This is a genomic window from Pseudomonas weihenstephanensis (assembly GCF_016812185.1).
GTDB lineage: Bacteria > Pseudomonadota > Gammaproteobacteria > Pseudomonadales > Pseudomonadaceae > Aquipseudomonas > Aquipseudomonas weihenstephanensis.
On sequence record NZ_JAAEBV010000007.1, the window covers coordinates 1 to 57,671 of the forward strand.

General features: G+C 56.0%; 49 protein-coding genes and 2 tRNA genes (1 of these 51 running past the window's edge). 19 read left to right on the plus strand and 32 right to left on the minus strand.

Features of this window, described 5'->3' with window-relative positions; translation table 11 throughout:
* Positions 1-11 precede the first annotated feature (11 nt).
* From msrQ to mrcB, 9 genes are all read right to left on the minus strand, one after another.
* A complete protein-coding gene (gene msrQ, locus GYN01_RS19580; RefSeq protein WP_203307634.1) occupies positions 12-626 on the minus strand; it encodes a protein-methionine-sulfoxide reductase heme-binding subunit MsrQ in 615 nt (204 codons plus the stop codon).
* Positions 626-1,639, minus strand: a complete 1,014-nt coding sequence (msrP, locus tag GYN01_RS19585; protein WP_203307635.1) for a protein-methionine-sulfoxide reductase catalytic subunit MsrP — start codon at positions 1,637-1,639, stop codon at positions 626-628. Before msrP ends, msrQ begins: the two co-directional genes overlap by 1 nt.
* 63 nt (positions 1,640-1,702) lie before the next feature.
* Positions 1,703-2,560 carry a CDP-diacylglycerol--serine O-phosphatidyltransferase gene (pssA, locus tag GYN01_RS19590; RefSeq protein ID WP_048366038.1) on the minus strand — a complete coding sequence of 286 codons (858 nt, stop codon included), beginning with the start codon at positions 2,558-2,560 and terminating at the stop codon, positions 1,703-1,705.
* A 143-nt stretch (positions 2,561-2,703) separates the two neighbouring features.
* Positions 2,704-3,720 carry a ketol-acid reductoisomerase gene (gene ilvC / locus GYN01_RS19595; RefSeq protein ID WP_048366037.1) on the minus strand — a complete coding sequence of 339 codons (1,017 nt, stop codon included), beginning with the start codon at positions 3,718-3,720 and terminating at the stop codon, positions 2,704-2,706.
* 48 nt (positions 3,721-3,768) lie between these two features.
* The gene (ilvN, locus tag GYN01_RS19600) at positions 3,769-4,260 is read right to left on the minus strand and encodes an acetolactate synthase small subunit (protein WP_048366036.1); all 492 of its coding nucleotides are present in this window, start codon (positions 4,258-4,260) and stop codon (positions 3,769-3,771) included.
* 2 nt (positions 4,261-4,262) lie between these two features.
* The gene (locus tag GYN01_RS19605) at positions 4,263-5,987 is read right to left on the minus strand and encodes an acetolactate synthase 3 large subunit (RefSeq protein ID WP_048366045.1); all 1,725 of its coding nucleotides are present in this window, start codon (positions 5,985-5,987) and stop codon (positions 4,263-4,265) included.
* A gap of 431 nt (positions 5,988-6,418) precedes the next feature.
* Positions 6,419-6,748: a YqcC family protein gene (locus GYN01_RS19610; protein WP_048402565.1), complete on the minus strand. Its 330-nt coding sequence runs from the start codon at positions 6,746-6,748 to the stop codon at positions 6,419-6,421.
* A complete protein-coding gene (locus GYN01_RS19615; protein WP_203307636.1) occupies positions 6,748-7,485 on the minus strand; it encodes a tetratricopeptide repeat protein in 738 nt (245 codons plus the stop codon). The genes GYN01_RS19610 and GYN01_RS19615 overlap by 1 nt, the downstream gene beginning before the upstream one ends.
* A 16-nt stretch (positions 7,486-7,501) precedes the next feature.
* A complete protein-coding gene (gene mrcB / locus GYN01_RS19620) occupies positions 7,502-9,829 on the minus strand; it encodes a penicillin-binding protein 1B (protein WP_203307637.1) in 2,328 nt (775 codons plus the stop codon).
* Between the two features lie 116 nt (positions 9,830-9,945).
* On the opposite strand from mrcB, the gene GYN01_RS19625 reads away from it, so the two are divergent.
* The 3 genes from GYN01_RS19625 (at position 9,946) to GYN01_RS19635 (ending at position 12,454) form a co-directional block, all read left to right on the plus strand.
* Complete coding sequence (locus GYN01_RS19625; RefSeq protein WP_048402621.1) at positions 9,946-11,502, plus strand: bifunctional aminoglycoside phosphotransferase/ATP-binding protein; 1,557 nt, start codon at positions 9,946-9,948, stop codon at positions 11,500-11,502.
* Positions 11,503-11,593: 91 nt separating this feature from the next.
* A complete protein-coding gene (locus tag GYN01_RS19630; protein ID WP_048366032.1) occupies positions 11,594-11,935 on the plus strand; it encodes a pentapeptide repeat-containing protein in 342 nt (113 codons plus the stop codon).
* A 246-nt stretch (positions 11,936-12,181) separates the two neighbouring features.
* Complete coding sequence (locus GYN01_RS19635; protein ID WP_048366031.1) at positions 12,182-12,454, plus strand: TfoX/Sxy family protein; 273 nt, start codon at positions 12,182-12,184, stop codon at positions 12,452-12,454.
* Positions 12,455-12,681: 227 nt separating this feature from the next.
* On the opposite strand, the gene GYN01_RS19640 is transcribed toward GYN01_RS19635, so the two are convergent.
* From GYN01_RS19640 to GYN01_RS19650, 3 genes are read right to left on the minus strand one after another with little or no spacing between them, the layout of a single operon-like run.
* Positions 12,682-13,404 carry a heme ABC transporter ATP-binding protein gene (locus GYN01_RS19640; protein ID WP_420850456.1) on the minus strand — a complete coding sequence of 241 codons (723 nt, stop codon included), beginning with the start codon at positions 13,402-13,404 and terminating at the stop codon, positions 12,682-12,684.
* 44 nt (positions 13,405-13,448) lie between these two features.
* The gene (locus GYN01_RS19645) at positions 13,449-14,486 is read right to left on the minus strand and encodes a FecCD family ABC transporter permease (protein ID WP_048366029.1); all 1,038 of its coding nucleotides are present in this window, start codon (positions 14,484-14,486) and stop codon (positions 13,449-13,451) included.
* Complete coding sequence (locus tag GYN01_RS19650; RefSeq protein WP_048366028.1) at positions 14,483-15,358, minus strand: heme/hemin ABC transporter substrate-binding protein; 876 nt, start codon at positions 15,356-15,358, stop codon at positions 14,483-14,485. The genes GYN01_RS19645 and GYN01_RS19650 overlap by 4 nt, the downstream gene beginning before the upstream one ends.
* A 176-nt stretch (positions 15,359-15,534) precedes the next feature.
* On the opposite strand from GYN01_RS19650, the gene GYN01_RS19655 reads away from it, so the two are divergent.
* Positions 15,535-15,873: a Rieske (2Fe-2S) protein gene (locus GYN01_RS19655; protein ID WP_203307638.1), complete on the plus strand. Its 339-nt coding sequence runs from the start codon at positions 15,535-15,537 to the stop codon at positions 15,871-15,873.
* Here GYN01_RS19655 and sfsA read toward each other — a convergent pair.
* Both sfsA and GYN01_RS19665 read right to left on the minus strand, forming a co-directional pair.
* Positions 15,856-16,563 (minus strand): DNA/RNA nuclease SfsA, encoded by a 708-nt coding sequence (gene sfsA / locus GYN01_RS19660; RefSeq protein WP_203307639.1) that lies wholly within the window; start codon positions 16,561-16,563, stop codon positions 15,856-15,858. The genes GYN01_RS19655 and sfsA overlap by 18 nt on opposite strands.
* Positions 16,563-17,735 (minus strand): pyridoxal phosphate-dependent aminotransferase, encoded by a 1,173-nt coding sequence (locus GYN01_RS19665; RefSeq protein ID WP_048402574.1) that lies wholly within the window; start codon positions 17,733-17,735, stop codon positions 16,563-16,565. Before GYN01_RS19665 ends, sfsA begins: the two co-directional genes overlap by 1 nt.
* Before the next feature lie 322 nt (positions 17,736-18,057).
* On the opposite strand from GYN01_RS19665, the gene dksA reads away from it, so the two are divergent.
* The 14 genes from dksA to GYN01_RS19735 all read left to right on the plus strand — a co-directional run bounded on the left by dksA (position 18,058) and on the right by GYN01_RS19735 (position 37,269).
* Positions 18,058-18,498 (plus strand): RNA polymerase-binding protein DksA, encoded by a 441-nt coding sequence (gene dksA, locus GYN01_RS19670; protein ID WP_003439669.1) that lies wholly within the window; start codon positions 18,058-18,060, stop codon positions 18,496-18,498.
* Between the two features lie 208 nt (positions 18,499-18,706).
* Complete coding sequence (gene gluQRS / locus GYN01_RS19675) at positions 18,707-19,606, plus strand: tRNA glutamyl-Q(34) synthetase GluQRS (RefSeq protein WP_203307640.1); 900 nt, start codon at positions 18,707-18,709, stop codon at positions 19,604-19,606.
* Between the two features lie 78 nt (positions 19,607-19,684).
* Positions 19,685-19,861 carry a hypothetical protein gene (locus tag GYN01_RS19680; RefSeq protein ID WP_047277492.1) on the plus strand — a complete coding sequence of 59 codons (177 nt, stop codon included), beginning with the start codon at positions 19,685-19,687 and terminating at the stop codon, positions 19,859-19,861.
* Complete coding sequence (locus GYN01_RS19685) at positions 19,845-22,799, plus strand: sensor histidine kinase (protein ID WP_173427026.1); 2,955 nt, start codon at positions 19,845-19,847, stop codon at positions 22,797-22,799. Before GYN01_RS19680 ends, GYN01_RS19685 begins: the two co-directional genes overlap by 17 nt.
* A 22-nt stretch (positions 22,800-22,821) precedes the next feature.
* Positions 22,822-24,255 carry a sigma-54-dependent transcriptional regulator gene (locus GYN01_RS19690; RefSeq protein ID WP_203307641.1) on the plus strand — a complete coding sequence of 478 codons (1,434 nt, stop codon included), beginning with the start codon at positions 22,822-22,824 and terminating at the stop codon, positions 24,253-24,255.
* A gap of 731 nt (positions 24,256-24,986) precedes the next feature.
* Positions 24,987-26,381, plus strand: coding sequence for a polynucleotide adenylyltransferase PcnB (locus tag GYN01_RS19695; protein WP_048366021.1), 1,395 nt, complete (start codon positions 24,987-24,989; stop codon positions 26,379-26,381).
* 3 nt (positions 26,382-26,384) lie between these two features.
* On the plus strand, positions 26,385-26,894 hold the full coding sequence (gene folK, locus GYN01_RS19700; protein WP_048366020.1) for a 2-amino-4-hydroxy-6-hydroxymethyldihydropteridine diphosphokinase: 510 nt from the start codon (positions 26,385-26,387) through the stop codon (positions 26,892-26,894).
* A 194-nt stretch (positions 26,895-27,088) separates the two neighbouring features.
* Positions 27,089-27,889: a 3-methyl-2-oxobutanoate hydroxymethyltransferase gene (panB, locus tag GYN01_RS19705; protein WP_048366019.1), complete on the plus strand. Its 801-nt coding sequence runs from the start codon at positions 27,089-27,091 to the stop codon at positions 27,887-27,889.
* On the plus strand, positions 27,886-28,746 hold the full coding sequence (gene panC / locus GYN01_RS19710) for a pantoate--beta-alanine ligase (protein WP_203307642.1): 861 nt from the start codon (positions 27,886-27,888) through the stop codon (positions 28,744-28,746). The genes panB and panC overlap by 4 nt, the downstream gene beginning before the upstream one ends.
* A 256-nt stretch (positions 28,747-29,002) precedes the next feature.
* Entirely contained in the window at positions 29,003-30,667 is a 1,665-nt protein-coding gene (gene pgi / locus GYN01_RS19715; protein WP_048366017.1) for a glucose-6-phosphate isomerase, read from the plus strand.
* A 47-nt stretch (positions 30,668-30,714) separates the two neighbouring features.
* Positions 30,715-31,590: an oxygenase MpaB family protein gene (locus GYN01_RS19720; protein ID WP_048402583.1), complete on the plus strand. Its 876-nt coding sequence runs from the start codon at positions 30,715-30,717 to the stop codon at positions 31,588-31,590.
* 141 nt (positions 31,591-31,731) lie between these two features.
* On the plus strand, positions 31,732-32,913 hold the full coding sequence (locus tag GYN01_RS19725) for an acetyl-CoA C-acetyltransferase (RefSeq protein ID WP_203307643.1): 1,182 nt from the start codon (positions 31,732-31,734) through the stop codon (positions 32,911-32,913).
* A gap of 306 nt (positions 32,914-33,219) precedes the next feature.
* Complete coding sequence (locus GYN01_RS19730; protein WP_203307644.1) at positions 33,220-34,233, plus strand: class I SAM-dependent rRNA methyltransferase; 1,014 nt, start codon at positions 33,220-33,222, stop codon at positions 34,231-34,233.
* Between the two features lie 111 nt (positions 34,234-34,344).
* On the plus strand, positions 34,345-37,269 hold the full coding sequence (locus tag GYN01_RS19735; RefSeq protein ID WP_203307645.1) for a DUF748 domain-containing protein: 2,925 nt from the start codon (positions 34,345-34,347) through the stop codon (positions 37,267-37,269).
* Between the two features lie 176 nt (positions 37,270-37,445).
* Here the strand turns inward: GYN01_RS19735 and GYN01_RS19740 are convergent, their stop codons facing one another.
* From GYN01_RS19740 to rlmE, 16 genes are all read right to left on the minus strand, one after another.
* A complete protein-coding gene (locus GYN01_RS19740; protein WP_048366012.1) occupies positions 37,446-37,799 on the minus strand; it encodes a BON domain-containing protein in 354 nt (117 codons plus the stop codon).
* Between the two features lie 292 nt (positions 37,800-38,091).
* Positions 38,092-40,197, minus strand: a complete 2,106-nt coding sequence (gene pnp / locus GYN01_RS19745) for a polyribonucleotide nucleotidyltransferase (RefSeq protein ID WP_048402589.1) — start codon at positions 40,195-40,197, stop codon at positions 38,092-38,094.
* A gap of 225 nt (positions 40,198-40,422) precedes the next feature.
* Complete coding sequence (gene rpsO / locus GYN01_RS19750) at positions 40,423-40,692, minus strand: 30S ribosomal protein S15 (RefSeq protein WP_203307646.1); 270 nt, start codon at positions 40,690-40,692, stop codon at positions 40,423-40,425.
* A 164-nt stretch (positions 40,693-40,856) separates the two neighbouring features.
* Positions 40,857-41,774, minus strand: a complete 918-nt coding sequence (gene truB / locus GYN01_RS19755; protein WP_048366009.1) for a tRNA pseudouridine(55) synthase TruB — start codon at positions 41,772-41,774, stop codon at positions 40,857-40,859.
* Positions 41,775-41,777: 3 nt separating this feature from the next.
* Positions 41,778-42,179, minus strand: a complete 402-nt coding sequence (gene rbfA, locus GYN01_RS19760) for a 30S ribosome-binding factor RbfA (RefSeq protein ID WP_047277524.1) — start codon at positions 42,177-42,179, stop codon at positions 41,778-41,780.
* A gap of 158 nt (positions 42,180-42,337) precedes the next feature.
* Positions 42,338-44,845, minus strand: coding sequence for a translation initiation factor IF-2 (gene infB / locus GYN01_RS19765; RefSeq protein WP_048366008.1), 2,508 nt, complete (start codon positions 44,843-44,845; stop codon positions 42,338-42,340).
* Between the two features lie 27 nt (positions 44,846-44,872).
* Positions 44,873-46,354: a transcription termination factor NusA gene (gene nusA / locus GYN01_RS19770; protein ID WP_048366007.1), complete on the minus strand. Its 1,482-nt coding sequence runs from the start codon at positions 46,352-46,354 to the stop codon at positions 44,873-44,875.
* Positions 46,355-46,401: 47 nt separating this feature from the next.
* Positions 46,402-46,860: a ribosome maturation factor RimP gene (gene rimP, locus GYN01_RS19775; protein ID WP_048366006.1), complete on the minus strand. Its 459-nt coding sequence runs from the start codon at positions 46,858-46,860 to the stop codon at positions 46,402-46,404.
* 142 nt (positions 46,861-47,002) lie between these two features.
* Positions 47,003-47,079 (minus strand) — tRNA-Met (locus tag GYN01_RS19780).
* A gap of 96 nt (positions 47,080-47,175) precedes the next feature.
* Positions 47,176-47,261, minus strand: a tRNA-Leu gene (locus tag GYN01_RS19785).
* A 28-nt stretch (positions 47,262-47,289) separates the two neighbouring features.
* A complete protein-coding gene (gene secG / locus GYN01_RS19790) occupies positions 47,290-47,673 on the minus strand; it encodes a preprotein translocase subunit SecG (protein ID WP_048366005.1) in 384 nt (127 codons plus the stop codon).
* Between the two features lie 4 nt (positions 47,674-47,677).
* Positions 47,678-48,433 (minus strand): triose-phosphate isomerase, encoded by a 756-nt coding sequence (gene tpiA / locus GYN01_RS19795; protein ID WP_048366004.1) that lies wholly within the window; start codon positions 48,431-48,433, stop codon positions 47,678-47,680.
* Positions 48,434-48,499: 66 nt separating this feature from the next.
* Complete coding sequence (glmM, locus tag GYN01_RS19800) at positions 48,500-49,837, minus strand: phosphoglucosamine mutase (protein ID WP_048366003.1); 1,338 nt, start codon at positions 49,835-49,837, stop codon at positions 48,500-48,502.
* 16 nt (positions 49,838-49,853) lie between these two features.
* Complete coding sequence (folP, locus tag GYN01_RS19805) at positions 49,854-50,705, minus strand: dihydropteroate synthase (protein WP_048366002.1); 852 nt, start codon at positions 50,703-50,705, stop codon at positions 49,854-49,856.
* A gap of 8 nt (positions 50,706-50,713) precedes the next feature.
* Positions 50,714-52,621, minus strand: coding sequence for an ATP-dependent zinc metalloprotease FtsH (gene ftsH, locus GYN01_RS19810; RefSeq protein WP_048366001.1), 1,908 nt, complete (start codon positions 52,619-52,621; stop codon positions 50,714-50,716).
* Positions 52,622-52,813: 192 nt separating this feature from the next.
* Positions 52,814-53,464, minus strand: a complete 651-nt coding sequence (gene rlmE, locus GYN01_RS19815; protein WP_048366000.1) for a 23S rRNA (uridine(2552)-2'-O)-methyltransferase RlmE — start codon at positions 53,462-53,464, stop codon at positions 52,814-52,816.
* A gap of 107 nt (positions 53,465-53,571) precedes the next feature.
* On the opposite strand from rlmE, the gene yhbY reads away from it, so the two are divergent.
* Positions 53,572-53,880, plus strand: a complete 309-nt coding sequence (yhbY, locus tag GYN01_RS19820; protein ID WP_048402595.1) for a ribosome assembly RNA-binding protein YhbY — start codon at positions 53,572-53,574, stop codon at positions 53,878-53,880.
* 298 nt (positions 53,881-54,178) lie between these two features.
* Here the strand turns inward: yhbY and greA are convergent, their stop codons facing one another.
* Both greA and carB read right to left on the minus strand, forming a co-directional pair.
* Positions 54,179-54,655: a transcription elongation factor GreA gene (greA, locus tag GYN01_RS19825; RefSeq protein ID WP_048365997.1), complete on the minus strand. Its 477-nt coding sequence runs from the start codon at positions 54,653-54,655 to the stop codon at positions 54,179-54,181.
* Positions 54,652-57,671, minus strand: partial view of a carbamoyl-phosphate synthase large subunit gene (carB, locus tag GYN01_RS19830; protein WP_048366043.1) — the 3' portion only. The gene runs 202 nt beyond the window's last position; the window shows 3,020 of its 3,222 coding nt (coding positions 203-3,222); its start codon lies beyond the right edge, outside the window — the gene reads right to left on this strand; its stop codon occupies positions 54,652-54,654. The genes greA and carB overlap by 4 nt, the downstream gene beginning before the upstream one ends.

Sequence of the window (57,671 nt, forward strand, 5' to 3'; positions counted from 1 at the left end):
TTAATTTTGACTTAATTAACGGGCATCGATTTCTTCTTATATAGACGCGCAAGACGCCGCACCACAACAGGCACGCGCAGCACAATCAACGCAACGCCAATGGCCGCATAGATAGACCACTCCTTGAGATCCGCCCTCACTATCCACAGCATATGCAGTAATCCAAGCCCCAAAACGCCGTAGACAAGGCGATGCAGCTTTTTCCACCGGGCGCCCAAGCGTCGCTGACTGTATCGGTTCGATGTCACAGCCAGCACCAACAACCCCAAGAAACCAAGACTGCCCACAATGATGTAAGGGCGCTTGCGTAACTCAACACCCAACTGCGACCAATCGAACCCCAGCACAAACGCCAGATACGCTAGCAGATGCAGAACAACGTAAGCAAAGCACCACAAACCGATCTGACGCCGTACGGCAATCCACCCCGCCCACCCAGTAATTTTATGCAGAGGCGTCATGCACAGCGTGATCAACAATAAAATCAGAGTCCCCAACCCCTGTCGATCAACTAATACTTTTCCGGGATCAGGCCCCAAGGACAGAGTCCAAGCCTCATACAGCCATAACAGTGGCCAAATAGCTGCTGCTATGAACACAGCAGAACGCCAATACGCGAATCGCATTAATAGTTCTTCCGTAAATCAAGGCCACTGTATAAAGAGGCAACCTCATCGCCATACCCGTTGAACATCTGCGTCTCACGCACATTCGGGCTAAACAGGCTGCTAGGTAGACGCCGCTCACGCGCCTGAGTCCAGCGCGGGTGGTCGACTTGCGGGTTCACATTTGCATAGAACCCGTATTCATCTGCCGCAATGCTTTGCCAGGTCGTCTTGGGCTGATCCTCCACCAGGCTGATTCGCACAATAGACTTCACGCTCTTAAAGCCATACTTCCAAGGCACCACCAGCCGTAACGGCGCGCCGTTCTGATTAGGCAACTCCCTTCCGTACATCCCCACTGCCAATATAGCCAATGGGTTCATTGCCTCATCAAGCCGCAAGCCCTCGACATAGGGCCAGTCAATCAATGCGAAACCTGAACGCTGCCCCGGCATGACCTTAGGGTCCTGCAACGTTTCAAAACGGATGTATTTGGCTTTTGACGTAGGCTCCACCTGCTTGAGCAACGCCGATAAGGGGAAGCCCATCCAAGGAATCACCATCGACCATGCCTCAACGCAACGCAGGCGATATATCCGCTCCTCCAACTGGTAAGGCTTCATAAAGTCTTCCAGCGCATAGCGCCCCGGCTTACCCACCTCGCCGTCTATAAACACAGTCCACGGCTGAGTCTTCAGAGCACCTGCGTTTTGCGCCGGGTCGCTTTTGTCAGTGCCAAACTCGTAAAAGTTGTTGTAGTGAGTGGCATCTTTAAAAGGCGTGATGGCTTCACCCTTTACGTTAACGGCCTGCCATTGGGTCTGAGGCAATTTTTCGGTGAACCAGGCGGGCGGTTTACCCAACTCTACATCAGCATAACGAGCAGCCTCTTCAGCACTTGCCCAGCGTGGAAGCGCAGACACAGCCAAACCGGCAAGCGAGCTGCCAAGCAATGAACGACGGGATAAATAGAAGGATTCAGGCGTGATATCCGACTCTTTACTGTCGGACGCTTTTGGGAGCTTGATTAGCATGACAACTCCGTAGCATTGGAGGACTGATGCACCAATAGACTACGGAGTATGGGAGAAATTACATCACTCGGCGTTTTTGTTACGGCGCAGACGCAATAAATATTGCACGGGACCCGACGCTGCATAAGCGAGGAATACCAACAGCAAAATACGCGGCGGATCACTGAACACCACAGCGAACACAAGGACTACAGCCAGAATGGCTACAAACGGCACACGACCTTTTAGGTCCAGCTCTTTAAAGCTGTTGTACTTGATATTGCTGACCATCAGCATGCCCGCAGCGGCGACAAGCAAAGCAACCAGGAACGACATTTTCGAGCCCTGAATGCCGTAATCACTGAAGGCCCATACGATCCCCGCCACCACACCTGCGGCAGCCGGGCTTGCCAGGCCAATAAAGTAACGCTTGTCGGCGGTTCCGACCTGAGTGTTGAAACGCGCCAAACGCAGTGCTGCACCTGCTACATAGATGAAGGCGACCATCCAGCCGACTTTACCCATATCACCCAAGGCCCAGCCAAAGGCGAGCAATGCAGGGGCCACGCCAAACGCAACCATGTCAGACAGCGAGTCGTATTCAGCGCCGAAAGCACTTTCGGTATTGGTCATGCGCGCTACACGGCCATCAAGCCCGTCCAGCACCATGGCGACAAAGATCGCAATAGCGGCAAAGGCAAAGTATTTGCTGGCACTCGCCGCATCACCTGCACTCATGGCGCTTTGAGCACTCATCGAGTTGATGATGGAATAGAAACCTGCGAACAGGTTTGCCGTCGTGAAAAGATTTGGTAGCAGATAGATACCACGATGCCGGACTTTACGGCCTTCGGCGTCATGTCCTTCTTCGACATGCTCATCGATAGGCAGCAGGCTATCGGCGTCAGAGGCCTGTTTTGGCTCTTCGGGACGTTCGCTCATGGACATTACCTTGCAACGATATGGAAAGTTTCGATAGAGGCTTGCGACCATCGCGGGTTCGCAAACAATCATGCTTTATACCAGAAGCCACCCCTTAAACGAAAAAACGCGGCCGAGGCCGCGTCTTTCTTTACGTCAAAAACTTAGTTTTTAGCTTTGTCGACGATTTTGTTCGCACCGATCCAAGGCATCATCGAGCGCAATTGCTCGCCGATGATTTCGATGCCGTGAGCTGCGTTGTTACGACGCTTGGCAGTCATCGATGGGTAGCCTGTAGCCCCCTCACTGATAAACATCTTCGCGTACTCGCCATCCTGAATGCGCTTGAGCGCATTACGCATTGCCTGGCGGGATTCAGCGTTGATCACTTCCGGCCCTGTCACGTACTCGCCGTACTCTGCGTTGTTGGAGATCGAGTAGTTCATGTTGGCGATACCGCCTTCGTACATGAGGTCAACGATCAACTTCAATTCGTGCAAGCACTCGAAGTAAGCCATTTCTGGCGCGTAACCGGCTTCAACCAGTGTTTCAAAACCTGCTTTGACCAGCTCAACGGTACCGCCGCAGAGAACGGCCTGCTCACCGAACAAGTCAGTTTCAGTTTCGTCCTTGAAGGTGGTTTCGATGATACCGGTACGGCCGCCGCCCACGCCCGATGCGTAAGACAGAGCAACGTTTTTGGCATTGCCCGAAGCGTCCTGGTAGATCGCGATCAGGTCAGGAATACCACCGCCTTTCACGAACTCGGAACGCACGGTGTGGCCAGGAGCTTTCGGTGCAATCATGATTACGTCGAGGTCAGCACGCGGTACAACCTGATTGTAATGGATCGCAAAACCGTGAGAGAAGGCCAACGTGGCGCCTTTCTTGATGTTAGGCTCGATTTCGTTCTTGTACAGCGACGACTGGAACTCGTCCGGGGTAAGAATCATGACCACGTCAGCAGCAGCAACAGCGCTTGCAACGTCAGTTACTTTCAGGCCGTGAGCCTCAGCTTTAGCGACAGTAGCCGAACCTTTGCGCAGACCTACAGTCACGTCAACGCCGGAGTCTTTCAAGTTGCAGGCTTGAGCGTGACCCTGGGAGCCGTAACCAATGATGGCTACTTTTTTGCCCTGGATGATCGAAAGGTCGCAGTCTTTGTCGTAATAAACTTTCATGATTTTCCCTTATATCCAGGCCATTCAGGCCATTAGCACTTATTTGTTTTAGAGGCTGAGTACTTTATCGCCACGGGCTATCCCGGTGACGCCACTGCGAACTGTTTCCAGGATCGAAGCGGTTCCAATCGATTGAATGAAACTGTCGAGCTTGTCACTTGTACCGGTCAATTGAACGGTATAAACACTGGCGCTGACATCAACTATCTGGCCACGAAATATGTCCGTCGTCCGCTTGATCTCCGCACGCTGAGCACCCGTGGCCTTGATCTTGACCAACATCAACTCACGCTCAATGTGAGCGCTCTCGGACAGGTCGACCAACTTGACCACTTCAATCAGCTTGTTCAGGTTTTTAGTGATCTGCTCGATGACTTCATCATGCCCCACCGTGGTCAGCGTCAGACGCGACAAGGTCGGGTCTTCAGTCGGCGCCACGGTCAGGCTTTCAATGTTGTAGTTACGTTGCGAAAAAAGCCCGACAACACGAGACAAAGCACCCGGTTCGTTCTCAAGAAGCAAAGAAATAATGTGCCGCATGATTAAGTACGCTCCGTCTTGCTCAGCCACATGTCTCGCATGGACCCATCTTTGATCTGCATCGGGTACACGTGCTCACTGGTATCCACCTGAATATCCAGGAACACCAAGCGATCTTTCATGGCGAAAGCTTCTTCCATCTTCGGCTTCAGGTCTTTCAGGTCGGTGATGCGAATTCCCACATGACCATACGCTTCAGCCAGCTTGACGAAGTCAGGCAACGACTCCATGTAGGAATGCGAATGACGACTGCCGTAGTTCATATCCTGCCACTGGCGAACCATCCCCAACACGCCGTTATTCAGGCTGATGATCTTTACGGGCAAGTCGTACTGCAAACAAGTAGACAACTCCTGAATATTCATCTGAATACTCCCTTCGCCTGTCACACAAGCGACATCGGCATCAGGAAAATTCAGCTTCACACCCATCGCTGCCGGGAAACCAAAACCCATCGTTCCCAGACCACCGGAATTGATCCAGCGATTCGGCTTGTTGAAGCGATAGTATTGGGCGGCAAACATCTGGTGCTGCCCGACATCAGAGGTGACATATGCATCGCCCTTGGTCACTTCACAAAGCATTTCGATAACGGCTTGTGGCTTGATCTTGCTGCCGTCGCCCTTTTCATACGGGAACAGACCGCGATCACCACGCCACTCGTCAATCTGCTTCCACCAAGCGGCAACCGCTTCGGCATTAGGCTTTTCGCCAATTTCCTTGAGAATCGCGACCATTTCGGTCATTACACTCTCAACCGGGCCAACGATCGGCACATCCGCCTTGATGGTTTTGGAGATGGATGCCGGGTCGATATCGACATGGATGATCTTGGCATTCGGGCAAAACTTGGATGGGCCGTTGATGACACGATCATCAAAGCGCGCACCCACCGCCAAAATGACATCTGCGTTATGCATGGTCATGTTGGCCGTAAAGCTGCCGTGCATTCCCAACATGCCAATGAACTGACGATCAGTGCCAGGGTAAGCGCCCAATCCCATCAACGTATTGGTCACGGGCACGTTGAGCATTTTCGCCAGCTCAGTCAACGGTGCAGAACCGCCGCCCAAGATAACGCCGCCGCCTGCGTAAAGAACCGGGCGCTTGGCCGCAAGCAACATTTCTGCTGCTTTACGGATTTGCCCGGAGTGTCCACGAACCGCTGGACTATAAGAGCGCAACTTGGCTTTTTTCGGAAAAACGTATTCGAACTTCTCAGCCGGGTTTGTCATATCTTTAGGGATATCGACAACCACTGGACCAGGGCGACCGGACTGCGCGAGATAGAACGCCTTTTTCATGACCTCCGGGATCTCCGAAGCATGCTTGATCATAAAGCTGTGCTTCACGATCGGCCGGGAAATACCGATCATGTCGGTTTCCTGGAACGCATCGGTGCCGACCATGGTGCTAGGCACCTGGCCGGAAATGATCACCATCGGAATGGAGTCCATATAGGCGGTAGCAATACCGGTAATGGCATTGGTAGCACCCGGCCCGGAAGTCACCAGTACCACACCGGCTTTACCGGTGGCACGGGCATAACCGTCAGCCATATGGGTCGCCGCTTGCTCGTGACGAACCAGGATGTGAGTCACTTCCGGTTCTTTGAACAGTGCGTCGTAGACGTGCAGGAGAGCACCACCAGGGTACCCGTAGATATGTTTGACACCTTCGTCGCGCAAAAAGCGGACCAGCATCTCACCGCCAGATAAAAGCTCCACGTTGTTCACCTCTAAAACGCCAGAATACCGATCGCAAAAAACGAACGGGTCTTAATAGGTTTACTTTTCAGCAGAGCATGAGCGACGGTGGTCGCCGACTACGTCAGCACTGACTGAGCAAGTATTGGGAGCCCTCCAAATATTGCGGAGTTTTCCCACCCAGCGCGAGGTAACGCGTTGCGGGTGTAACAGGTCGGCGCGGGTGTGCGCCTCATGATCTGCTGAGAGGGCCTGCTTCTGGCAGTCCCTCTACAGCGGACTTTCGATTCTTCTCATTCACCCCATCCAAGTCAAGTAAAAATTGCGCTTTTTTCCAACTACGCGCATCTGAACATGAAATAAATGGGTTTGGTGAGGGATAAAACTCGCGTGAATGGCGCAAAGCGGTAGAAATATGCGCACGACTGCCGAAAAAGCGGGCCGTCAGGCAATTAACGAGCGTCGACGATCAATTGGTCGAATTTTTTCAGCGCGTCACGCAGACCAAGGCTCTCTTGCGGCCGATCGGCATACACCATTTCGGCCATTTCAAGAATTCCCGACGCGTTGGGCAGTGGTAGATTCTGCTCAAGAATCTGCTTCATCCTTACCAGAAAAATCCATTGCAACCACTGATGGAAGTCCAGCTTATCCACCGAGAAAGGCTCGACACTGCACAGCGCGTCGGCGCCGGGGGACTCCGCGTCCCACCAGCCCTGTAAGCGCAACTCACGCTCAATCAACAACAACTGTTCAGCGATTAGGGGAAAGCGGGCATCCATCACAGACTTACCTTGGCTTTTTGACGAGCCAATGCAGCGCCAGCGGCATCACCTTGTTTATCACGCGCTTGTGCAATCAACCCCCACAGGCTGGCTTGCAAATCGGGTCGGCCATTGGCGAATGTCAAACCGCGACGCGCAAACTGCTCGGCCTGAGCCGCGTCCCCTTGCGCCATACGAACTTGCGCCAGTCGATAGAGCACCTGCGGTTCACGGGGTGCGACACGTTGCGCTCGCTCAAGACTGGATGAGGCACCATTCAAGTCGCCCGTGGCTTGTTGCTGTTGAGCCGTTGTAAGCAGCGCCAGCACCGGACCATCCAGTTGTTCATCGGCCGCCAGCCCGCCACTGTTAGACGGGATTCCACTTGGCGTAATCGGTGTCGGTGCGCTGTAGGCAGCCCCCGGCGTGTAACTGCCGGTACTGATTGGCGCCGCTGCAGGGCCGGGAGTAATCGGCCCCGGCGTAAACGGTTCGGTGCTGATCGGGGTCGACACTGCCGCACCACCACCCGGAATCATCACGACCACACCCGAGTCCTGAGCAATTGCCTGAGACTGCTCAGCACGTGGCGCAGCTGCTTGCGGGTAATTCCCGGCCGTGCGCTGGGCCGAAATACGTTCGTTATTCGACACCGGTACACCTGAGTCGACCACAGGGATTGAACCCTGCGGCACGCTGGCGCAACCATTGAGCAAAGCCAGGGCTGTTACAGCCGGAAACCACCACTTATTCACGTCAAACCCTCTTTGCTTAATTCAACCAGCCCTTGACCCAATCCATCACAGCGTCACCGGTTGCAGGCGTTTGCGCTGCGCAACTGGCACCCGCTGGCGGTTCACTGCCGCGAATATACGGCATCTGCACCGCTCCAGGGCAGTTGGCATCAGACCCTTGCCCGGTATGCGGGTCAATCCAGGCTTGCACGATGTTATCCGGCTGCGGCATGTCCAGCGGCAATGGATCGGCCTTGTTCATAAAGCTGGTCCATACCTGCAAAGCACCCGTTGCACCCGTGAACGGTGTTTTGCCGTTGTCATCACGCCCCAGCCAAACGACGGCCAACACATCCTGACTGAACCCTGCAAACCAGCTGTCACGCGAATCGTTACTGGTGCCCGTTTTACCCGCCAACGCGAGGGTTTTGGGCAATACGTTGTAAACCGAGCGCCCGGTGCCTTCACGCATCACGTGCTGCATAGCGTTTTGAATCAGGTAGATCGAGCCCGGATCAAAGCGCTGCTGGATCTGGAACGGGTAGCGCTTGAGCGGTTCGCCTTCGGCCGTCAACACACTGCGAATCCCGCGCATCGGCGTATTAAAGCCACCGTTGGCCAAGGTCTGATACATCGTCGCCACTTCCATCGGGCTGAGTGCGCCAGCCCCTAACAACATGGAAGGGAACGCCGGAAACTCGCGCTCCACACCCAGCCGCGCCAGGGTCTTGAGTACATTCGGCACCCCCACTTCCTGACCCAGACGCACAGTGCCCAAGTTGTAGGAGTTCATCATCGACTGATAAAGGAAAACCGTGCCATGAGAGCGGCGGTCATAGTTCTGAGGTTTCCAGACTTGCCCGTCCGCACCTTTAATCGACAACGGTTCGTCTGACAACCAACTGGTCAGTGTGTACTGACTCGGGCGCTCAAGAGCCGTCAAATACACGGCGGGCTTAATCAATGAGCCAATCGGACGTACCGCATCCAGCGCACGATTGAAGCCCGCGTAACCTGGCACACGACTGCCAATCAAAGCCTGGACTTCACCGGTCTCCGGGTTGGTCACCACCATGGCTGCTTCAACTTCATCAGCACCTTTGCGCCCAGCCAGACGCTTGAAGGTTTCGCCCACGGCAGCTTCGGACTTCATTTGCAAAATCGGGTCAAAGCTGGTGAAAATTCGCAGCCCCTCTTCGGTCAAATCTTCGTCGCGATAATCTTCACGCAACTGACGCTTCACCAAATCAAGAAAGCCCGGGAAAGAACTGTCGGCCAAACTGCCGCGCTTGGTCACACCCAGAGGCATTTTCTTGGCCGCTGCCACTTGCTCCGCGGTTGCCACACCCTGCTGCTCCAGCAAGTCGAGTACCAAATTACGTCGCTCAAGCGCCCGTTCCGGATAACGACGCGGGTTATAAGCCGAGGGCCCTTTGACCATTCCCACCAATAGCGCCACTTGGTGCAGCTTGAGTTCCGCCAATGGCTGACTGAAGAAGAACTGACTGGCCAGACCAAAACCATGCACCGCACGCTGACCGTCCTGGCCGACAAAAACCTCGTTGAGGTAAGCCTCAAGGATCTCCCGCTTGTCGTAATGCAACTCCAGCAGTAACGCCATCATCGCTTCGGTCAGCTTGCGGCTCAGGCTGCGCTCATTGGTCAGGTAGAAGTTTTTGACCAACTGCTGCGTGAGCGTACTGCCGCCCTGACGCATTTGCCCGGAGGATGAGTTGACCCAAATAGCACGGGCAATCGACTTCGGCGAAACGCCCAAGTGATGGTAAAAATCACGATCTTCAACCGTCACCAGCGTTTCCAGCAGAAACGGCGGCACTTGATCGATATTGATCAGAATGCGGTCTTCAAGGTTCTTGGGGTAAAGCCCGCCAATCAATAGCGGCTCAAGACGCACCACTGGCAGTTTGGAGCCGTTGGACGCCGATAGCTCAGCCACATAATCGCCAGAAAAACGCACACGCACCGGCTGCGCTTTCTCAGCGCCTTCATAAAACTGAAAACCGCGGGTGTTGAGGTCAACCGTATTGCCATTCACGGACGCCGCGCCAGGGCCACTGACCGCGTTTTCACGCCGGTAACCCAAAGCATCGAGTTCCGTCAGGAAGTCGTTCTTGCTCAGCTTTTGGCCGACGAACAGCTCCAGAGGCCGGGCGTAAACCTTGGCCGGGATAGTCCAGCGCTTACCGGAGAATTTCTCCTGAACGATAGCGTCGAGGTAAACGGCAAAACCTGCCAGCACAACCAGGCCGACCAGACTGAGCTTAAGCGCCCAGCCCAGCCATGGGCGAAGGCCGCCGCGAGCAGGACGTTTGGAACGGGAACGAGGGGATCGGGTACGAGTCATGGCGGCGGATTATACGCACTTTATTCATGTTCATCATGCGCAGCCCGGCGGTTTGCAGTACCGCTGTCAACAGCCATAATGGCCCATTGAATTTTCCCAGCCTTGAAGGATCAATCGTGAGCCAGAACCTGATCGCCGCGCTACAGAACCCGAACCTATACCCACATGAAGTTGATGGGTTTCAGGTCATCGAAACGCACATTTCCTGGGTGATCCTCACCGGCCCTTACGCCTACAAGCTGAAAAAACCGGTTAATTTTGGCTTTCTCGATTTCACCGACCTAGCCAAACGTCAGTTCTTTTGCAACGAAGAGCTGCGCTTGAACCAGCGTCTGACTGAAGGTTTGTACCTGGACGTTGTGCCGATTACGGGCACAGCTGAAGCCCCCGTATTGGCTGGCGATGGTCCTGTCATCGAATATGCGCTGAAAATGCGCCAATTCCCGCAGAGCCAACTGCTCAGCACATTGCAGGCCAATGGCGAGCTAACTGCCGCTCACATCGACGAAATGGCGCAACAAATTGCTCACTTCCATGCGCATGCGCCTCACGTGCCACTTGAGCACTATCAAGGCACGCCTGAAGCGGTGATGGAGCCAGTGCGCCAAAACTTCGATCAAATTCGACCTTTCCTGACAGATAAAGCAGACCTACAGCAACTGGACGCGCTTCAAGCGTGGGCTGAAGCCAGCTTTATCCGCCTCAAGCCTTTACTGGAGCAGCGCAAAGTCCAAGGCTTCATCCGCGAATGTCACGGTGATATTCACCTGGGTAACGCCACCATGATTGATGGCAACGTGGTGATCTTCGACTGTATTGAGTTCAACGAACCCTTCCGTTTCACCGATGTTTACGGCGATGTCGGTTTCCTGGCAATGGACCTCGAAGACCGTGGCCTGAAATGTCTGGCGCGTCGTTTTGTCAGCCAATACCTGGAGCTGACAGGCGACTATCAGGGCCTTGAACTGCTCAACTTCTATAAAGCCTATCGTGCCCTGGTGCGCGCCAAAGTCAGTCTGTTCAGCATGCCGGCCGAAGCCAGCCCGGTGCAACGCGCCGCCACGCTGCGCCAGTATCGCAACTACGCCAACCTGGCAGAAAGCTACAGCACTATTCCTTCACGCTTCCTCGCCATCACGCACGGCGTTTCGGCAGTGGGTAAAAGCTCGGTTGCCATGCGTCTGGTTGAGTCTTTGGGTGCGATTCGATTGCGCTCTGATGTCATCCGCAAGCAGTTGTTTGGTGAGCAAAAGGCTGAAAATGCTGTAGGCCAAGGGATCTACAATGCCGACGCAAGCGTCAGCACTTACAAAAAACTGCACGAATTGGCAGAAACCGTGCTGCGTGCAGGTTTCCCGGTGGTCATTGATGCCACCTACCTCAAGCGTGATCAGCGTGACGCTGCTGCCAGCGTGGCCGAGTCCACGGGTGTGCCTTGCTTGATCCTCGACTGCACGGCACCCGATGCAGTGATCGAAGGATGGCTAGCTCATCGCCAGTCCGAAGGAAAGGACCCCTCAGACGCCACCCTTGAGGTGGTACGCGCGCAACAGACAAGCCGCGAGCCACTCGGCGCAGACGAGGCGCTACGCAGCAAGCACGTTGAAACCCACAACAGTAAAAGCCTGGACACATTGATCGCAGATATTCGTCAACGCTTACCCGGCCTTTAATCGCTAAATTAGGCCGCGAAACCGCAAGGGTTTCACGGCCTCGCAATAGTGGCACTATAATGGCGTCATAAATCCAACAGGAGACGCAACCATGAGCCGCCCACGACTGCTTGATTCCGCGCTTTACGCCTTGTTGCACAAGGACGATATCCGCGCATTTAACCAAGAGCGCCCACAAGGCCCTATCGACATGTCCGGTGGAGACTTTCGAGGGCTCGACCTGCGCGAACTGAATGCTCAGGATGTCGATTTCACAGACGGTTATTTCCGCTCTGCTGATTTGCGCGGACTCGATCTGCGCACAACCTGCATTGAGGGCGCCAGCCTGGCCCACGCGCAGATTTCCGGCGCTTACTTCCCGGTTGAACTGACCGCCGATGAAATTCTCATGTCCGTCAACTTCGGCACGCGGTTGCGCTACCGCACAAAGTAGGAAAATACGACATCGAGTCCTACGCTTTTTGCGTCGGCGTGGACTTGCCTGTCGCTGACATTCAGCCGCTCTACCTAAATACTTTCAGCCCTTCTTTGGTTGTATCCAACAACCAAAAAACACATTTCAAAATGCCTACTTGTTCCAAAACCGACTAAAGAACTGCGGTTTTCCTACCGAGCGCTACACTCCTGTAAGACTGGCTTAGTCCCGTAAACACTGCGCGTGCCGTCGCAAGGAGGCTTGATGAATGATGAACTCCAGAACTTGAGAAATCTTGGAAAGACGTCGGCGCAATGGCTACACGCTGTAGGTATTCATAGCGCTTCAGATTTGAAACGCTTGGGCGCAGTCGATGCCTATCGCGCCGTCAAAGCGCGCGGGTTTAGAGCATCTAAAGTGCTGCTTTATGCGATTGAGGGCGCTTTGCTGGATGTGCACTGGAATGACATTCCTGTGGATCGCAAAGAAGCATTGAATAAACAGGTGGACGTTTTATCGCCCACGCGCAAAGCCTGACAGTTTTTAGGGCGCGCAAAGAAAGTCGATAAACAGGTGTTGACAGCGTAATGAGAATTGTTATTATTACGCCATCTGGTCGCGAGACCAGCCGATCTTCTGGAAGGCCCTTGGTTCGGACTCTCAGAAAATCTCCTCATCAGGCTAATCACGGTTATTTGACCCGGCTCTTGCCGGGTCTTTTTTTGCCTGTCGAACAGTAAAAGCCTTAACGCCGATGCCTTATTTCAGCGCGCAATAATCAACGGGTGCCCTAGCTCAGGGTGAGGCTGAACCAACACATCCAAGCCAAACACAGCTTTGAGTAATTCTGGCTGCAACACGCCTTGCGGACAGCCTAAAGCACGCGGTTGGCCGTCCTCCAACAGCAGCAATCGATCGCAATACCGCGCGGCCAGGTTCAAGTCATGCAAGATGATCAACACCGCCGCGCCGCGGTCGGCAAAGGCACGGATAGCTTTGAGTGTGGTGTGCTGGTGCAAAGGGTCCAGCATTGACGTGGGTTCATCCAGCAACAAGGTTTGCCCGCCCTGCCCCGGCCACAACTGCGCTAACACACGCGCCAGATGCACCCGCTGACGCTCCCCACCCGATAACGCCAGGTAACTGCGCCCGGCCAAATGTTCTACGTCAGCGGCTTTCAGGGCCTCATGCACGATTTCGGCATCGCGAACATGACCCGTCTGGTGGGGCAAACGGCCCATGCCCACCACCTCTTCAACTCGAAACGCGAAGTCCAGCGTCGACGTTTGCGGCAAGACGGCCAGTCGCTGAGCGCGCTGGGGGCCTTTCCACTGATTCAAGGCCTGATGATCAAGCCATACCTGCCCCTGCGTTGGCGCCAGCTCCCCGCACAGAGCAGCCAACAGTGTGCTCTTACCTGCGCCATTAGGCCCCAGCACGCCGAGCACTTCCCCAGGACGAACCTCAAGCGTGACATCCGACAGCACCATTTTATGGTTGCGACAAATGTGCAAGTTCTCCGTTCGCAACATCAGTGACGGCCTCGCAGTAATAAATAGAGGAAGAACGGTGCACCCAGAAAAGCCGTCACAATGCCTATCGGCAATTCGGCGGGCGCCAGCGCCAAACGTGCAATTAGGTCCGCGAACAACAATAAGCTGGCGCCCGCCATTACAGACGCAGGCAATAGCACACGGTGATCGGGACCCGCCAGCAGCCGCACCAGGTGCGGCACCACCAAACCAATAAAACCGATCATACCGGCCGCTGCCACAGCAGCCCCCACACCCAAAGCCGTACAAAACACCAGTTCACGCTTGAGCCCTTCCACATCAATGCCCAAATGGTTGGCCTCCGACTCACCCAACAGCAGCGCATTCAATGCGTTTGCCCGGCGAGGCAACCAAAGCGCAACGCCCGCAGTGACCAGTAGTAACGGCCACAGTCGCGCGTAACTGGCGCCATTCAAACTGCCTAAATTCCAGAAGGTCAGCGTGCGAAGGGTCGCGTCATCCGCCAGATAGGTAAAAAGCCCCACCGCGGAACCGGCCAAGGCAGTCAAAGCGATACCGGCAAGCAACATAACGGCGACATTCGTCTGGCCATTACGCCGCCCCAAACGGTAAACCAGCGCCGTGACGCCCAACCCGCCGAGAAACGCGCTTAACGACAACACATAAGGCCCGAGGACGTCTGGCAAACCGCCAAAGGCTGAGCCGCCAACAATGGCGATAGCCGCACCCAGCGCGGCGCCACTGGACACGCCCACCAAACCTGGATCGGCCAAAGGGTTTCGAAACAAGCCCTGCATGGCAACGCCCGAGAGCGCCAGCACACCGCCCACCGCCAAACCCAATAAGGTACGCGGCACACGGATCTGGCCTAGGATCAACTCAGCCTGCTCCAAGCCTTCGCCCTGGATGGGCATACCGAGCAAGCGCAATGCTGCGCGCAAGGTGTCAAAGAGCGGCAGGCTCACTGGCCCCAGTGCCAACGACAGCCAGGTCGCCAGTAGGCACAACATGCCCAACCCTATAAACAAAGGACGGGGCTTTACCAACGTCCTCATGGAGCAACCGAGGTCGCAGGGTAAAACTCAGCCGTAAGCTGTTTGAGACGGTCCGGCAAACGTGGCCCCAGCCCCCCCACCAGCAGCGTCGGATCAACTTCATAAATGCGCCCGGTTTTAGCCGCGCGAATCGACGCCAAAACCGGGTTTTCTTTCAAGAGCGCTGCGCGGGCGGCATCCCCACTCAAACTGCGGTCAGCAAACACCAGCACCTCGGGATTGAGCCCCGCTAAAGCCTCAACTGAAAAAGGTTTGTAACCGGTGTGTGTCGCAAGGTTATGACCTCCGGCTTGCGTCAACAGCCAGTCGGCTGCGGTGTCCTTCCCTGCAATCATGGGTTTTCCGCCTGCATGCCCCAGCAACAGCAAAACACCCGGTGCCTTGTGCTTGGCCTGTACGTGCTTGACCTGAGCTTGTTGCTGCTCCAACTGGTTTTGATAGCCCGCAAACACCTGCGCCGCATGAGCCTCGTCACCCAACAAAAGCCCTAAATGCGCAAGGTTAGACTGCAAAGCACTCAGCTCAGGCTGTGCCGAGAACATCTCAACGGGCACGCCAGCACTGCGAATTTGCTTCAACACTTCAGCTGGCCCCATCTCTTCGGTGCCAATCAATACATCCGGCCTCAGGCTCAAAATACCCTCCGCCGAGAGCTGACGTTGATAACCGATGCTAGGTAGCGATTTAAGTGATTCAGGATGTTGGCTAGTGGTATCGACCCCCACCAATTTAGACTCCGCACCCAATGTGCTCACCCACTCCGAGAGTGCGCCACCGGCACTGACCCAGCGTTGTGGCAGTTCGGCAGCTGAGCCGAGGTGACTGATCAAAAGGCCTGCACAGAGCGTAATCAGGCGGATACTCAAGCGCATACAGAGGCGTTCCTTGAAAAGAGAACTCAGCGGGATACGTGAAAATCCCGCACCGTTGAAACAACACATCGAAGTACAGCGGGCCATTTGATAATTGTTTGCATTTGCACGTCAACCATTTAACTCGCTCTCACCAGCGCCCTCAACGCTCGCATCAGGTGCTATTAAGGATTGCAATGAAGTTGTTATGTCACTCACACGAATTGAGCGAAGGTTGCAGCCGCAGCGTCGACACGCCTGAGTTGGACCTTCTTATCGTCCGTCGCGAAGGGCAGGTCTACGCCTATAAAAATCGCTGCCCACACCGCCACGTCAGGTTGGAATGGCAGCCCGATCAGTTCCTTGATGAGAGTGCCAGCCTGATTAAATGCGCGACACACGCGGCCTTATTTTTGATTGAGTCTGGCGAATGCGTTGCCGGGCCTTGCGCCGGGCAATTTCTGACAGCCATTGACTGCCGTGAAGACAGTCAAGGCATATGGATTAGCGATGACGCGTCAGAGGATGACTGCTAAGCGGCGGTCTACCACAACCGTTTCAGGTGTAAGGCTTACGCCGTAAGCCAGCACTTGCACGCCAGCTGCGACTGCTTCGCGTAATGCGGCCGCGTAACCGGGATCAATTTCTTGCGCCGGTCGCACCGCATCGACCCCCGTAAGATTGACGCAATAAAGTTGCACGGCTCGCACGCCTTCACGCGCCAAACTCGCAAGTTCACGTAAGTGTTTGGCACCCCGTTGTGTGACCGCATCCGGAAATGCGGCGATACGCGAGCCCTCAAACCCCAAGGTCACACTCTTGACTTCAACAAACGCAAAACCGTCGGAGTACTCCAGGCGAAAATCAATCCGGCTGTTTTCCTGCCCGTATGCCACTTCACGCTTGAGCGCGCTGAAACCCTTGAGTTCGCTGATCTGACCGGCCAGTAACGCCTCTTCAATCAAGCGATTGGCGCGCCCGGTGTTCACATACGCCAACCGCCCTTGTGGCGTCTCGCTGATTTCCCACGTGCCCGGCAGCTTGCGCTTTGGGTCATTGGAGCGACTGAACCAGACCTGCCCACCCTCGACCATGCAATTAAGCATGGATCCAGTGTTCGGGCAGTGGATGGTCATCAACTCACCGTCGGCAGTTTCGATGTCGGCCAAGAAACGCTTGTAGCGCTTGATCAAGCGCCCTTCTTCCAACGCAGGAGAAAAAAGCATCAGGCTTTCCAGCTCTGTAAGCCACGCGCAATGCGCTCAACCGCTTGCTGTAGGCGTGGCAGGCTTTGGGTGTAGGCAAAGCGCACATGGTGCCCCGCCTGGAAACGGCCAAAATCAAGGCCCGGCGTGAAGGCTACGTGCTCCGTTTCCAGGAAATGTCGGCAAAACGCGAAGGCATCGCCCCCAAATGCGCTGATGTCGGCATACAGGTAAAACGCGCCTTCGGGCTCTACTGCGATCCCGAACCCTAGCTCACGCAATGCGGGCAGCAAGAAGTCACGACGACGGCCGAACTCGGCGCGACGCTCCTCCAAAATGGCCAGCGTCTGTGGCTCAAAGCAGGCCAACGCGGCGTATTGCGCCATGCTTGGCGCACTGATGTAGAGGTTTTGTGCCAGTTTTTCGAGATCTGCGACGGCTTGCGGTGGCGCCACCAACCATCCCAGGCGCCAGCCGGTCATACCGAAATACTTGGAAAAACTGTTAAGTACAAAAGCGCTGTCATCAACCTCCAGCACACTCGGTGCGTCACACCCGTAGGTCAGGCCGTGATAGATCTCATCGACCACCAAATGCCCGTTACGCGCCTTTACCGCCGCTGACAACGACGTCAACTCTTCACGACTCAACAGGGTGCCAGTGGGGTTGGCAGGCGACGCGACCAAGGCACCCACGCTGTCTTGATCCCAATAACGCTCAACGTGGTCGGCGGTCAGTTGGTAGCGCACCTCCGGACCGACGGGCACCAATTGCGCAGCGCCTTCAACCAGACGCAGGAAATGTCTGTTACAGGGGTAGCCAGGATCAGCAAGTAGCCAATGCTTTCCCGGATCTACCAGTAGGCTGCTGGCTAAAAGCAGTGCGCCTGACCCACCTGGAGTAATCAGAATTCGCTCAGGGTCAATATCCAGCCCGTAGCGTTGCTGATAAAACCCCGAGATAGCTTGGCGCAGCTCGGGCAGGCCGCGGGCCGCGGTGTAGCGGGTTTTACCCGCCGCCAACGCCGCTTGCCCTGCCGCAATGATTGGCTCGGCGGTGGTGAAGTCAGGCTCACCGATCTCCAGGTGAATTACATCGTGCCCCGCCGCTTGCAACTCATTGGCTCGGGCCAATAATGCCATCACGTGGAACGGTTCGATTGCGCGGCTTCGCGCACTGTAAGACTGAGCCATGAGCCTGCCTTCCTGGGTAAGCAAAAGCCCGATTCTACCCAAGCCCGTGCTCAAGGGAGAGCTAAATACAGTCTTAACGCCAGCGTGAGTAGAACCAAACGGCGCAAGCCCCGGTCACAGCTCGACTAAAATTAATATTCAGCCATTAATCTCAAGCACCACAGGCGTTGTACACAATCATCGGCCACAGGCCAGACAACAGGGAGTAGCGCGGCCCGATTTGATCTGGTAAGTTCGCCCGCTTGCAGCCGCAGGGCCGGCAGGTGTCGGTGATGTTGCAATCCTGCGCAATGGATTAGAAGAATGAGAGGCGGTCCATTTCATGCCCACACAAGCAAAGCAACAGAATAGTCAACTTAGCGGCTTCGAACCCTACGTTGAAAAGAAGGGTGAAGAGTACATGGGCGAGCCCATGCGCAAGCACTTCACCAAGATTCTGCAAAAGTGGAAACAGGACTTGATGCAGGAAGTCGACCGCACCGTTGATCATATGAAAGACGAAGCGGCAAACTTTCCTGACCCGGCCGACCGTGCTAGCCAGGAAGAAGAATTCAGCCTGGAACTGCGTGCACGCGATCGCGAGCGCAAGCTGATCAAGAAAATCGACAAGACGCTGCAATTGATCGAAGACGAAGAATACGGCTGGTGCGAGTCTTGTGGCGTTGAGATCGGTATTCGCCGACTCGAAGCACGCCCGACTGCTGACATGTGCGTAGACTGCAAAACCTTGGCTGAAATCAAGGAAAAACAAGTCGGCAAATAACCGCTGGCTTGACCAAATGGGGCGTGCGAACGCCCCATTTTTGTTTTTGCGATATGACCGCGTACCGTGGCAACAGCCAAAGGTTGGGTACGATGACGCTGTCGTCGTAACGTCAGACTCTGCGCGGTGTCGGGCGACTCTTGTACGCTGGGTCCACCATCGCTTCGCACTCTGACGCAGCCTTCGGCAGTTGCTACGGAATTATGCAATGACCGCTCCTTGCTCAAACCCCTCTTACATCGGGCGCTTCGCCCCAACCCCCAGTGGCCATTTGCACTTTGGCTCACTGGTCGCTGCCCTCGCCTCTTATCTTGACGCCCGCTCAGTGAGTGGCCGCTGGTTGCTGCGCATGGAAGACCTCGATCCCCCGCGTGAAATGCCCGGCGCCCAAACGGCCATTCTGCAGGCCCTTGAGCGCTATGGCTTTGAATGGGATGGGACGTTGATACGCCAAAGCGAACGTCACGAGGCTTACGCCCAGGTTGTGGATAAATTATTCAGCCAAGGCCTGGCCTATGCCTGCACCTGCTCGCGTAAACAGCTCGAAGGCTACAACGGTATCTATCCCGGCTTTTGCCAGAACGCCGGCCACCCGATGGAAAACGCCGCCATCCGCTTGCGGGTGCCTGAACTGCACTACGCCTTCACCGATCGCGTGCAAGGCATGTATGACCAACATGTAGGACGCGAGGTCGGCGACTTCATCATTCGCCGCCGCGACGGGCTGTATGCCTACCAGTTAGCGGTGGTACTCGATGATGGCGCCCAAGGTGTCACCGATATCGTGCGCGGCGCCGACTTGCTGGACTCAACACCGCGCCAGCTTTACCTGCAAGAGCTGCTGGGATTGTCACAACCGCGCTACCTGCATGTGCCGCTGATCGTGCAACCCGACGGCCACAAACTGGGCAAGTCCTACCGCTCGCCCCCCCTGACGCCCGAGCAAGCCACGCCGTTGCTGTTACGTGCCCTGCGCGCGTTGGGCCAGACCACTGACGATAGCCTTGCGCACGCAAGCCCGCGTGAGGTTCTAGACTGGGGCATAGCGCACTGGGACGCCGGGCTGATCCCGCGCGCGCTCACCTTGCAAGAAGCGCAATTACGCTGACACCTCTTGCAGGTTGCCAGCCATCCGTTACCATCGCCGCACGTTTTTGGGCATGCGGCCCGTAAAAGTGAGGCCAGGATGTATATCTATCGATTGGTCCTGTTGCTGGTGGTCGGGATCTATCTGTTTTCCCCAGCCATCATGGATTGGTGGATCAATGCGACAGGTGCCTGGTATCGGCCCTACCTGCTCTGGCTGATTCTGATCGTGGTGACCTTTATTCTTCAGAGCCAAAAAGATGCCGATGAGCTTTAGCCTGACCCAGATGGTACTCGTCAGCGCCGCGTACCTGCTGGTGCTATTCGGTGTGGCCTGGATCAGTGAACGCGGGATGATCCCGCGCGCCATTATTCGTCACCCGCTGACCTACACCCTGTCACTGGGTGTCTATGCCAGTGCCTGGGCGTTTTATGGCACGGTGGGGCTGGCTTACGAATACGGTTACGGATTCCTCTCCAGTTACCTCGGCGTTTCAGGGGCTTTTCTTCTAGCGCCTGTACTGCTTTACCCCATTCTGAAAATCACTCGCACGTACCAACTGTCCTCGCTCGCCGACTTATTTGCTTTCCGATTTCGCAGCACATGGGCCGGCGCGCTCACCACCATCTTTATGCTGATTGGCGTGCTACCGCTGTTAGCCCTGCAAATCCAGGCCGTGGCAGACTCGATCAGCATCCTCACCCGCGAACCCGTGCAACACCGTGTCGCACTCAGCTTTTGCGCCATGATCACGCTGTTCACTATCTTCTTCGGCTCCCGGCACATCGCGACGCGCGAGAAACACGAAGGGCTGGTCTTCGCCATCGCGTTTGAGTCCGTCATCAAGCTGCTCGCCATCGGCGGGGTGGGCCTCTATGCGCTATACGGCGTATTCGATGGCCCGCAACAACTTGAGGTGTGGCTGCAACAAAATCAGACCGCCCTGGCCTCTTTGCATACCCCCCTGCAAGAAGGCCCGTGGCGTACTCTGCTGCTGGTGTTTTTTGCCTCGGCCATTGTGATGCCGCACATGTATCACATGACCTTCACCGAAAACCTCAACCCCAGGGCGCTGGTCAGCGCCAGCTGGGGCCTGCCGTTGTTCCTGCTGCTGATGAGCCTCGCGGTGCCGCTTATTTTGTGGGCCGGACTAAAGCTGGGCGCGACCACCAACCCCGAATATTTCACCCTGGGCATTGGCATTGCAGCCAACAGTAAATCGCTGGCCTTGCTGGCTTATATCGGCGGCTTATCCGCTTCCAGCGGGCTGATTATTGTGACCACGCTGGCGCTCTCGGGCATGGCCTTGAATCACTTGGTGCTGCCGCTTTATCAGCCACCGGCGGAAGGCAACATCTACCGCTGGCTGAAATGGACGCGCCGCGCCCTAATCGTCGCCATCATCATGGCCGGCTATGGCTTTTACTTGTTGCTGGGCGCCGAACAAGACCTGGCCAACCTTGGCATCGTCGCGTTTGTCGCCACCCTGCAATTTCTGCCGGGCGTACTCTCTGTCTTGTACTGGCCAACCGCCAACCGTCGCGGCTTTATCGCCGGACTGCTCGCGGGCATCGCGGTCTGGATGATCAGCATGCTGCTTCCGCTGATTGGCAACTTTCAGGGCTTCTACATTCCGTGGCTGGACATGATCTACGTGCTGGACGACACCAGTTGGCACATGGCTGCCATTGCGTCACTGGCCGCCAACGTACTGATGTTCACCTTGATTTCGTTGTTCACCAACGCCAGCACAGAAGAAGCCAGCGCTGCTGAAGCCTGTGCGGTAGATAACGTGCGCCGCCCGCAGCGACGTGAACTGCATGCTGCCTCGCCACAAGAGTTCGCCACCCAACTGGCCAAGCCATTGGGAGCCAAGGCCGCGCAAAAAGAAGTCGAGCAAGCCTTGCGCGACCTTTATCTACCCTTCGACGAACGCCGCCCGTATGCCTTGCGCCGCTTGCGCGACCGTATCGAAGCCAACCTCTCCGGGTTGATGGGCCCCAGCGTCGCTCAGGATATGGTCGAAACCTTCTTGCCCTACAAGTCAGGCGGCGAAAACTACGTCACCGAAGACATCCACTTTATTGAAAGTCGGCTAGAGGACTACCACTTACGCCTCACCGGTCTGGCGGCCGAACTCGACGCCTTACGTCGTTACCATCGCCAAACACTGCAAGAGTTGCCGATGGGCGTGTGCTCACTGGCCAAGGACCAAGAGATCCTGATGTGGAACAAAGCCATGGAAGAGCTGACCGGCATCCCGGCTCAGCGCGTGGTGGGTTCGCGCCTTAATACGTTGGGTGATCCCTGGCGCCAGCTGTTGCAGGGTTTTATTGAGCTGCCCGATGAGCACTTGCACAAACAACACCTGGCCCTGGACGGTCAAACCCGTTGGCTAAACCTGCACAAGGCCGCCATCGACGAACCGTTGGCGCCCGGCAACAGTGGCTTGGTACTGCTAGTCGAAGACCTCACTGAAACCCAAATGCTCGAAGACAAACTCGTGCATTCGGAGCGACTGGCAAGCATCGGCCGTCTGGCGGCAGGGGTTGCCCATGAAATCGGCAACCCTGTCACCGGGATCGCCTGCCTGGCGCAGAATCTGCGTGAAGAACGCGAAGATGACAGCGAGCTGACAGAAATCAGCGGCCAGATCCTTGAGCAAACCAAACGTATCTCACGCATTGTGCAGTCCTTGATGAGTTTCGCTCACGCGGGCAGCCATCAGCACACGGACGAGCCCGTTTGTCTGGCAGAGGTGGCTCAGGATGCCATCGGTCTACTGGCCTTGAACCGGCGCAATTTTGAAGTGCAGTTTTATAACTTGTGCGATCCCGATCACTGGGTCGAAGGTGATCCACAGCGCCTGGCGCAAGTGCTGATCAATTTGCTGTCCAACGCCCGCGACGCCTGCCCTGCCGGCAGCGCCGTACGGGTCAAAAGCGAAGCCAGCGAACACACCGTCGACCTGATCGTAGAGGACGAGGGCACGGGTATTCCGAAGAACATCATGGACCGCCTGTTCGAACCGTTCTTCACCACCAAAGACCCTGGGGAAGGCACCGGTCTGGGCCTTGCACTGGTCTATTCCATCGTTGAAGAGCATTATGGACAAATCACCATCGACAGCCCGGCTGACATTCAAAGCCAGCGCGGAACCCGTATCCGGGTGACACTACCGCGCCATGTCGAAGCGACGTCCGCTGTGAACTGAGACCGTCGAGAGAACTGAATCAATGCCGCATATTTTGATCGTCGAAGACGAAACAATCATCCGCTCCGCGTTGCGCCGTTTGTTGGAGCGTAATCAGTACCAGGTCAGCGAAGCAGGCTCGGTGCAGGAAGCTCAAGAGCGTTTCAGCATTCCCTCGTTCGACCTGATTGTCAGCGATCTGCGCTTGCCAGGGGCACCTGGCACCGAGCTGATCAAGCTGGGCGAAGGCAAACCGGTGCTGATCATGACCAGCTATGCCAGCCTGCGCTCAGCGGTTGACTCGATGAAAATGGGCGCCGTCGACTACATCGCCAAACCGTTTGATCACGATGAGATGCTGCAAGCCGTCGCACGTATTTTGCGTGATCGCCAAAACGCTCAAAGCCAGCCTGCCGAGCGCCCAACCAAAGCGTCGGGCGCCGATAAAAGCGCGAGCGATAACTGTAATGGCGAAATCGGCATCATCGGTTCATGCCCGCCTATGCAGGATCTGTACAGCAAGATCCGCAAAGTGGCCCCCACCGACTCCAATGTCCTGATCCAGGGTGAGTCCGGTACCGGCAAAGAACTGGTGGCCCGCGCGCTGCATAACCTGTCCAAGCGCGCCAAAGCGCCGATGATCTCGGTTAACTGTGCGGCGATTCCTGAGTCGTTGATTGAATCTGAGTTGTTCGGCCACGAAAAAGGGGCCTTCACCGGCGCCAGCGCCGGCCGTGCGGGCTTGGTTGAAGCGGCCGATGGCGGCACTTTGTTCCTTGATGAAATCGGTGAGCTGCCACTGGAAGCACAAGCCCGTCTGCTGCGGGTGTTACAAGAGGGCGAAATTCGCCGTGTGGGTTCGGTGCAATCGCAAAAGGTCGATGTGCGCCTGATCGCGGCCACCCACCGTGACCTCAAGAGCCTGGCCAAAATCGGCCAGTTCCGTGAAGACTTGTACTACCGCCTGCACGTCATTGCCCTCAAGTTGCCGGCATTGCGTGAACGTGGCCCGGACGTAAACGAAATCGCCCATGCCTTCCTCGCCCGTCAAAGTGCCCGAGTGGGGCGCACCGACTTGAAGTTTGCTCCCGATGCCGAACAAGCCATTCGACATTACACGTGGCCAGGCAACGTACGAGAACTGGAAAACGCCGTAGAGCGTGCTGTGATTCTGTGCGAAAGCCCGGAAATTTCAGCCGAACTGCTGGGCATCGACATCGAGTTGAGCGATCTGCAAGACGACGACTTTATCGGCCTGGGCCCACAACAGGGCATCAGTAGCGGTAACACCAGCCATGACCCGACTGAAGACCTGTCACTGGAAGACTACTTCCAGCACTTTGTGCTTGAGCATCAGGACCATATGACGGAGACCGAACTGGCGCGAAAACTGGGCGTGAGTCGTAAATGCTTGTGGGAACGGCGCCAGCGCCTGGGTATTCCACGCAGAAAAACCGGTGTCACCAGCGAAGGGTAACGTGACAGGTAACACGGCCGACGGTGAAAAAACTGTTACCGCACGCTAATCACGTAACAAAAGCCGGGTCTTACGGTAACGAAGGCCCGGCTTTTTTTTGCGCTAAAAAACATGAAAACCCAGAAAGCCCCTTATTTTGCTAGGCCGGACAAAAGTTGGCACGACCCCTGCTATATGTATTCGTACAAGAACAATAAGAATCACAGCAACACACAATAAAAATAAGACGTATCGGCTCACGCATAACAAGAACAACACGGCGGAGGCGCAGCTAACTGATTCTTTTGGAGAGGTGTTGTCATTGGGGCTTGCCCCACGACTAGGCAGAGAACAACAAAAACTGCACTTAAAGCAGAGCCTGAACTAGTTGGATCACTGATCACATCAACACAGCGACCAAAGCAATCCGTTTGCTCTTATCTCCCGATTGGGAGGGTTACACAGGTAAAACTTGGGTAACCAGGGCAATTAACAAAAACAAAAAGCCCGCAACCAATAATAAAAATAGAGCACGCAACTAATTCTGGGGGAGCTTCGGCTCCCCTTGTGGTTCCTGACATTCAGAAAATTTTACAGCCCGTCTGGCCCGGTACTCTCGCAACGACCAGGGCCACTAGAGGCAATCGACAGGCTACGCGTCCTACACCATCCCCTGACTAAATGCTAGAATCCCCGCCCATCATGCGGTCATTCTTCGTTTTGGCCGAACATTCCTTCAAACAGTGCATCCCATGCTGAAGAAGCTGTTCCAGTCATTCCGTTCTCCCAAGCGTCGTACGCAACAACTGCGCAGCACCCCTGAAGTGCTCAACAGCAGCCAACATTCGCTGCAACGTGCCCAGTTCAGCCGCTACGCGGTCAACATTGTCGAACGCCTGCAAAACGCCGGTTACCAGGCTTATCTGGTCGGCGGCTGCGTACGCGACATGCTGCTCAACATCACGCCCAAAGACTTTGACGTGGCCACCAGCGCTACGCCAGAACAAGTGCGTGCCGAATTTCGCAATGCGCGAATCATCGGTCGTCGCTTCAAGTTGGTGCACATCCACTTTGGGCGCGAAATCATCGAGGTGGCGACCTTCCGTGCCAATCACCCGCAAAACGACGAAGAGGAAGACAGCAACCAGTCCTCGCGTAACGAAAGCGGGCGTATTTTGCGCGACAACGTCTACGGCACCCTCGAAGAAGACGCCCAACGTCGCGACTTCACGATCAATGCCCTGTATTACGACCCGGTCAGCGAGCGCATTCTCGATTACGCCAATGGTGTACACGACATCCGCAATCGCCTGCTGCGCCTGATTGGCGATCCGCAACAGCGTTACCAGGAAGACCCGGTGCGCATGCTGCGGGCGGTACGTTTTGCCGCCAAGCTGAACTTCGGGATTGAAAAACACACCGCCGCGCCGATCCGCGAGCTGGCCCCCATGCTGCGCGAAATCCCGTCGGCTCGCCTGTTCGAAGAAGTGCTCAAGCTCTTCCTCTCCGGTAACGCCTGCGACACCTTCGAGATGCTGGTCGACCTTGAATTGTTCGACCCCTTGTTCCCGGCCAGTGCCGAAGCTCTGGAGCACAACCCGACCTACACCCACACCTTGATCAGCGAAGCGTTGCGCAACACAGATCTGCGAATCAAGCAGGGTAAACCGGTGACCCCCGCGTTCCTGTTTGCAGCCCTGTTGTGGCCTGCTCTGCCCGCCCGTATTTTGCGCCTGCAAGACCAAGGCATGCCGCCTATTCCTGCCATGCAAGAAGCCGCGCACGAACTGATCGCCGAACAGTGCCAGCGCATTGCAATTCCCAAGCGCTTCACAATGCCGATTCGCGAAATTTGGGACATGCAAGAGCGTCTGCCGCGTCGCAGCGGCAAACGTGCCGACATGCTGCTCGACAATCCGCGCTTCCGTGCCGGTTACGACTTTTTGCTGTTGCGTGAAAGCGCTGGCGAGCAGACCAACGGCCTGGGCGAATGGTGGACCGACTATCAGGATGCTAACGACAGTGGCCGTCGCGACATGATTCGCGACCTGAGCAACGCCAAGGACGATGGCACTGGCCCTGCACCGCGTAAACGCCGCCGCACAGGCGCTAACAAGCGCAAACGCAGCGCTGGCGCCGACGAGTAAGTGATGGAACGCATCTACATTGGAATGGGCAGCAATCTGGCTGACCCGGCCGAGCAATTGCGCAACGCGGTAGAAGCGATTGCGCAACTGCCCAACTCGGTGTTTGTCGGGGTCTCAGCGTTCTATCAAAGCGACTCCCTGCTGCCAGGCCAACCGCGTTACACCAACGCAGTGGCAACCATCGAGACTCACATGGCCCCCCTTGAGCTGCTCGATGCTTTGCAAGCCATCGAAAACGACCAAGGCCGTGAGCGACTTGAGCGTTGGGGGCCGCGCACGCTGGACCTCGACATCCTGCTGTTCGGCAATCAACTGATCGACGAGCCTCGCCTCAAGGTCCCGCATTACCACATGCACGCCCGTCCTTTCGTGCTGTACCCCTTGGCCGAGCTGGCGCCCGCTTCGCTCAAACTGGCCGATGGCCGCAGCCTTGAACAACTCCTCAAAGACTGCCCCTTTGTCGGTCTTGAGCGCCTGCCCGGCTTAGCTGAATCGAATCAATTAGCGCGGTAACACATCGGCGGTAACACCTCTAATTGACTTCCCGTGTCCTCGTCACGACTATAGGCATCCCGCTGCCACCTACCCGGTGGCGCAATGTGAAAAGCAGGCCGTTTAGCACCTCTATAAAGGTGCGCCTGCTTATAACGATGAATCACGCGCGTTGCTCGCAGTGGTTATCGCACTGCCTGACGAGGATCCTTTTCATGCCAGCTATTACCCTGACCACCCTGCAAAGCCTTAAGCAAAAAGGTGAAAAAATCACCATGCTGACGTGCTATGACGCCACCTTCGCACATGCCTGCAACCAGGTCGGTGTAGAAGTGTTACTGGTGGGCGACTCCCTGGGCATGGTCTTGCAAGGGCATGACAGCACCCTGCCTGTTTCCAACGATGACATGGCGTATCACGTGGCGTGCGTTAAACGCGGCAATCAGGACGCCCTGATACTCGCCGATCTGCCTTTTATGGCGAACGCCACCCTTGAGCAAACGCTGAACAACAGCGCGCAACTCATGAGGGCGGGCGCGCACATGGTCAAGGTCGAAGGTGCCGTCTGGTTGGCCGAATCCATCCGCCTGCTGACTGAGCGCGGCATTCCTGTGTGCGCACATATGGGCCTGACGCCACAGACGGTAAACGTATTGGGCGGTTACAAGGTACAAGGCCGTAACGAAAACCAGGCACGCCAGATGCGTGCAGATGCGATTGCACTGGAACAAGCCGGTGCCGCCATGTTGCTGCTCGAATGCGTGCCAAGCGAACTGGCGAAAGAAATCACCCACGCGGTGAAAATCCCGGTGATCGGCATCGGCGCCGGCAGTGATACCGACGGTCAAGTGTTGGTGCTGCATGACATGCTTGGCTTGTCCTTGACTGGCCGCGTGCCTAAATTCGTGAAAAATTTCATGGCCGGCCAACCTGACATTCAATCGGCCCTCAGCGCCTACGTCGCTGAAGTCAAAGCCGTCAGCTTTCCTGGCACCGAACACGGATTCTCTGCATGAACACAGTAAAAACCGTTCGCGAGTTGCGCGCAGCCATCGCTCGCGCACGTAGCGAAGGCAAACAAATCGGCCTGGTACCGACTATGGGCAACTTGCACAGCGGCCATGCCGCGCTAGTCAGCAAGGCGGCGCAGCAGGTCGATTTCGTAGTCGCGAGCATTTTCGTCAACCCCCTGCAATTTGGGGCCAACGAAGACCTCGACACCTACCCCCGCACCCTCGCCGCCGATCAGGAAACACTCCTGCAAGCAGGCTGTAACCTGCTGTTTGCTCCAACGGTGGATGAAATGTACCCCCACGGGATGACGGGGCTAACCCGCGTCACTGCGGCTCAATTGAGCAATGAGCTCTGCGGCAGCCGCCGCCCTGGGCATTTCGATGGCGTCACCACGGTCGTCAACAAACTGTTCAACATGGTTCAGCCCGACCTGGCGATCTTTGGTCAGAAGGACTACCAGCAATTGGCCGTTATTCGCGCCATGGTGCTCGACCTGAACATGCCCGTCCAAATCATCGGCGAACCGACTGTACGCGCCGAAGACGGTTTGGCCTTGTCCTCGCGCAATGGCTACCTGAATGAAGAGCAGCGTGCCTTGGCGCCCGCCCTGTATCTCCACCTGCGCGAAATGGCAGACGCCATCAAAGCCGGTGAACGCAACTACGCCACGCTGGTGACCCAACAGGTGGCCCACCTTGAAGCCATCGGGTTGCGAGTGGATTATCTGGAAGTTCGCCACGCAACGACGTTGCTGCCCGCGCAAACCAGTGACCGGGATCTGGTCATTCTGGTCGCGGCCTACTTGGGCACTACGCGCCTGATCGACAACATCCACCTGAACCTGGACAACACGCTTTAATTGATAGATTGCGCGTCACCCGCACCCGATAAAGAAACACTGAAACGATTCACCTGGCGTCACACGGTCGTGACAAAAGTTACAGCTCGGCGTCAGACAAAGCCAAGACAGATGCAGGCACTAGGGTTAATGTGATCGCCCTGCTTGTGTCCGATGTGCATTTGCAGGTCAACCGATGCCTCCCGAGGTTAATCAGGAGGTTTCGGGGTTTTCAGTGTCCAACAGGCAGTTCAAGCAAAAAAGGATATCCGCAGCGATGGCGTACTACCGCACTCCTCACGACGTTACCGCTCTGCCCGCTTGGCAAGCGTTGAAGCAACACCGCGCCAGCATGCAAAACTTCAGCATGCGCGATGCGTTTAACAGCAACCCAAAACGTTTTGAAGATTTCACCCTGAGCAGCTGCGGGCTGTTTTTGGACTATTCAAAAAACCTGATCACTGACCAAACCCGTTCGTTGCTCGTCGATCTGGCCAACGAAGTCGATCTTCAGGGCGCGATCAAATCGTTGTTCTCGGGGGAGATCGTCAATGCCTCCGAAGGCCGTCCGGCCTTGCACACCGCGCTGCGCCGCCCAGTTGCCGACAAGCTGTCGGTCAACGGTGCGGACATCATGCCCGAGGTGCACAAAGTCCTGAACAAGATGACCGAGCTGGTCGGTCGCATTCACGAAGGCTTGTGGCGCGGTTACACCGACAAACCGATTACCGACATCGTGAACATTGGCATCGGCGGCTCGTTCCTTGGCCCTGAGCTGGTGTCCGAAGCGCTGTTGTCCTACGCGCAAAAAGGCGTTCGCTGTCATTACCTGGCGAACATCGACGGCAGTGAATTCCACGAGCTGTCGCACAAGCTGCGCGCCGAAACCACGCTGTTCATCGTGTCGTCGAAATCGTTCAACACCCTCGAAACCCTCAAAAATGCCCAAGCGTCCCGCGCGTGGTACTTGGCGCAAGGCGGTTCGGAAGCTGAACTGCATCGCCACTTCATCGCCGTGTCGAGCAACAACGAGGCCGCGGTCGCGTTTGGTATTCGCGAAGAAAACATTTTCCCGATGTGGGACTGGGTGGGTGGGCGGTATTCGCTGTGGTCGGCCATCGGCTTGCCAATTGCCCTGGCGATCGGCATGTCCAACTTCAAAGAACTGTTGTCCGGCGCCTACAGCATGGACCAACACTTCCAGAACGCCCCGTTCGAACAGAACATGCCCGTGTTGATGGCAGCGCTTGGCGTTTGGTACGGCAACTTCTGGGGTGCGCAAAGCCACGCGATCCTGCCGTACGACCATTACCTGCGCAACATCACTAAACACTTGCAGCAGTTGGACATGGAATCCAACGGCAAAAGCGTGCGTCAGGACGGCACTCCCGTGTCCACCGACACCGGCCCGGTGATTTGGGGGGGCGTGGGCTGCAATGGTCAGCATGCGTATCACCAGCTGCTGCACCAAGGCACCCAATTGATTCCGGCCGATTTTATCGTGCCGATTGTCAGCTTCAACCCGGTCGCCGACCACCATCAGTGGCTTTATGCCAACTGCCTGTCGCAAAGCCAGGCCCTGATGCTGGGCAAAACCCGCGCCGAAGCCGAAGCCGAATTGCGCGAACAGGGCATGCCCGAAGACGCCGTGCAAAAGCTCGCGCCGCATAAAGTGATTCCGGGCAACCGCCCGAGCAACACCTTGGTGGTTGAACGCATCAGCCCGCGTCGCCTTGGCGCGCTGGTGGCGCTGTATGAGCACAAAGTGTTCGTGCAAAGCGTGATCTGGGGCATCAACGCCTTCGACCAGTGGGGCGTAGAGTTGGGCAAAGAACTGGGCAAAGGCGTTTACTATCGCCTCACCGGCAGCCTCGAAGAGCCTGCCGATGATGCGTCAACGCAAGGCCTGATCAACTACTTCCGCGGTCGCCATCGCGGTTGATTGAACGCCAGCCAGTCTTCACGACTGGCTGGCGGCACCGAGACGCCATGGAATTTATCCGCCGCCCTATCGAACGCCAAATCATGAGTCTGACCGGCCTTTCGCTCGGCCAGCTCGACCTCGAAAACCCCAAGGGCGACCCCGGTCTGTTCGGCCCCGACTCCATCAGTTGGCAAGTACACGGTGATTTCACCAGCATGCTGATCGGTGGCATCAGCGCCCTAATGCTGCAAGCCTTGCATCCTCTGGCACTGGCCGGGGTGTGGGATCACTCCAATTTCAGACTCGACATGCTGGGGCGATTGCGTCGCACTGGCCAGTTCATCTCTGGCACCACCTTTGGCTCCTCAGGCGATGCCGACTGGCTGATCGACAAAGTACGCAGCATTCACCTGCAAGTGACCGGCACCGGACTTGACGGCCGTCCCTATGCTGCCAGTGACCCGCAATTACTGACGTGGGTGCATGTGGCGGAAGTCAGTAACTTCCTTGCCGCTCATTTGCGCTATCGCAATCCGGATTTGTCCCCAGCCGATCAAGACCGTTACTACGACGAAATTGCCGTGGTCGCTGAACGCCTGGGGGCCACAGACGTGCCCCGCTCACGCCAGCACATCGCCGACTACCTGCAAGCCATACGCCCGCAGTTGCTGTGTGATGAGCGCAGCCATGAAGTGATTCGCCTGTTGCTCAACGCCCCGGCGCCCAGTTTGCTGGCCAAACCATTTGCCGCGCTGATGATGCAAGCCGGCATCGACTTGCTACCCGACTGGGCCAGTGATCAGCTGGGGCTTCATCAACGTCCGCCGACACGCACGCTGATCCGCGCCACAGTCAACAGCACCGCGCCGGTTCTGCGCTGGGCAGTGCGCAATGGCTCAGTGCAAAGGGCGCAGCGACGCATGGGCCGGTACGGTGGGTAACCGCCGTGCCATCACACAAGGACGCTCATCTCTGTGCGCCAGCCGTGACGAGACGATGCCGCTGTTTGTATGCCACCATGCCGCTTGATTCCTACCGCTGCGTCTGACGCGGCCTCTCCAATAATAATCAGGACTCCCGCTATGCAAGACGTTGTCATCGTTGCCGCTACCCGCACTGCCGTCGGCAGCTTTCAAGGCTCACTGGCCCATGTACCTGCTGTCGACTTGGGCGCCGCGGTCATTCGCCAACTGCTCGAAAAAACCGGTCTGGAGGGTGCACAGGTCGATGAAGTCATCATGGGGCAAGTCCTCACCGCGGGTGCAGGTCAAAACCCGGCACGCCAGGCAGCAATCAAGGCCGGACTGCCATTTGCCGTGCCAGCAATGACGCTCAACAAAGTCTGCGGCTCCGGGCTCAAAGCGCTGCATTTGGCTGCCCAGGCCATCCGTTGTGGCGACGCTGACGTGATCATCGCCGGCGGCCAGGAAAACATGAGCCTGTCCAACTACATCGTGCCCGGCGCCCGAACCGGCCTGCGCATGGGCCATAGCCAAATCGTCGACACCATGATCAGCGATGGCCTGTGGGATGCATTCAATGATTACCACATGGGCATCACCGCAGAGAACCTTGTGGATAAGTACGGCATCAGTCGCGAAGACCAGGATGCCTTTGCCGCCGCCTCGCAGCGCAAAGCCATCGAAGCCATTGAAACCGGGCGCTTTGTGGACGAAATCACGCCGATTTTGATCCCGCAACGCAAAGGTGATCCGATCGCGTTTGCCACAGACGAACAACCGCGCGCGGGCACGACGGCCGAATCGCTGGCCAAGCTTAGACCTGCGTTCAAAAAAGACGGATCTGTCACAGCAGGTAATGCCTCCTCACTCAATGATGGTGCAGCCGCCGTCATGCTAATGAGTGCGACCAAAGCCCGTGAGCTGGGTTTACCGGTACTGGCTAAAATCGCGGCCTACGCCAACGCCGGTGTAGACCCGGCCATCATGGGCATTGGTCCCGTGAGCGCGACTCAACGCTGCCTGACTAAAGCAGGCTGGACGCTGGCTCAACTGGACCTGATCGAAGCCAACGAAGCCTTCGCGGCGCAAGCCTTGTCGGTCGGCAAAGCGCTGGATTGGGACGCGAGCAAGGTCAACGTCAACGGAGGGGCAATTGCCATTGGTCATCCGATTGGCGCGTCGGGTTGTAGGATTCTGGTCACCCTGCTCCACGAAATGCTCAAGCGTGACGCTAAAAAAGGCCTCGCCACTTTGTGCATTGGCGGTGGCCAGGGTGTAGCTCTGGCGCTCGAACGCGAATAATGGCCACCTAAGGGTGTAAAGCCTCGCACACCTATAGCCATAGCGCTGACGGGTGATGCGAGGCTGCGTCCGGCGGCAAAACGGTCGTAAATTCCATGTGCGCGATGTACCAGCAATACCGTTTTCTAAGGCAGGGCGACGGCTTCGCCCTCGGCAACTGCTACACACACCAACAGCCCGTCCTTTTACGCCTCGATAGCGTCTATTCGAACAGCGTAGCCAGCCCGATGAGGCTGTGCGCAACCATAAACCTTCACGCGGTTCTGTTAAACTCGCGCGCCCTATCTGTCCCCCAAGGCGCAACGCATGTCTTCCTTGAATCAGGCGCTGCGCGCCGCCCTCGATAACCGTCACGACTTGCTGGCCGAGCTGCACGCTCAAGGCACTGACTGTTATCGCCTGTTCCACGGCAGCCAGGAAGGCGCTGGCGGTCTGACTATCGACCGCTACGGCCCGCAACTGCTGGTGCAAAGCTTTCACCAGCGCCTTGAGCGCGGTGATTTGCTGCAATTGCATGAAGCAATCAATCGGCACTTGGGCCTGGAACTGCTGCTGGTCTACAACGACCGCTCACAGGGCAATTCACGTATTGATCGCGAAGACACCGTCTACCGCGCCGAAGACGCCGCATTGGCAGACATGATCGGCCACGAGTGGGGCCTGAAGTACCGTGTGCGCGGCCGTCACGCGGGGCAAGACCCACTGCTGTTTCTCGACCTGCGCAACGCGCGCGGCTGGGTCAAGCAGCACAGCGCCGGCAAGCGCGTGCTTAACTTGTTCGCCTACACCTGTGGCGTTGGCTTAAGCGCTGCGGCAGGCGGCGCAAGCGAGGTCTGCAATCTGGACTTTGCTGAAGGCAACTTGGCGGTCGGACTCGAAAACGGGCTGCTAAATCCCGAATTGCCCCCGATGAAGTTTGTGCAATCCGACTATTTCGCTGCCATTCGCCAACTGGCGGGGTTGCCGATTATCCAGCGTCGCCACAAGCTGCCCGCTTACCCGCGCATGGATCAGCGTGAATACGACCTGGTGCTGCTGGACCCTCCCGCGTGGGCCAAGAGTGCTTTCGGCACGGTAGACCTGTTGCGCGACTATCAAAGCCTGCTCAAACCCGCGGTATTGGCCACCGCGCCGGATGGCGTGCTGATCTGTTGCAATAATCTGGCGAAAGTCAGCATGGACGACTGGCGCGAGCAAGTCCTGCGCTGTGCTGAAAAAGCCGGGCGCCCTGTTCGGGACTGGCAAGTGCTGAATCCGGCCAGCGACTTTCCGTCAATGGACCAGCAGCCGCCACTAAAGACGCTGATCCTACAGTTCTAAGCGCCTAATCTCACACGCAAAAAGTCCTACTAAAAATAAGGCGATCGTCTCGGAACCAGAATCGCGTGCCATACTCCAAGGCACTCCCGACTGTTATAGACGACGCCTCACATGCCCAAAGGATTGATTCGCGCCATTGGCGCCGTGCTGACTGCCCTCGCACTTTATAGCTTGCTGGGTTTTTTGATTTTGCCCGGCATAGGCTTACGCATCATCAACCAGCAGTTGGCCAACTACGCCACCGTGCCCGCCAGGCTCGACCGATTGGAGTTCAACCCGTTCAGTCTGGAGCTGACACTGTGGGGGTTCAAGGTCGGTGAGCCGGGCAAGGAGCAAGTAGGCTTCGAGCGCCTGTACACCAACGTGCAAGCCGACAGCCTGTGGACAAAAGCCTTGCACCTGGCAGACGTGCAACTGGACAAACCCAAGACGCAGCTGTTGTTCAGCAAGGACGGCACACTGAACCTGACCCAATTGTTCACGTTACCTGCCAGCGAACCTGCGCCCCAGACACCTGACAGCAACCCCTTCCCCTTGCGTATCGACCGCATCGGTCTGGCGGGCGGCTACCTGCATTTTGCTGACTTGCGCCCAAGCGAGCCGATCGAGTTTTTGTATGACTCAATGGATCTGGAACTGAAAAACCTCAGCACGCTGCCCGATGACAATGCTGACATGACCTTAGTGGCGGCCGGGCCAGAAGGCGGCCGCATTGACTGGACCGGCACCTTGAGCCTGGTGCCCATTGCATCCGAAGGCACGCTCAAAGTGACTGACGGCAAGATGAAAGTCTGGTGGCCCTATGTGCGAGACGCCCTACCGCTGGTACTGGAAGACGGGGTGCTGAACTTCAGGACCGACTACACGCTGAATCTGTCCAAAGAAACTGAAATGGTGCTGAGCAACGCCTCGGCCAGTATCGCCCCGTTCAAAATCAATGCACCGGACGGTCGGCCGCTGGCACGGCTTGAGCGCCTGGACGTCAGTGATACCCGCGTAGACCTGGCCAAGCAGCAAGTGGTGGTCGGTAAAATCAACAGCAAAAATCTTGAGACTTGGGCCACACGTGAAGCTGACGGCCAACTTGACTGGCAAAAATTGTTTGCCAGCCAACCGACCAAAACCTCATCCAAAGCCGATGAGCCAGTCACCGTTGAAGCCCCAAAACCGGCACCTGTCGCCCCCAGCAAACCGTGGCAAGTGTTGCTCAAGGATGTGCAGCTACGCGATTACCGCGTGCATCTGGCAGATAAAGAACCAAAAACTCCGGTCGCGCTAGACGTTGGCCCGTTGAACCTGGACCTGAAAAACTTCGACAGCCTCAATCAGTCACCTTTCAACCTGAAACTCGACACCGGGATTGGCAAGCAAGGCAAGCTCACTGCCAGCGGCGAGGTCAATCTAAGCCCGATCAGTGCCAAGCTCAACGTCACCACCCAAGACATCGACCTGCGCGTCGCGCAGGCTTACATCGACCCCTTTATTCGCCTGGAACTGCGCAGCGGCATGTTGGGCAGCGATCTGGCAGTCAATCTGAAAAGCGTCGAGCCACTCGCTTTCAGCGTGGAGGGCAAGGCACGGGTCGACCAACTGCACACACTCGACACCCTCAAAAACCGCGATTTTCTCAAGTGGCAACGTCTGGTACTGGAGAACTTGAATTACCAGCACGGTGACAGCCTGTCGATTGCCAAGGTCAACCTGGCGCAACCGTACGTGCGCTTCATGATCAACGATGATCGCACCACCAACATTGATGACCTGCTGATCCCACAACCCGCCAACACGGGCGCCAAAAACGCGACAAAACCCGCCGCCAGCAAAGAAAAACCATTGGGCATTCATGTGGGAGGCATCGCGATCAATGACGGTTCGGCCAACTTCGCAGACTTCAGCCTGACGCCCAACTTCGCCACTGCCATTCAACAACTCAACGGGCAGATCGGTACCATCGACAGCCGACAAGCCAAACCGGCGAGCGTCAACATCGCAGGTAAAGTCGACCGGTATGCACCCGTGACGATCAAAGGCAGCGTCAACCCTTTCGACCCGATGGCCAGTCTGGATATTGCCACCAGTTTCAAGCGCGTCGAGCTGACGACCCTGACGCCTTACTCGGGTAAGTTTGCGGGCTACCGCATCCGCAAGGGCCGCCTGAATCTGGACCTGCACTACTTGATCACCAAGGGGCAGCTCAAGGCCGAGAACAAATTGGTGGTCGAGCAATTGCAACTGGGCGAAAAAGTCGACAGCCCGGATGCCGTGGATCTGCCGATCAAACTCGCGATTGCTTTGCTCAAGGACACCGACGGCAAAATCTCCATCGAACTGCCCGTCACGGGCGATTTGAACAACCCGCAATTCAGCGTGATGCCAATTGTTTGGCAAACCTTGCGCAACCTTGTGCTGCGTGCCGCTCAGGCCCCCTTCAAGTTCATTGGCGGACTGATCAGCGGCGGTGGCGCTGAAGACCTGGGTACCGTTTCCTTCGCACCAGGTTCGAGCGAGCTGAGCCCAGATGCGCAAAAAGCGCTGACCACACTGGCCGCTGCGCTCAAAGAACGCCCGGCGCTGCGCCTTGAGATCGAAGGCACGGCCGCACAAAGCAGCGACGGCCCGCTCATTGCGCAAGAACGCCTGGAACGCGAATACCAATACAACTACTACAAAATCCTGCAACGCCGAGGCGACAAAGTGCCAGCACAGGCTTCATTGCTGAAAGTGCCGGATGATGAAAAAGGCCCATTGCTTGAAGGTATCTACCGCACACGCCTGAAACAGCAGCCGCCAGCTGAGTGGGCTAAATTGAGCCGTGACGAACGTGCGAAAAAGATGAGTGACGCACTGATCGAATTCTGGAGCAAAAGCGAAGTGCTGTTGCGCCAACTAGGTCAAGACCGCGCCAGTAGCATCAAGGACTTCTTGGTGGACAAAGGCCAATTGGCAGATGAGCGCGTGTACTTTGTGGACGCAACTTTGGGCGAAGCTGAAAGTGATGGTCGGGTGATTTCACCGTTGCACCTGGACAGCGAGTAATTAAGCGGCGGGTGAGAACATATCCTTCGCCCAAATAGAACAGCCCCCGACGCAAGCGCCGAGGGCTGTAATGGCCACATCCGTGTGGCCGTCGCATGAACCTATTTCGAAAGCTTCAGGTGCGGCGCTTCAAGCACCTGATCCGGCTTTCCCCCCGGTTCTACGAGAAAGGGTTATTACTCAGCTTTCAGGCCATCAGCAGCAACGGCTTTCACGCCTTTAACTTTCTTGGCAATGTTCACTGCGGTGGTTTTCTGTGCATCAGTCACTGCAACAGTGGAGGACAGAGAAACAACACCTTTGTTGGTTTCTACTTTGATATCAGTACCTGGAATGCCTTTTTCGGTCAGCAGGTCAGATTTGACTTTGGTCGTGATCCAAGTATCAGAAGTAGCTTCTTTAGCTTTAGTCATTTCGCCAGCAGCGACGACCATTGGGGCTTGGGTAGTCGACTGAGCAGCAAATGCAGCATTGGCCATGGTCAGGGTCAGCGCGGTGGCAGTTGCAGCAGCGATAGCGAACTTCTTCATACGAGTAACTCCTGTCTTCTTTAGAATCTGCGCCGTCATCTGGCAGCAGGGTTATCTGTAATATTGCAGGGCTTGTGCCAACTTCATTAAAAAAATAAACCCTTATAAAACAGATACTTAGAGTCACTCAGTTTTTTCTTCCTCGTGCAGATTGCATGACTTGCCCTGCCAGCTGCATGCAAGTTGCGGTATTTTCGTCATGGCCTTTGGCCCGTCATGTGGCGGATCTTTTTTTCACACATAAAAAAAGGATCCCGAAGGATCCTTTTTTAAACACAGGTTTTAGAGGCGATTAAGCTTCCGAAGCCTTTGCTGCTGCGACGTCCTTGATGGACAGTTTGATGCGGCCGCGGTTGTCCACGTCCAGCACCAACACTTCCACTTCCTGACCTTCTTTCAGAATGTCAGTCACTTTCTCAACGCGAGCATCGCTCAGCATGGAGATGTGAACCAGGCCGTCTTTACCTGGCAGGATGTTAACGAATGCGCCGAAGTCGACGATACGCTCAACCTTACCGATGTAGATTTTGCCGATTTCAGCTTCAGCGGTGATACCCAGAACGCGCTGACGCGCCGCTTCTGCTGCTTCTTTGGTTTCGCCGAAGATCTTGATCGAACCGTCGTCTTCGATGTCGATCGAAGCTTTGGTTTCTTCACAGATTGCACGGATAGTCGCGCCACCTTTACCGATAACATCACGGATTTTGTCGGTGTCGATTTTCATCGCGATCATAGTCGGTGCATTAGCCGACAACTCGTTACGCGAAACAGCAATGATCTGGTTCATTTGACCCAAGATATTCAGGCGAGCGTCCAGGGCCTGGCCCAGTGCGATCTCCATGATTTCTTCGGTGATGCCTTTGATCTTGATGTCCATCTGCAGCGCAGTAACACCTTTCGCGGTACCCGCTACTTTGAAGTCCATGTCGCCCAGGTGGTCTTCGTCACCCAGGATATCGGTCAGAACGGCGAACTTCTCGCCCTCTTTAACCAGACCCATCGCGATACCGGCAACCGGAGCCTTCATCGGCACGCCAGCGTCCATCAATGCCAGGGAAGCACCGCACACCGATGCCATCGAGCTGGAACCGTTGGACTCAGTGATTTCCGATACAACACGGATGGTGTACGGGAACACGTCGGCAGCAGGCAGCATGGCCTGAACCGAACGACGCGCCAGACGGCCGTGACCGATTTCGCGACGACCTGCGCCACCCATACGACCACACTCACCTACCGAGAACGGAGGGAAGTTGTAGTGCAGCATGAACGGGTCTTTTTTCTCGCCTTCCAGGGTGTCCAGCAGCTGTGCATCACGGGCAGTACCCAGAGTTGCAACAACCAGAGCCTGAGTTTCGCCACGGGTGAACAGAGCCGAACCGTGGGTTTTAGGCAGAACGCCCACTTCGATGTTCAAAGGGCGAACAGTTTTGGTGTCACGACCATCGATACGCGGCTTGCCGTTAACGATGTTTTCGCGAACGGTGCGGTATTCGATTTCGCCGAACGCTGCTTTCACTTCGCTGGCAGAAGGCTGGCCTTCTTCACCGGACAACTTGGCAACCACCTGGTCTTTCAGCTCGCCCAGACGCGCGTAACGATCAGCCTTGACGGTGATGGTGTAAGCCTGGGAGATCGCTTCGCCGAATTCGGCACGGATAGCGCCCAACAGTGCGGTAGCTTCTGGGGCAGCAGCCCAGTCCCACGTTGGTTTTGCAGCTTCGGCAGCCAGCTCTTTAACAGCCTGGATAACAACCTGGAATTCGTCGTGGGCGAACAGTACGGCGCCCAACATTTGGTCTTCGGTCAGCTCTTTAGCTTCCGATTCAACCATCAATACGGCTTCGGACGTACCGGCAACAACCATGTCCAGGCTAGAAGCAGCCAGTTGCTCGTAAGTCGGGTTCAGCAAGTAGCCAGTGCTTTCGTGATAAGCAACGCGAGCTGCGCCGATCGGACCATCGAAAGGGATACCGGAGATAGCCAGCGCAGCCGAAGTACCGATCATCGCAGCGACGTCCGGATCGGTTTTCTTGCTGGTGGACAGAACGGTGCAGACAACCTGCACTTCGTTCATGAAGCCTTCAGGGAACAGCGGACGGATCGGACGGTCGATCAGTCGCGAAGTCAGGGTTTCTTTCTCGGAAGGACGACCTTCACGCTTGAAGAAACCGCCCGGGATTTTACCCGCGGCGTAGGTTTTTTCCTGGTAGTGAACCGACAGAGGGAAAAAGCCCTTGCCTGGATCAGCTTGCTTGGAGCCGACGACAGTCACCAATACGCTGACGTCATCGTCAACAGTGACCAATACAGCGCCGGAAGCTTGACGGGCGATACGGCCTGTCTCGAGGGTTACGGTCGACTGACCGAACTGGAATTTTTTGATAACCGGGTTCACGGTGTCCTACCTTCTCTTTGTGGCTCTTGGGGAACGGGTTTCTTGCGAAATGCTTGGGCAATGTCGGGCATTGGCCCGACTCAAGATGCTTACGAAAACGGCCAGCAGGGCAGCTTTCGTAAAGATCCGGCTAGTCCAGATAAAACTTGAGGCTGGAAGCCTGCCGCAAGCCTGTAGGAACCCCACAGACACACAACAGACAACCAGCCTCTAGCAACATCGCTATTAGCGACGCAGACCCAGGCGAGCGATCAGCGTTTTGTAACGCTCAACGTTCTTGCCTTTGAGGTAGTCCAGCAGCTTACGACGCTGGTTTACCATACGGATCAGACCACGACGGGAGTGGTGGTCCTTTTTGTTTTCTTTGAAGTGACCCTGCAAGGTGTTGATGTTGAAGGTCAGCAGTGCAACTTGCACTTCTGGAGAACCTGTATCACCTGGCGCTTGCTGGTAGTCTTTTACGATTTCTGCTTTGTGTTCGATTGTCAGTGCCATGAGGCATTTCCTTTCATAAAGGGGCTCTGCTTGCGAACAAGACAGATCCAATAGGCCGAGGACAAATCCTCGTATTTAAAAATGAGATGTGACCGTGCCTAATAACAGCCACCCTCGTTTCAGTACGGCCCGGAACAATGAAATCCCGGTCCGTCCTGCTCCGGTCATTCTGACCGAATCAGTCGACGCGGCGCTATGCGCCCGTCTTCGCTCACTTCACCGATACCGATAAAGCGACCGTTGTGATCTTGTACTCGCACCATGCCGAACTTGGGTGCATCGGGAGCACGTACCGGTTGGCCGTTGAGCCAGTAGAACGCGCTGGCTTCCGAAAAGTGCAGCAATGGCCAATCCAGCAAGCCGCTGTCGGAGGGCATAAGGAAGCGGTCAACAGCTTCATTTCCGCCTTCTGCATGCACAGCTTCCAACTCTTCAAGCGTCACCGTCTGGGCCAGACTGAACGGTCCAGCATGCGTGCGGCGCAACTCTGCAACATAAGCCCCACATCCCAATTGCTCACCGATATCTTCCACGAGGGTACGGATATAGGTGCCTTTGGTGCAGTCGACAGCTAGACGCGCGGTGTCGCCTTCGCTGGCCAGTAATTCGAGGCGGGTAATAGTAACAGAACGCGGTTCACGCTCCACCACTTCGCCTGCACGGGCCAGCTTGTAAAGCGGCTGACCATCGCGCTTGAGCGCAGAGTACATCGGCGGTATCTGACTGATTTGCCCACGAAACTTGGGTAAAACAGCTTCGATATCGGAGCGACCAACGGTCACGGGGCGGGTCAGCAAAACATCGCCTTCCGCATCCGCAGTGGTGGTGGTCTTACCCAATTGCATCAAGGTTTCATAACCCTTGTCGGAATCGAGCAGGTATTGCGAAAACTTGGTGGCTTCGCCAAAGCACAACGGCAATACGCCGCTGGCCAAAGGATCGAGGCTACCTGTGTGCCCGGCCTTTTCGGCATTGAGCAGCCAGCGGACTTTCTGCAAGGCCGCGTTGGAGGTGAACCCAAGCGGTTTGTCGAGCAGGATGATACCGCTGACGTTACGACGGATACGCTTGACCTGAGCCACCGGTTACTCCTTGGTGTCTTCAGGAGCCGTCGCATCAGGGTGCTGATTGTCTTCAGCCACCGCACGCTCGATCAAAGCAGACAGGTGCGCGCCACGTACAACGCTTTCGTCGTAGTGGAAGTGCAGCTGCGGAACGCTACGCAGCTTCATTTCGCGTGCAAGTTGCATGCGCAAGAAACCGGCGGCCGAGTTCAGAACCTTGATGGTTTGAGCGATATCTTCAGCGTTGTCCTGGCCCATCACAGTGATGAAAATTTTGGCGTGACCAACGTCACGGCTGACTTCAACCGCAGTAATAGTGACCAGGCCTACGCGCGGGTCTTTGACTTCACGACGGATCAGTTGTGCCAGCTCACGCTGCATCTGATCGCCGATACGTTGGGTACGGCTGTATTCTTTTGCCATGTCTTGTTACCTGTTACTCACCCATGGGAAACCCATGTGTTCTGAAAGCGGCAAACGCCCGGCCAGACAGGAGCCGGACCGGGCGTTGCGTTTAGAGTCCGGGACGAGTCGCTGGCATTGGCATGCCGCTTTTCGTCCTGGCTCTTGAAGCTCGCGATTTAGAGGCTGCGAGCAACCTGGACCTTCTCGAACACTTCGATCTTGTCACCGACTTTAACGTCGTTGTAGCTCTTGACGCCGATACCGCATTCCATGCCGGCACGTACTTCGGCAGCGTCATCTTTGAAGCGGCGCAAGGATTCCAGCTCGCCTTCGAAGATAACGATGTCTTCACGCAGTACGCGGATTGGACGGTTACGGTGAACAACACCTTCGAGCACCATGCAACCTGCGATCGCACCAAACTTCGGCGAACGGAATACGTCGCGAACTTCGGCGATACCCAGGATATTTTCCCGGACGTCGCTGCCAAGCATGCCGGTGAGGGCCTTCTTGACGTCTTCGATGATGTCGTAGATGACGTTGTAATAACGCATGTCCAGACCTTCTTGCTCGACAATTTTGCGAGCACCAGCATCAGCACGCACGTTAAAGCCGAACAATACAGCGTTGGAGGCCAGTGCCAGGTTAGCGTCGCTTTCGGTGATACCACCGACGCCGCCGCCTACTACGCGCACTTGCACTTCATCGTTACCCAGGCCGCTCAGAGCGCCCTGCAAAGCTTCCAACGAACCACGAACGTCAGACTTGAGGACGATATTAAGCGTCTTCTTCTCTTCCTGGCCCATGTTCTCGAAGATGTTTTCCAGCTTGCCTGCGTGAGCACGCGCCAGTTTCACTTCGCGGAACTTGCCTTGACGGAACAGGGCAACTTCACGCGCCTTCTTCTCGTCAGTCATCACGCTCATCTCGTCGCCAGCGTCTGGCGTACCGTCCAGGCCGAGAATCTCGACAGGGATGGATGGACCGGCTTCCTTGATAGGCTTGCCGTTCTCATCAAGCATGGCGCGGATACGGCCGTAGTTGGAACCGACCAGAACCATGTCGCCCTGGCGCAGAGTACCGTCCTGAACCAGAACAGTTGCAACCGGACCACGGCCTTTGTCCAGACGGGACTCAACCACTACACCACGGCCAGGAGCCGATGGAGTTGCCTTGAGTTCCAGAACTTCAGCTTGTAGCAATACGGCTTCGAGCAAATCGTCAACGCCGGTACCCATTTTCGCCGAGACCGAAACAAACGGAGTGTCACCACCCCACTCTTCCGAGGTCACGCCGTGAACGGACAGTTCACTACGGATGCGATCGAGATCAGCACCTGGCTTGTCGATTTTGTTCACTGCAACAACCAGCGGCACGCCAGCTGCTTTCGCATGCTGAACAGCTTCGATGGTTTGCGGCATTACGCCGTCGTCTGCAGCCACAACCAGAATCACGATGTCAGTTGCCTTGGCACCACGTGCACGCATTGCGGTAAACGCAGCGTGGCCCGGGGTATCGAGGAAAGTGACCATACCGCGCTCGGTTTCGACGTGGTACGCACCGATGTGCTGAGTAATACCACCCGCTTCACCCGCCGCTACCTTGGCACGACGAATGTAGTCGAGCAGGGACGTTTTACCGTGGTCAACGTGGCCCATTACGGTCACAACCGGTGCACGGGAGAACGACTCGCCTTCAAACTTCAGGGACTCGGCCAGGGAATCTTCCAGAGCGTTGTCGCTGACCAGAGTTACTTTGTGGCCCAGTTCTTCAGCAACCAGTTGAGCAGTTTCCTGATCAAGTACCTGATTGATAGTCGCTGGAGTACCCAGCTTGAACATGAACTTGATAACTTCGGCAGCCTTGACGGACATCTGTGCAGCCAAATCGCCAACAGTGATGGTCTCGCCAATCTGTACATCACGAACTACAGGGCCGGTTGGGCTCTGGAAACCGTGAGCGTTGCGCTTCTTCAGCTTGCCCTTGCCGCGACCACCGCGACGGAAGCTATCGCTTTCTTCGTCGGAAGTACGCGGAGCAACACGTGGAGTCGGTGCTTTTTCTTTAACCGAGGCACGATGCGGAGCGTTTTTGCGATCGCCGTCACCACTGCCGCGACGATTGTTATCGTCAGCGCGTGGCTTGTCTGGACGTCGCTGTTCGTCACGCTTGCGTGCATCAGCTGCAGGTGCCGCGGCTGGCGCAGCAGCCGGTGCAGTTTGCACAGGCGCAGGCGCAGCTACAGCAGGCGTAGACGCTGGAGTCGTTGAAGGCTGACGGCGCGCTTCTTCTTCGGCGCGACGCTTGGATTCTTCTTCAGTCTTTTGACGCGCAGCATTTTCTACTGCACGGCGTTCATCCATCTCACGCTTGCGCTCGGCTTCGATTTCTTCCGGGCTGCGCTGTACGAAGACTTTCTTCTTGCGTACTTCAACGCTAATGCTTTTGCTGCCAGCAACACGCAGGGTGCTGGTGGTTTTACGCTGCAAAGTGATCTTGCGCGGTTCTTCCACTTTAGCCTTGTGGCTGCTTTTCAAGTGAGTCAGCAGAGCTTGCTTCTCACTGTCGGTTACATTCTGCTCGGCGGCGGTGTGCGGCAGACCTGCCTCACGCATCTGCTGCAACAGGCGCTCAACCGGTGTTTTGACCTCATCGGCCAGTTGTTTCACCGTGACTTGCGTCATGCATTTCTCTCCTCAGGCCGCGCCTAATTACTCGAACCAATGGGCTCGGGCGGCCATGATCAACTTGCCGGCACGATCAGAGTCAATGCCGTCGATGTCGAGCAGGTCGTCAATAGACTGCTCGGCCAGGTCTTCGCGGGTAATTACGCCGCGCACCGCCAGTTCCATCGCCAAATCCTTGTCCATACCCTCAAGCGAGAGCAGGTCTTCGGCCGGATGGGCGTCTGCCAGCTTTTCCTCAGTAGCGATGGCTTTGGTCAACAAACGATCCTTGGCCCGAGCGCGAAGCTCGTTGACGATATCCTCGTCAAAGCCGTCGATGTTGAGCATCTCCTCCACCGGTACGTAGGCAATCTCTTCCAGGCTGGTGAAGCCTTCATCAACCAGTACCTGCGCCAACTCTTCATCAACTTCGAGTTCTTCGATGAAGTTGCGCAGGATGTCACCGGTTTCTGCTTGCTGTTTAGCCTGGATGTCCGATTCGGTCATCACGTTCAGGGTCCAGCCAGTCAACTGGCTAGCCAAACGTACGTTCTGACCGCCGCGACCAATCGCCTGGGCCAGATTGTCTGCGCCAACGGCGATGTCCATTGCATGGGCATCTTCGTCGACGATAATTGCCGCCACTTCTGCAGGCGACATTGCGTTGATCACGAACTGCGCCGGGTTGTCATCCCAAAGGACGATATCCACTCGCTCTCCGCCCAACTCGCCCGATACTGCCTGGACGCGCGAACCGCGCATACCAATGCAAGCACCTTGCGGATCGATGCGTTTGTCTTTAGAGCGAACGGCTATTTTAGCGCGTGATCCTGGATCGCGGGAGGCCGCCATCACTTCGATCAGGCCCTCAGAAATTTCAGGCACTTCAATACGGAACAATTCGATCAGCATCTCAGGCGCAGTACGCGACAGAATCAGCTGTGGACCGCGGTTCTCAGTGCGAATTTCTTTCAGCAGTGCACGAAGACGTACACCCACGCGGAAAGTCTCACGCGCAATGATGTCTTCACGAGCCAACAACGCTTCTGCGTTATTACCCAGATCAACAATCACGTTGTCACGTGTAACTTTCTTGACGGTACCTGAAATAATCTCGCCCAGACGCTCGCGATAGGCATCAACGACTTGAGCACGCTCAGCTTCGCGGACCTTCTGCACAATGACCTGCTTGGCAGTTTGTGCAGCGATCCGACCGAATTCGATAGAATCGATTTTTTCCTCGATAATATCGCCAGCTACAGCGCCTGGCTGTTTCGCTTGGGCCTGGTCTACCGCCAACTCGATTGCTGGATCATCCAGATCTTCGTCTTCGACCACGGTCCAGCGACGGAACGTCTCATAGTTACCGGTGTGACGATTGATCTCCACACGCAGTTCGACTTCGTCTTCAAAACGCTTTTTGGTAGCAGTGGCCAGTGCCAGCTCCAGCGCTTCAAAAATAACGTTTGCCGGTACGCCCTTTTCATTGGACACCGACTCAACAACCAGCAGTACTTCTTTGCTCATCGTACGCCTCGCCTTTCGCAAGCCATTGGATCCGCGGGATCCGCGTCTCAGTCAAAACTGGGAATAATGTTGGCCTTGTCGATCATATCGATCGGCAACAAGAACTCATGGTCGTCCACTTGCACCACGATGTCCTGCTCCTCTACGCCGCGCAGAAGGCCCTGAAAGTTGCGTCGCCCTTCAAATGGGGAGCGCAGCTTGATCTTCACTTGCTCACCGACATACTGGGCAAACTGTTCAAGAGTGAACAGCGGGCGCTCCATGCCAGGAGAGGAAACCTCAAGGGTATATTCAGCAGCGATAGGATCTTCAACATCCAGCACGCCACTTACCTGGCGACTCACGATGGCACAATCGTCCACCAATACGCCGCCTTCCTTGTCGATATACACACGCAACATTGAATGGCGGCCTTGAGCCGAAAATTCAATACCCCAGCATTCATAGCCAAGGGCCACGACCACCGGGGCCAACAAGTCCTGCAACTGTTCTAGCTTGCTCGACACCTGAACCCCCTAGTGCATGTTTGTGCATGCTGTGCAAAATGAAAAAATGGGCGAAGCGCCCATCTCTGAAACGTCGTTGAATACCGACGCTATAAAGTGTCCAGTTAACAAAAAGCCCCTGAATTAGGGGCTCCGCTAAAACTGGTTGCGGGAGCCGGATTTGAACCGACGACCTTCGGGTTATGAGCCCGACGAGCTACCAGACTGCTCCATCCCGCGACAAAGCTGGAGCGGAAGTATACGGTCGATCCTTTTCAGGGTCAATCCAACCTTCCACATACAAGAAAGCCCGCTATTGCGGGCATTCCTGATAATTGGTACCGAGAAGGGGACTCGAACCCCTACACCCTATGGGCACAACCACCTCAAGGTTGCGTGTCTACCAATTCCACCACCTCGGCAATACTACGTTACATCATGAAACCCGTTTTACTTTTGCTCTTGAGCTGGAGGTACGTCAGTCGCTGGAATAGCCGACTTTTGCTCTTGAAGCACCGGCACATCATCTGAAGCCGGTTTTTGCACTGGAACTTCCAATACTGCTGGATCTGGCAAACCTACTTGAGTCAGCTCTTGAGCTTTCTCTTTAGCAAAGTAACCTAACCCCAAGCTGGTTATGAAAAAACCTGCGGCAAGTATAGCAGTAAACTTACTAAGAAAGGTAGAGGAACCTTGGCTTCCGAACACAGTATTTGAAGCACCTGCTCCGAAAGATGCTCCAGCATCCGCACCTTTACCCTGTTGCAGCAATACCAGAGCAATTACGCCCAATGCACCCAACAGATGAAAAACGACTACGACTGTTTCCAGCATTTTCTCAGTTTCCCGCGGCGCGACAGATCGCACCGAACTCATCTGCATTCAGGGAAGCCCCACCAATGAGCCCCCCATCGATATCCGGCATGCTGAACAGTTCGACCGCATTGGCCGCCTTCACGCTGCCGCCGTATAGAAGCCGCACACCTTGTGCCACTTCAGAATTCTTCTGCGCCAGCTGTGCGCGAATGGCCGCATGCACATCTTGCGCTTGCTGCGGAGAAGCTGTAAGCCCAGTTCCGATTGCCCAGACTGGCTCATATGCAATCACCGCCTTTGCAAAAGCATCAATACCAAATGCATTAATGACCGCATCCAGCTGAGCCTTTACAACTTCTAGCGTTTGCCCCGCCTCGCGCTGCTCCAGGGTCTCCCCTATACACAACACTGGCATCAGGCCCGCAGCCTGAGCCGCCGCAAACTTGCGATTAAGCGTTTCGTCCTGCTCCCCCAAAATCAGGCGACGCTCGGAATGCCCAACCAACACCAACTTGCAGCCTGCATCTACCAACTGATAAGGCGAAACCTCACCTGTCAGAGCACCCTGCACCGACTCCACCGCAGCATCCTGAGCACCGACCGAAATCGCCACACCTTCAAGACCATTGATCACGCGATCAATGAACAAATCCGGCGGAAATACTGCAACATCAACATCGTTTGGCAAGGCCAGACCACGCAGACCGTCGATCAGCTTAGCGACGCTGGCGCGGGTACCGTGCATCTTCCAGTTACCAGCTACCATCATGCGACGCATGCTTTACCTCGTCGGTCAAAGTGGGCGCAGATGTTACCCAACCACATCCGCGCTGGCAAGCCGAATTCAGGCACAAACTTCACTTACCAGTTTTGCCAGTTCTTGTGCATAGCCACGAACCATGACTTCGTCATCACCTTCGACCATGACACGCACGAGCGGCTCAGTCCCTGACTTGCGCAAAAGCACCCGACCACGGCCCTGCATAGCTTCGGTCACACGCGCGCAAGCCTCTTTAATGGCCGGATGTTCAACAGGGTTAACCCCCCCTGAAAAACGCACATTGAGCAGGACTTGAGGACACTTGCGCAGCGCCTGACGCGACTGAGCCAGGCTCTCTTCACGTCGACGCAACGAAAGCAGCACTTGAAGTGCCGCAATGATGGCATCGCCTGTGGTGGTGTGCTGGAAACACACAATATGACCGGAGTTTTCGCCGCCAACTTGCCAGTCACGCTCTTGCAAGGCTGCGATGACGTAACGGTCGCCTACATTGGCGCGCACGAACGCAATACCCAAGTCGGCCAACGCCAACTCAAGCCCGAGATTGCTCATTAGTGTACCGACCACACCGCCTTGCAATTTGCCGCGCTCGTGCAGGTCGCGCGCGATGATGAACAGCAACTCATCACCATCAACAATCGCGCCAGTGTGATCGACCATCAGCACCCGATCACCATCGCCATCAAAGGCAATACCCAGGTCCGCATGCTCCGCCAATACCGCAGCCTGCAACTGCCCCATATGGGTCGAGCCGCAGTTCTCGTTGATGTTCAACCCATTAGGCTGAGCTGAAAGCACTGTAACTTCGGCGCCCAGCTCCTTGAACACACTCGGCGCAACTTTGTAAGTGGCGCCGTGTGCGCAGTCGATCACGATCTTGAGACCATTGAAGTTGGTGCTCGTAGGAACGCTGCTTTTGCAAAATTCGATATAGCGGCCGGAAGCATCGTTGATGCGCGACACCTTACCCAACTTGCCGGAGTCGACCACCGTCATCGGCGCCTCCAGCAACTCCTCAATCATCAGTTCAACTTCATCAGGGAGTTTGGTGCCTTCACCCGAAAAAAACTTGATCCCATTATCGTCATGAGGATTGTGCGAAGCACTGATCACAATGCCAGCCTCGGCGTGGAACGTACGCGTGAGATACGCAATCGCAGGCGTCGGCATAGGCCCCAGCAACATCACATCTGCGCCCGCCGCAGATAACCCGGCCTCCAGCGCAGACTCAAACATGTAGCCAGAGATGCGCGTGTCCTTACCCACCAATATCCGGCAAGCACCCATGCTGCGAAACGCCATTCCCGCAGCCCAGCCCAACTTGAGCATAAAGTCAGGGGTGATTGGGTAAACGCCGACCCGACCGCGAATACCGTCGGTGCCAAAATACTTCTTCGTCATAAGTGCTCCATCATGCTTAGTCGGCGGACTCTACCGCGGCAATCATCCGTACTACATCAACTGTCTCGGCAACATCGTGAACACGCAAGATATGCGCACCCTTGGTCACAGCCAGTGCCGCCAGAGCCAGACTGCCAGGCAATCGCTCAGTCACAGGCCGGTTCAAAGCCTGCCCGATCATGCTTTTTCGCGAAACACCCACGAGCAATGGCCGCCCTAACAGATGCAAGGCGTCCATATGCTTAAACAAACTCAAATTATGCTGCAAGGTTTTAGCAAAGCCAAAACCGGGGTCGAGAATCATGCGCTCAGGCGGTATGCCTTGCGCTGCACACATCCGCATTCGATCCACGAGAAACGTACGTACCTCAGCCAACACATCCTGATACTGCGGGTCATCCTGCATATCGCCAGGCTCGCCCGACATATGCATCAGACAAACGGGCAAACCCGTCGCAGCAGCAGCCTGCAAGGCACCCTCACGCCGAAGTGAACGCACATCGTTGATCAGGCCAGCGCCTAAACGGGCCGACTCCGTCATAACAATGGGGGTTGAGGTATCGACCGAAATGATGACATCAAGCTCACGATTGATACGCTCGACTATCGGCGCAACCCGCTCCAACTCTTCTTGCGCACTCACGTGGCGCGCGCCGGGCCGGGTTGACTCACCACCGACATCAATCAACGTAGCTCCCGCCTCGACCATCGCCTGCGCATGGCGCAACGCTTCATCGAGGCGCGCAAAGCGACCGCCATCAGAGAACGAGTCAGGGGTTACATTGAGAATACCCATCACATGCGTGCGGGAAAAATCAAGAACCCGGTTGCCGCAAGGCAACCGGGTTGAGGACTGAACAGAAGTCATTTCAAGCCTTAGTGATCAGCTGCCGGGCCGCCGATAGGTGTTTCCGGGCGATCGGTCTTATCCAGACTCGGCGCTGTCGGCGTTCCCGAACCATCACCCCAATCACGCGGTTCGCGCGGAGGGCGACCCGCCATGATGTCGTCGATCTGATCAGCATCGATCGTTTCATACTTCATCAGGGCATCCGCCATAGCTTCAAGCTTGTCACGGTTGTCGGTCAGTATCTGCTTAGCCGTGCCATAGCACTGGTCAATGATGCTGCGCACCTCAGAGTCGATCAGTTTGGCCGTCTCACCTGAAACATTTGCCCCCTGACCACCACCGCCACGCCCAAGATAAGACTCTTCATCTTCGGCATACATCAGCGGGCCGAGCTTCTCGGACAAGCCCCACTTGGTCACCATGTTGCGTGCAATCTGGCTCGCTCGCATGATGTCGTTGGACGCACCCGTGGTAACACCGTCAAAGCCCAAGGTCATTTCTTCAGCAATACGACCGCCATACAGCGAGCAGATCTGACTGATCAACGCACGCTTGGACAGGCTGTAACGATCCTCTTCAGGCAAGAACATAGTCACGCCCAAGGCTCGACCGCGAGGAATGATCGACACCTTGTAGACCGGATCGTGCTCAGGCACTACACGACCAACAATTGCGTGACCCGCTTCGTGATAAGCCGTGTTGCGTTTTTCTTTATCCGACATAACCATGGATTTGCGCTCGGCGCCCATCATGATCTTGTCCTTGGCCAGCTCGAACTCTTTCATTTCAACAACACGCTTACCGGTACGCGCTGCGAACAGGGAGGCTTCATTCACCAGGTTAGCCAGGTCGGCACCGGAGAAGCCCGGAGTACCGCGTGCAATAACGCCCGGCTGGACGTCATCACCCATTGGCACTTTACGCATGTGTACCTTGAGGATTTGCTCGCGACCACGAATGTCCGGCAAGCCAACCACGACCTGACGGTCAAAACGACCCGGACGCAGCAGCGCAGGGTCAAGCACGTCAGGACGGTTAGTGGCGGCAATCACAATGATGCCGTCGTTCATCTCAAAACCATCCATCTCAACCAACAACTGGTTAAGCGTCTGCTCGCGCTCATCATGACCACCGCCCATACCGTTACCACGGTGACGGCCGACAGCATCGATTTCATCGATAAAGATGATGCAAGGGGCGTGCTTCTTGGCTTGTTCAAACATGTCACGAACACGGCTTGCACCGACGCCCACGAACATTTCCACAAAGTCGGAACCGGAAATCGTGAAGAACGGCACCTTGGCTTCACCCGCAATCGCCTTGGCGATCAGGGTTTTACCGGTACCTGGCGGGCCAACCATCAGCACGCCGCGTGGAATGCGACCACCCAGGCGCTGGAACTTGCCCGGATCACGCAAGAACTCAACCAGCTCGCCCACTTCTTCCTTGGCTTCGTCACAGCCCGCTACGTCAGCCAGGGTCGTCTTGACCTGATCTTCTGACAGCAGACGCGCCTTGCTCTTGCCAAAGCTCATCGGGCCGCCTTTACCACCGGCACCGCCCTGCATTTGGCGCATGAAGAACATGAAGACAGCAATAATCACCAGAATCGGGAAGCTTGCAACTAGCAACTGGGTCCAGATGCTTTGTTGCTCAGGCAGCTTGCCTTCAACGGTGACGTGGTTATCCACCAGATCGCCGATCAAACCGTTGTCCTGAATCGCCGGACGAATGGTTTTGAACGTATCGCCATCACTGCGCTTGCCGGTGATCACGTAGCCATCAACCGCTACGCGCTCGACTTTGCCATCCTTAACTTGCTGGATGAAGTCGGAATAGTTGAGGGTTTGCGGCTCGTTGGGACTCGAGAAGTTGTTCATCACGGTCACAAGGACCGCCGCGATGATCAACCACAGGATCAGATTCTTTGCCATATCGTTCAATTAGCTACCCTCTGAAGCAAGCTCCGCTACTGAAAGCGTGCTTCGCATGATATTCACCGGCATAACTTACTACATTGCCTACAACCCTTGCAGGCTCCGTCTGTAACCCTTTGTGAAACTTTGACTACACAATATTCGTTATGCCAGATCTGTAAAGCGATACAAAAAAAACTATCGCCCTGGTCAGAGACGCTCATCACTGGCAGAACCATCAATACCGCGGAAGCCCCGGCCCAGCAAATACTGTTCACGGGACCTGTCGCGAGACGAAGAAGGCTTGCGCATCTGCACCTTGTCAAACAGCTTACGAATGTCTTTGTGGTACTGATCGAAGCCTTCGCCCTGGAAAACCTTGATCAGGAAATCACCACCCGGACGCAGGACGCGACCGGCAAGATCCAGCGCTAATTCGCACAAGAACATTGCACGCGGCATATCGACAGCTGCTAACCCACTCATATTGGGGGCCATATCGGAAATCACAAGGTCTACCTGAGTATTTCCGACCGCCTCAAGGATCTGAGCCAAAACGTCATCCTGAGTAAAATCCCCCTGAATAAAGGTCACATCAGGAATGCTGTCCATTTCCAGGATGTCAGATGCGATCAAACGACCCTGTCCACCAATCAGACGGCTGGTCACCTGCGACCAACCACCGGGAGCAGCGCCCAAGTCAATTACAGTCATGCCCGGGCGGATCAGACGATCACGCTCCTGAATCTCCAGCAACTTGTAACTGGCACGCGAGCGATACCCATCTTTCTGCGCCATCTTGACGTATGGATCGTTGAAATGTTCTTTCAGCCAATTCAGGCTAGTTTTGGAACGGGCCACGGGCCACCTCAAAAAATTTAAACGGGTCGTGATTAACTGGGCGGTCTGGGACTCGCTCGGGTAAACTGGCCGCCGCTTTTTACAAGATCAGACACAGGGGTCAGATTATGCCGCTCACTCAAGAGCAGAAGAAACAGTACAAATCCATTGGCCACCATCTGAAACCAGTATTGACTGTGGCTGACAATGGTTTGACTGAAGGTGTTTTAGCCGAACTCGAACGCGCATTGGGCGATCACGAGCTGATTAAAATCAAAGTCAACATCCTGGATCGCGAATCTCGCCTGGCAGCCGTTGCAGAACTATGCAAAAGCGGCAAAGCGGAATTGGTACAGGTTATCGGCAAAATGGCGCTTCTGTACCGCAGAAACGTCAATGTAAACAAGCAACTGTCGAACATCCACCGTTTCAAGTGATGCCGACAAGGGTCAAGGGTGCGCCTGGCGCGCCCTGATACTCTTGCTGATCAATAGCTAACAGTGCCTGCAAACGTACCAGACAACCAGAGACACCCAGCGCAACCTACCCGCAAGCCGCTCAGGCTACCCGCCGCGTACAAATCCGTACCGCGCACTTCATCGATCAAAAACAGCGCCAACCCTTTTGCCGCCAGCGCCGGTAAAAAATCTGTATATAGCACGTGCAAGCTGCCAACCCGATCTAGCCGGGTCAGCGGCAAAAAGCAGTGCGCCCGCACGAAGCGGGCGCGTTCACTCAGATGTGACTGACTTTAACAATTTCGTACTCAATGACGCCGCCCGGTGTTTTCACCGCCACGACATCACCCTCTTCCTTGGCAATCAAGGCACGAGCCAGGGGCGAACCCACTGAGATTTTTCCGAGTTTGAAGTCCGCTTCATCTTCGCCAACGATCTGATAGGTAACGCTTTCGTCAGTTTCAACGTTGGCGATCTCGACCGTCGTACCGAAAATAACTTTCCCGGTATGAGGAATCGTTGTTACATCGATGATCACGGCATTCTGCATGCGACCTTCGATGTCACGGATACGCGCTTCAACCATACCTTGCTGCTCACGGGCTGCATGGTATTCAGCGTTTTCCTTAAGGTCGCCCAGCTCACGCGCTGTGCCGATATCCTGGCTCAACTTTGGTCGGACAACCTTGGTCAGGTGTGCGTGCTCTTCTTCCAGGGCTTTTGCACCCTGGACTGTCATTGGGTACTTGGTCATGCCTTCAATCCTGCGTGTAGATCCTGCAAACGACGTACGGTTTTTTCAGGACCGAATTTAAGCGCTTCGCAGATTGCTTCGCCAGCAGCAATGGTCGTGGTGCAGTAAATCTTATGCTGCAAAGCGTTACGACGAATGGAGTAAGAGTCAGCAATCGACTGGCGACCTTCAGTCGTGTTGATGATCAGAGTGACCTCGTCATTCTTGATCATATCGACAACGTGAGGACGACCTTCGGTCACTTTGTTCACGCGGCGCACTTTCAAACCCGCTGCCTCGATGAACTTGGCAGTGCCAACCGTGGAAACGATCTCAAAGCCCAGGTCAATCAGATCGCGCGCAACGCCAGCCACGAGAGGCTTGTCATCGTCACGCACGCTGATGAATGCAGTACCGCCCGTTGGCAATACTTCGCTTGCACCCATCTGGGCCTTGGCAAACGCTTCGCCAAAGGTATCGCCCACACCCATCACTTCACCGGTGGACTTCATCTCAGGGCCAAGGATCGGATCGACACCCGGGAATTTGGCGAACGGGAACACCGCCTCTTTCACGCTGTAGAAGTTAGGAATGATCTCTTTAGTGAAACCAATTTCCTTCAGGGTTTTACCGGCCATGACGCGTGCAGCGATCATTGCCAGGGAAACGCCGATGCATTTGGATACGAAAGGAACAGTACGCGAAGCACGAGGGTTCACCTCGATGACGTAGATGTCTTCGCCCTGCAAGGCCAACTGCACGTTCATGAGGCCAACAACACCCAATTCCAGCGCCATCTTCTTGACCTGCTCGCGCATCTCGTCCTGGATGTGCAGCGGCAGCGAGTACGGCGGCAGCGAGCACGCGGAGTCACCCGAGTGAACACCTGCCTGCTCAATGTGCTGCATGATCGCGCCGATCACCACATCAGTGCCGTCGCAGACAGCATCCACGTCCATTTCGATGGCGCAGTTAAGGAAGTGATCGAGCAACACAGGGCTATCGTTGGACACTTTCACCGCGTCACGCAGATAGCGCTTGAGCTCTTCTTCTTCGTAGACGATTTCCATCGCACGACCGCCCAACACGTAGGAAGGACGAACAACCAGCGGGTAACCGATCTTGCCAGCAGCACGAATAGCTTCATCTTCGCTGCGCACCGTGGCGTTAGGCGGCTGACGCAGGTTCAGGCGCTCAACCATCTGCTGGAAGCGCTCACGGTCTTCTGCACGGTCAATAGCGTCAGGGCTGGTACCGATAATCGGCACACCCGCTTCTTCCAGAGCGCGCGCCAGTTTCAGCGGGGTCTGGCCGCCGTACTGAACGATGACGCCTTTTGGCTTCTCGACACGCACGATTTCCAACACGTCTTCCAGGGTCACGGATTCGAAGTACAAGCGATCCGAAGTGTCGTAGTCGGTGGAAACGGTTTCCGGGTTGCAGTTGACCATGATGGTCTCGTAACCGTCGGCACGCAGCGCCAGAGCCGCGTGAACGCAGCAATAGTCGAACTCGATACCCTGGCCGATACGGTTCGGGCCACCACCCAGAATCATGATCTTGTCACGATCCGAAGGGTTGGCTTCGCACTCTTCCTCGTAGGTGGAGTACATGTAGGCCGTGTCTGTCGCGAACTCGGCCGCGCAGGTGTCAACGCGCTTGTAGACCGGGAACACTTCGAGCTTGTGACGGTGGCGGCGCAGGTTCTTCTCGGTCACGCCCAGCAATACGGCCAGACGTGCATCGGAGAAGCCTTTGCGCTTAAAGCGGTACATGGCGTCGCGATTGATCGAGGACAGGGCCATGGTTTTGATTTTTTCTTCGTCCTTGATCAGATCTTCGATCTGTACCAGGAACCAAGGGTCAATCATGTTCATGCCGAAGATATCTTCAACGGTCATGCCGGCGCGGAACGCGTCAGCTACGTACCAGATACGCTCTGCGCCCGGCACTGTCAGCTCGCGCTTGAGCACGGCCATGCTTTCCGGGTTGCTCAGGTCCAGCTTGGGGTCAAGACCGCTGACACCCACTTCCAGACCACGAAGGGCTTTTTGCAGGGATTCCTGGAAAGTCCGGCCAATAGCCATGACTTCACCCACAGATTTCATCTGCGTGGTCAAACGCGCGTCAGCCTTGGCGAATTTTTCAAACGCAAAGCGCGGCAACTTGGTTACAACATAATCGATGGACGGCTCGAAGGACGCAGGCGTTGCGCCGCCCGTGATTTCGTTTTGCAGTTCATCCAGGGTGTAGCCGATGGCCAATTTGGCAGCGATGCGGGCAATCGGGAAGCCGGTCGCTTTCGATGCCAGCGCCGAAGAGCGAGATACACGCGGGTTCATTTCGATTACGACCATACGGCCGGTGTCCGGGCAGATGCCGAACTGAACGTTGGAGCCGCCGGTTTCAACGCCAATCTCACGCAGTACCGCCAAGGAGGCGTTACGCATGATCTGGTATTCCTTGTCCGTCAGGGTTTGTGCCGGAGCAACGGTGATCGAGTCACCGGTGTGCACACCCATCGGGTCGAAGTTTTCGATTGAGCACACGATGATGCAGTTGTCCTTCTTATCGCGGACCACCTCCATCTCGTACTCTTTCCAGCCGATCAGGGACTCGTCGATCAGCAGCTCTTTGGTAGGCGACAGATCCAGACCGCGCGTACAGATTTCTTCGAACTCTTCACGGTTGTAAGCGATACCACCACCCGTACCGCCCATCGTGAAGGACGGACGGATGATGCACGGGAAACCCAGACGCTCGAGGACCGCATTGGCCTCTTCCATTGTGTGGGCAATACCGGAACGCGGGCAGTCCAGGCCGATGGACTTCATGGCCTTGTCGAAGCGCGAACGGTCTTCGGCTTTGTCGATGGTGTCGGCATTGGCGCCGATCATCTCTACGCCGAACTTCTCCAGAACGCCTTCGCGCTCAAGGTCCAGCGCACAGTTCAGTGCAGTCTGGCCACCCATGGTTGGCAACAGGGCGTCCGGGCGCTCTTTTTCGATGATCTTGGCAACAGTCTGCCACTTGATCG

What these genes read in the sequence shown, in the direction of transcription:
- nusA (WP_048366007.1), bottom strand. Translation starts at nt 46,354, where the DNA reads ATGAGCAAAGAAGTACTGCTGGTTGTTGAGTCGGTGTCCAATGAAAAG.
- gluQRS (WP_203307640.1), top strand. Translation starts at nt 18,707, where the DNA reads ATGACCGCTCCTTGCTCAAACCCCTCTTACATCGGGCGCTTCGCCCCA.
- GYN01_RS19610 (WP_048402565.1), bottom strand. Translation starts at nt 6,748, where the DNA reads ATGGATGCCCGCTTTCCCCTAATCGCTGAACAGTTGTTGTTGATTGAG.
- GYN01_RS19635 (WP_048366031.1), top strand. Translation starts at nt 12,182, where the DNA reads ATGAATGATGAACTCCAGAACTTGAGAAATCTTGGAAAGACGTCGGCG.
- dksA (WP_003439669.1), top strand. Translation starts at nt 18,058, where the DNA reads ATGCCCACACAAGCAAAGCAACAGAATAGTCAACTTAGCGGCTTCGAA.
- GYN01_RS19725 (WP_203307643.1), top strand. Translation starts at nt 31,732, where the DNA reads ATGCAAGACGTTGTCATCGTTGCCGCTACCCGCACTGCCGTCGGCAGC.
- GYN01_RS19685 (WP_173427026.1), top strand. Translation starts at nt 19,845, where the DNA reads ATGCCGATGAGCTTTAGCCTGACCCAGATGGTACTCGTCAGCGCCGCG.
- panB (WP_048366019.1), top strand. Translation starts at nt 27,089, where the DNA reads ATGCCAGCTATTACCCTGACCACCCTGCAAAGCCTTAAGCAAAAAGGT.
- pgi (WP_048366017.1), top strand. Translation starts at nt 29,003, where the DNA reads ATGGCGTACTACCGCACTCCTCACGACGTTACCGCTCTGCCCGCTTGG.
- msrP (WP_203307635.1), bottom strand. Translation starts at nt 1,639, where the DNA reads ATGCTAATCAAGCTCCCAAAAGCGTCCGACAGTAAAGAGTCGGATATC.
- mrcB (WP_203307637.1), bottom strand. Translation starts at nt 9,829, where the DNA reads ATGACTCGTACCCGATCCCCTCGTTCCCGTTCCAAACGTCCTGCTCGC.
- folP (WP_048366002.1), bottom strand. Translation starts at nt 50,705, where the DNA reads ATGACTTCTGTTCAGTCCTCAACCCGGTTGCCTTGCGGCAACCGGGTT.
- pssA (WP_048366038.1), bottom strand. Translation starts at nt 2,560, where the DNA reads ATGAGCGAACGTCCCGAAGAGCCAAAACAGGCCTCTGACGCCGATAGC.
- GYN01_RS19680 (WP_047277492.1), top strand. Translation starts at nt 19,685, where the DNA reads ATGTATATCTATCGATTGGTCCTGTTGCTGGTGGTCGGGATCTATCTG.
- folK (WP_048366020.1), top strand. Translation starts at nt 26,385, where the DNA reads ATGGAACGCATCTACATTGGAATGGGCAGCAATCTGGCTGACCCGGCC.
- GYN01_RS19630 (WP_048366032.1), top strand. Translation starts at nt 11,594, where the DNA reads ATGAGCCGCCCACGACTGCTTGATTCCGCGCTTTACGCCTTGTTGCAC.
- yhbY (WP_048402595.1), top strand. Translation starts at nt 53,572, where the DNA reads ATGCCGCTCACTCAAGAGCAGAAGAAACAGTACAAATCCATTGGCCAC.
- sfsA (WP_203307639.1), bottom strand. Translation starts at nt 16,563, where the DNA reads ATGCTTTTTTCTCCTGCGTTGGAAGAAGGGCGCTTGATCAAGCGCTAC.
- greA (WP_048365997.1), bottom strand. Translation starts at nt 54,655, where the DNA reads ATGACCAAGTACCCAATGACAGTCCAGGGTGCAAAAGCCCTGGAAGAA.
- GYN01_RS19695 (WP_048366021.1), top strand. Translation starts at nt 24,987, where the DNA reads ATGCTGAAGAAGCTGTTCCAGTCATTCCGTTCTCCCAAGCGTCGTACG.
- GYN01_RS19650 (WP_048366028.1), bottom strand. Translation starts at nt 15,358, where the DNA reads ATGCGCTTGAGTATCCGCCTGATTACGCTCTGTGCAGGCCTTTTGATC.
- ftsH (WP_048366001.1), bottom strand. Translation starts at nt 52,621, where the DNA reads ATGGCAAAGAATCTGATCCTGTGGTTGATCATCGCGGCGGTCCTTGTG.
- GYN01_RS19690 (WP_203307641.1), top strand. Translation starts at nt 22,822, where the DNA reads ATGCCGCATATTTTGATCGTCGAAGACGAAACAATCATCCGCTCCGCG.
- panC (WP_203307642.1), top strand. Translation starts at nt 27,886, where the DNA reads ATGAACACAGTAAAAACCGTTCGCGAGTTGCGCGCAGCCATCGCTCGC.
- GYN01_RS19730 (WP_203307644.1), top strand. Translation starts at nt 33,220, where the DNA reads ATGTCTTCCTTGAATCAGGCGCTGCGCGCCGCCCTCGATAACCGTCAC.
- GYN01_RS19655 (WP_203307638.1), top strand. Translation starts at nt 15,535, where the DNA reads ATGAAGTTGTTATGTCACTCACACGAATTGAGCGAAGGTTGCAGCCGC.
- tpiA (WP_048366004.1), bottom strand. Translation starts at nt 48,433, where the DNA reads ATGCGTCGCATGATGGTAGCTGGTAACTGGAAGATGCACGGTACCCGC.
- GYN01_RS19720 (WP_048402583.1), top strand. Translation starts at nt 30,715, where the DNA reads ATGGAATTTATCCGCCGCCCTATCGAACGCCAAATCATGAGTCTGACC.
- GYN01_RS19645 (WP_048366029.1), bottom strand. Translation starts at nt 14,486, where the DNA reads ATGAGGACGTTGGTAAAGCCCCGTCCTTTGTTTATAGGGTTGGGCATG.
- GYN01_RS19665 (WP_048402574.1), bottom strand. Translation starts at nt 17,735, where the DNA reads ATGGCTCAGTCTTACAGTGCGCGAAGCCGCGCAATCGAACCGTTCCAC.
- GYN01_RS19735 (WP_203307645.1), top strand. Translation starts at nt 34,345, where the DNA reads ATGCCCAAAGGATTGATTCGCGCCATTGGCGCCGTGCTGACTGCCCTC.
- glmM (WP_048366003.1), bottom strand. Translation starts at nt 49,837, where the DNA reads ATGACGAAGAAGTATTTTGGCACCGACGGTATTCGCGGTCGGGTCGGC.
- ilvC (WP_048366037.1), bottom strand. Translation starts at nt 3,720, where the DNA reads ATGAAAGTTTATTACGACAAAGACTGCGACCTTTCGATCATCCAGGGC.
- GYN01_RS19740 (WP_048366012.1), bottom strand. Translation starts at nt 37,799, where the DNA reads ATGAAGAAGTTCGCTATCGCTGCTGCAACTGCCACCGCGCTGACCCTG.
- rbfA (WP_047277524.1), bottom strand. Translation starts at nt 42,179, where the DNA reads ATGGCAAAAGAATACAGCCGTACCCAACGTATCGGCGATCAGATGCAG.
- rpsO (WP_203307646.1), bottom strand. Translation starts at nt 40,692, where the DNA reads ATGGCACTGACAATCGAACACAAAGCAGAAATCGTAAAAGACTACCAG.
- msrQ (WP_203307634.1), bottom strand. Translation starts at nt 626, where the DNA reads ATGCGATTCGCGTATTGGCGTTCTGCTGTGTTCATAGCAGCAGCTATT.
- secG (WP_048366005.1), bottom strand. Translation starts at nt 47,673, where the DNA reads ATGCTGGAAACAGTCGTAGTCGTTTTTCATCTGTTGGGTGCATTGGGC.
- ilvN (WP_048366036.1), bottom strand. Translation starts at nt 4,260, where the DNA reads ATGCGGCACATTATTTCTTTGCTTCTTGAGAACGAACCGGGTGCTTTG.
- infB (WP_048366008.1), bottom strand. Translation starts at nt 44,845, where the DNA reads ATGACGCAAGTCACGGTGAAACAACTGGCCGATGAGGTCAAAACACCG.